This window comes from Streptomyces sp. NPDC093544, from assembly GCF_040683495.1.
Lineage (GTDB): Bacteria > Actinomycetota > Actinomycetes > Streptomycetales > Streptomycetaceae > Streptomyces.
In genome coordinates this window covers 56,976-113,425 of the sequence record NZ_JBFBEA010000004.1, presented here as the reverse complement: position 1 = coordinate 113,425, position 56,450 = coordinate 56,976, and the positions used below count along the sequence as shown (strand labels likewise).

Annotated in this window: 53 protein-coding genes and 1 pseudogene (1 of these 54 only partly in view); 27 read left to right on the top strand and 27 right to left on the bottom strand. The window is 70.3% G+C overall.

What is annotated here, in order from left to right:
• Positions 1-125 precede the first annotated feature (125 nt).
• Positions 126-374, bottom strand: a complete 249-nt coding sequence (locus AB0N66_RS06725; protein ID WP_365429703.1) for a hypothetical protein — start codon at positions 372-374, stop codon at positions 126-128.
• A gap of 402 nt (positions 375-776) precedes the next feature.
• On the opposite strand from AB0N66_RS06725, the pseudogene AB0N66_RS06720 reads away from it, so the two are divergent.
• Positions 777-968: pseudogene (locus tag AB0N66_RS06720) on the top strand (hypothetical protein); the annotation flags it as partial.
• 24 nt (positions 969-992) lie between these two features.
• Here AB0N66_RS06720 and AB0N66_RS06715 read toward each other — a convergent pair.
• The 5 genes from AB0N66_RS06715 to AB0N66_RS06695 form a co-directional block, all read right to left on the bottom strand.
• Entirely contained in the window at positions 993-1,190 is a 198-nt protein-coding gene (locus tag AB0N66_RS06715; RefSeq protein ID WP_365430248.1) for a hypothetical protein, read from the bottom strand.
• A gap of 161 nt (positions 1,191-1,351) precedes the next feature.
• The gene (locus AB0N66_RS06710; protein WP_365429702.1) at positions 1,352-3,613 is read right to left on the bottom strand and encodes a glycoside hydrolase family 3 N-terminal domain-containing protein; all 2,262 of its coding nucleotides are present in this window, start codon (positions 3,611-3,613) and stop codon (positions 1,352-1,354) included.
• Positions 3,614-4,283: 670 nt separating this feature from the next.
• Entirely contained in the window at positions 4,284-5,186 is a 903-nt protein-coding gene (locus tag AB0N66_RS06705) for a hypothetical protein (protein ID WP_365429700.1), read from the bottom strand.
• Positions 5,187-5,680: 494 nt separating this feature from the next.
• Positions 5,681-6,853: a hypothetical protein gene (locus AB0N66_RS06700; protein ID WP_365429698.1), complete on the bottom strand. Its 1,173-nt coding sequence runs from the start codon at positions 6,851-6,853 to the stop codon at positions 5,681-5,683.
• A gap of 241 nt (positions 6,854-7,094) precedes the next feature.
• Positions 7,095-7,997, bottom strand: coding sequence for a LysR family transcriptional regulator (locus AB0N66_RS06695; protein WP_365429696.1), 903 nt, complete (start codon positions 7,995-7,997; stop codon positions 7,095-7,097).
• A 179-nt stretch (positions 7,998-8,176) separates the two neighbouring features.
• On the opposite strand from AB0N66_RS06695, the gene AB0N66_RS06690 reads away from it, so the two are divergent.
• Positions 8,177-9,115 carry a family 2A encapsulin nanocompartment shell protein gene (locus AB0N66_RS06690; RefSeq protein ID WP_365429694.1) on the top strand — a complete coding sequence of 313 codons (939 nt, stop codon included), beginning with the start codon at positions 8,177-8,179 and terminating at the stop codon, positions 9,113-9,115.
• Complete coding sequence (locus AB0N66_RS06685; protein WP_365429692.1) at positions 9,090-11,057, top strand: family 2A encapsulin nanocompartment cargo protein cysteine desulfurase; 1,968 nt, start codon at positions 9,090-9,092, stop codon at positions 11,055-11,057. Before AB0N66_RS06690 ends, AB0N66_RS06685 begins: the two co-directional genes overlap by 26 nt.
• 248 nt (positions 11,058-11,305) lie before the next feature.
• On the opposite strand, the gene AB0N66_RS06680 is transcribed toward AB0N66_RS06685, so the two are convergent.
• Positions 11,306-11,530 (bottom strand): hypothetical protein, encoded by a 225-nt coding sequence (locus AB0N66_RS06680; protein WP_365429690.1) that lies wholly within the window; start codon positions 11,528-11,530, stop codon positions 11,306-11,308.
• 287 nt (positions 11,531-11,817) lie between these two features.
• Between AB0N66_RS06680 and AB0N66_RS06675 the strand changes: the two genes are divergently transcribed.
• Positions 11,818-15,336, top strand: coding sequence for a BTAD domain-containing putative transcriptional regulator (locus AB0N66_RS06675; RefSeq protein WP_365429688.1), 3,519 nt, complete (start codon positions 11,818-11,820; stop codon positions 15,334-15,336).
• Positions 15,337-15,378: 42 nt separating this feature from the next.
• Here the strand turns inward: AB0N66_RS06675 and AB0N66_RS06670 are convergent, their stop codons facing one another.
• The 4 genes from AB0N66_RS06670 to AB0N66_RS06655 all read right to left on the bottom strand — a co-directional run bounded on the left by AB0N66_RS06670 (position 15,379) and on the right by AB0N66_RS06655 (position 21,067).
• Positions 15,379-17,082, bottom strand: a complete 1,704-nt coding sequence (locus AB0N66_RS06670; protein ID WP_365429686.1) for a bifunctional 3'-5' exonuclease/DNA polymerase — start codon at positions 17,080-17,082, stop codon at positions 15,379-15,381.
• A gap of 124 nt (positions 17,083-17,206) precedes the next feature.
• On the bottom strand, positions 17,207-17,950 hold the full coding sequence (locus AB0N66_RS06665) for a Clp protease N-terminal domain-containing protein (protein WP_365429684.1): 744 nt from the start codon (positions 17,948-17,950) through the stop codon (positions 17,207-17,209).
• A gap of 232 nt (positions 17,951-18,182) precedes the next feature.
• Positions 18,183-20,339, bottom strand: a complete 2,157-nt coding sequence (locus tag AB0N66_RS06660; RefSeq protein ID WP_365429682.1) for an FtsX-like permease family protein — start codon at positions 20,337-20,339, stop codon at positions 18,183-18,185.
• Positions 20,333-21,067 carry an ABC transporter ATP-binding protein gene (locus AB0N66_RS06655; protein ID WP_365429680.1) on the bottom strand — a complete coding sequence of 245 codons (735 nt, stop codon included), beginning with the start codon at positions 21,065-21,067 and terminating at the stop codon, positions 20,333-20,335. Before AB0N66_RS06655 ends, AB0N66_RS06660 begins: the two co-directional genes overlap by 7 nt.
• A 129-nt stretch (positions 21,068-21,196) precedes the next feature.
• Here AB0N66_RS06655 and AB0N66_RS06650 point away from each other — a divergent pair, with 129 nt between their 5' ends.
• Positions 21,197-22,306, top strand: coding sequence for a DUF2786 domain-containing protein (locus AB0N66_RS06650; RefSeq protein ID WP_365429678.1), 1,110 nt, complete (start codon positions 21,197-21,199; stop codon positions 22,304-22,306).
• Between the two features lie 97 nt (positions 22,307-22,403).
• On the opposite strand, the gene AB0N66_RS06645 is transcribed toward AB0N66_RS06650, so the two are convergent.
• A complete protein-coding gene (locus AB0N66_RS06645; protein WP_365429676.1) occupies positions 22,404-22,976 on the bottom strand; it encodes a DUF4232 domain-containing protein in 573 nt (190 codons plus the stop codon).
• A gap of 364 nt (positions 22,977-23,340) precedes the next feature.
• Here AB0N66_RS06645 and AB0N66_RS06640 point away from each other — a divergent pair, with 364 nt between their 5' ends.
• On the top strand, positions 23,341-23,784 hold the full coding sequence (locus AB0N66_RS06640) for a hypothetical protein (RefSeq protein ID WP_365429674.1): 444 nt from the start codon (positions 23,341-23,343) through the stop codon (positions 23,782-23,784).
• A gap of 12 nt (positions 23,785-23,796) precedes the next feature.
• Here AB0N66_RS06640 and AB0N66_RS06635 read toward each other — a convergent pair whose 3' ends face one another.
• Genes AB0N66_RS06635 through rpmB form a run of 3 tightly spaced genes read right to left on the bottom strand, consistent with a single transcriptional unit; the run spans position 23,797 to position 24,902 of the window.
• Entirely contained in the window at positions 23,797-24,306 is a 510-nt protein-coding gene (locus tag AB0N66_RS06635; RefSeq protein WP_365429672.1) for a hypothetical protein, read from the bottom strand.
• A gap of 54 nt (positions 24,307-24,360) precedes the next feature.
• Positions 24,361-24,666 carry a 30S ribosomal protein S14 gene (gene rpsN, locus AB0N66_RS06630; protein ID WP_365429670.1) on the bottom strand — a complete coding sequence of 102 codons (306 nt, stop codon included), beginning with the start codon at positions 24,664-24,666 and terminating at the stop codon, positions 24,361-24,363.
• Entirely contained in the window at positions 24,666-24,902 is a 237-nt protein-coding gene (rpmB, locus tag AB0N66_RS06625) for a 50S ribosomal protein L28 (RefSeq protein ID WP_365429668.1), read from the bottom strand. Before rpmB ends, rpsN begins: the two co-directional genes overlap by 1 nt.
• Before the next feature lie 62 nt (positions 24,903-24,964).
• Between rpmB and rpmG the strand changes: the two genes are divergently transcribed.
• The 5 genes from rpmG to AB0N66_RS06600 all read left to right on the top strand — a co-directional run bounded on the left by rpmG (position 24,965) and on the right by AB0N66_RS06600 (position 27,541).
• Positions 24,965-25,129: a 50S ribosomal protein L33 gene (rpmG, locus tag AB0N66_RS06620; protein WP_266457123.1), complete on the top strand. Its 165-nt coding sequence runs from the start codon at positions 24,965-24,967 to the stop codon at positions 25,127-25,129.
• 5 nt (positions 25,130-25,134) lie between these two features.
• Positions 25,135-25,398 (top strand): type B 50S ribosomal protein L31, encoded by a 264-nt coding sequence (locus AB0N66_RS06615; protein ID WP_365429666.1) that lies wholly within the window; start codon positions 25,135-25,137, stop codon positions 25,396-25,398.
• Positions 25,398-26,624, top strand: coding sequence for a GTP-binding protein (locus AB0N66_RS06610; protein ID WP_365429664.1), 1,227 nt, complete (start codon positions 25,398-25,400; stop codon positions 26,622-26,624). Before AB0N66_RS06615 ends, AB0N66_RS06610 begins: the two co-directional genes overlap by 1 nt.
• Positions 26,625-26,628: 4 nt before the next feature.
• Complete coding sequence (gene rpsR, locus AB0N66_RS06605) at positions 26,629-26,886, top strand: 30S ribosomal protein S18 (RefSeq protein WP_365429662.1); 258 nt, start codon at positions 26,629-26,631, stop codon at positions 26,884-26,886.
• A gap of 382 nt (positions 26,887-27,268) precedes the next feature.
• Positions 27,269-27,541 (top strand): DUF397 domain-containing protein, encoded by a 273-nt coding sequence (locus tag AB0N66_RS06600; RefSeq protein ID WP_266457112.1) that lies wholly within the window; start codon positions 27,269-27,271, stop codon positions 27,539-27,541.
• Positions 27,542-27,619: 78 nt separating this feature from the next.
• On the opposite strand, the gene AB0N66_RS06595 is transcribed toward AB0N66_RS06600, so the two are convergent.
• The gene (locus tag AB0N66_RS06595) at positions 27,620-28,135 is read right to left on the bottom strand and encodes an ATP-binding protein (RefSeq protein WP_365429660.1); all 516 of its coding nucleotides are present in this window, start codon (positions 28,133-28,135) and stop codon (positions 27,620-27,622) included.
• Positions 28,136-28,472: 337 nt separating this feature from the next.
• Between AB0N66_RS06595 and AB0N66_RS06590 the strand changes: the two genes are divergently transcribed.
• The 7 genes from AB0N66_RS06590 to AB0N66_RS06560 all read left to right on the top strand — a co-directional run bounded on the left by AB0N66_RS06590 (position 28,473) and on the right by AB0N66_RS06560 (position 35,528).
• The gene (locus AB0N66_RS06590; RefSeq protein WP_365430222.1) at positions 28,473-29,297 is read left to right on the top strand and encodes a helix-turn-helix transcriptional regulator; all 825 of its coding nucleotides are present in this window, start codon (positions 28,473-28,475) and stop codon (positions 29,295-29,297) included.
• A gap of 157 nt (positions 29,298-29,454) precedes the next feature.
• Positions 29,455-30,915, top strand: a complete 1,461-nt coding sequence (locus AB0N66_RS06585) for an aldehyde dehydrogenase family protein (protein ID WP_365429658.1) — start codon at positions 29,455-29,457, stop codon at positions 30,913-30,915.
• Between the two features lie 139 nt (positions 30,916-31,054).
• Positions 31,055-31,615, top strand: coding sequence for a DinB family protein (locus AB0N66_RS06580; protein ID WP_365429656.1), 561 nt, complete (start codon positions 31,055-31,057; stop codon positions 31,613-31,615).
• 10 nt (positions 31,616-31,625) lie between these two features.
• Positions 31,626-32,267 carry a PadR family transcriptional regulator gene (locus AB0N66_RS06575; RefSeq protein WP_365429654.1) on the top strand — a complete coding sequence of 214 codons (642 nt, stop codon included), beginning with the start codon at positions 31,626-31,628 and terminating at the stop codon, positions 32,265-32,267.
• A gap of 128 nt (positions 32,268-32,395) precedes the next feature.
• Complete coding sequence (locus AB0N66_RS06570) at positions 32,396-33,385, top strand: ATP-binding cassette domain-containing protein (RefSeq protein WP_365429652.1); 990 nt, start codon at positions 32,396-32,398, stop codon at positions 33,383-33,385.
• Positions 33,382-34,185: an ABC transporter permease gene (locus tag AB0N66_RS06565; protein ID WP_365429650.1), complete on the top strand. Its 804-nt coding sequence runs from the start codon at positions 33,382-33,384 to the stop codon at positions 34,183-34,185. Before AB0N66_RS06570 ends, AB0N66_RS06565 begins: the two co-directional genes overlap by 4 nt.
• 113 nt (positions 34,186-34,298) lie before the next feature.
• Positions 34,299-35,528, top strand: a complete 1,230-nt coding sequence (locus AB0N66_RS06560) for a sialidase family protein (protein WP_365429648.1) — start codon at positions 34,299-34,301, stop codon at positions 35,526-35,528.
• A gap of 23 nt (positions 35,529-35,551) precedes the next feature.
• Here the strand turns inward: AB0N66_RS06560 and AB0N66_RS06555 are convergent, their stop codons facing one another.
• Together AB0N66_RS06555 and AB0N66_RS06550 are read right to left on the bottom strand one after the other, a co-directional pair.
• Complete coding sequence (locus AB0N66_RS06555) at positions 35,552-36,958, bottom strand: glutamate decarboxylase (RefSeq protein WP_365429646.1); 1,407 nt, start codon at positions 36,956-36,958, stop codon at positions 35,552-35,554.
• A gap of 10 nt (positions 36,959-36,968) precedes the next feature.
• Positions 36,969-38,249: an ion channel protein gene (locus AB0N66_RS06550; protein ID WP_365429644.1), complete on the bottom strand. Its 1,281-nt coding sequence runs from the start codon at positions 38,247-38,249 to the stop codon at positions 36,969-36,971.
• Between the two features lie 163 nt (positions 38,250-38,412).
• Between AB0N66_RS06550 and AB0N66_RS06545 the strand changes: the two genes are divergently transcribed.
• Positions 38,413-39,180, top strand: a complete 768-nt coding sequence (locus tag AB0N66_RS06545; protein WP_365429642.1) for a MerR family transcriptional regulator — start codon at positions 38,413-38,415, stop codon at positions 39,178-39,180.
• A gap of 85 nt (positions 39,181-39,265) precedes the next feature.
• Here the strand turns inward: AB0N66_RS06545 and AB0N66_RS06540 are convergent, their stop codons facing one another.
• Complete coding sequence (locus AB0N66_RS06540; protein ID WP_365429640.1) at positions 39,266-39,631, bottom strand: YbjQ family protein; 366 nt, start codon at positions 39,629-39,631, stop codon at positions 39,266-39,268.
• 158 nt (positions 39,632-39,789) lie between these two features.
• Between AB0N66_RS06540 and AB0N66_RS06535 the strand changes: the two genes are divergently transcribed.
• Complete coding sequence (locus tag AB0N66_RS06535; protein ID WP_365429638.1) at positions 39,790-40,596, top strand: VTT domain-containing protein; 807 nt, start codon at positions 39,790-39,792, stop codon at positions 40,594-40,596.
• Between the two features lie 78 nt (positions 40,597-40,674).
• Here the strand turns inward: AB0N66_RS06535 and AB0N66_RS06530 are convergent, their stop codons facing one another.
• Entirely contained in the window at positions 40,675-42,333 is a 1,659-nt protein-coding gene (locus AB0N66_RS06530) for a threonine/serine exporter family protein (RefSeq protein WP_365429636.1), read from the bottom strand.
• A 143-nt stretch (positions 42,334-42,476) separates the two neighbouring features.
• Positions 42,477-42,968 carry an inorganic diphosphatase gene (locus AB0N66_RS06525; protein ID WP_168529311.1) on the bottom strand — a complete coding sequence of 164 codons (492 nt, stop codon included), beginning with the start codon at positions 42,966-42,968 and terminating at the stop codon, positions 42,477-42,479.
• Between the two features lie 79 nt (positions 42,969-43,047).
• Between AB0N66_RS06525 and dacB the strand changes: the two genes are divergently transcribed.
• The 6 genes from dacB (at position 43,048) to folE (ending at position 50,855) form a co-directional block, all read left to right on the top strand.
• Positions 43,048-44,601 (top strand): D-alanyl-D-alanine carboxypeptidase/D-alanyl-D-alanine-endopeptidase, encoded by a 1,554-nt coding sequence (gene dacB, locus AB0N66_RS06520; RefSeq protein ID WP_365429634.1) that lies wholly within the window; start codon positions 43,048-43,050, stop codon positions 44,599-44,601.
• A gap of 158 nt (positions 44,602-44,759) precedes the next feature.
• On the top strand, positions 44,760-45,899 hold the full coding sequence (locus AB0N66_RS06515; RefSeq protein WP_365429632.1) for a zinc-dependent metalloprotease: 1,140 nt from the start codon (positions 44,760-44,762) through the stop codon (positions 45,897-45,899).
• Between the two features lie 192 nt (positions 45,900-46,091).
• On the top strand, positions 46,092-47,219 hold the full coding sequence (gene tilS / locus AB0N66_RS06510) for a tRNA lysidine(34) synthetase TilS (protein ID WP_365429630.1): 1,128 nt from the start codon (positions 46,092-46,094) through the stop codon (positions 47,217-47,219).
• A gap of 109 nt (positions 47,220-47,328) precedes the next feature.
• Positions 47,329-47,889 carry a hypoxanthine phosphoribosyltransferase gene (gene hpt / locus AB0N66_RS06505; protein WP_261704688.1) on the top strand — a complete coding sequence of 187 codons (561 nt, stop codon included), beginning with the start codon at positions 47,329-47,331 and terminating at the stop codon, positions 47,887-47,889.
• 187 nt (positions 47,890-48,076) lie between these two features.
• Entirely contained in the window at positions 48,077-50,104 is a 2,028-nt protein-coding gene (ftsH, locus tag AB0N66_RS06500) for an ATP-dependent zinc metalloprotease FtsH (protein ID WP_365429628.1), read from the top strand.
• Positions 50,105-50,249: 145 nt separating this feature from the next.
• Positions 50,250-50,855 carry a GTP cyclohydrolase I FolE gene (gene folE, locus AB0N66_RS06495; RefSeq protein ID WP_365429626.1) on the top strand — a complete coding sequence of 202 codons (606 nt, stop codon included), beginning with the start codon at positions 50,250-50,252 and terminating at the stop codon, positions 50,853-50,855.
• Positions 50,856-50,912: 57 nt separating this feature from the next.
• Here the strand turns inward: folE and AB0N66_RS06490 are convergent, their stop codons facing one another.
• The 6 genes from AB0N66_RS06490 to AB0N66_RS06465 all read right to left on the bottom strand — a co-directional run bounded on the left by AB0N66_RS06490 (position 50,913) and on the right by AB0N66_RS06465 (position 56,211).
• On the bottom strand, positions 50,913-51,398 hold the full coding sequence (locus AB0N66_RS06490) for a DUF3180 domain-containing protein (RefSeq protein WP_365429624.1): 486 nt from the start codon (positions 51,396-51,398) through the stop codon (positions 50,913-50,915).
• 140 nt (positions 51,399-51,538) lie between these two features.
• Positions 51,539-52,150, bottom strand: coding sequence for a 2-amino-4-hydroxy-6-hydroxymethyldihydropteridine diphosphokinase (gene folK, locus AB0N66_RS06485; RefSeq protein WP_365429622.1), 612 nt, complete (start codon positions 52,148-52,150; stop codon positions 51,539-51,541).
• Positions 52,147-52,506, bottom strand: coding sequence for a dihydroneopterin aldolase (gene folB / locus AB0N66_RS06480; protein ID WP_365429620.1), 360 nt, complete (start codon positions 52,504-52,506; stop codon positions 52,147-52,149). Before folB ends, folK begins: the two co-directional genes overlap by 4 nt.
• Before the next feature lie 269 nt (positions 52,507-52,775).
• Positions 52,776-53,282: a nuclear transport factor 2 family protein gene (locus tag AB0N66_RS06475; RefSeq protein WP_365429618.1), complete on the bottom strand. Its 507-nt coding sequence runs from the start codon at positions 53,280-53,282 to the stop codon at positions 52,776-52,778.
• Positions 53,279-54,139, bottom strand: coding sequence for a dihydropteroate synthase (gene folP, locus AB0N66_RS06470; protein ID WP_365429616.1), 861 nt, complete (start codon positions 54,137-54,139; stop codon positions 53,279-53,281). Before folP ends, AB0N66_RS06475 begins: the two co-directional genes overlap by 4 nt.
• Positions 54,140-54,318: 179 nt before the next feature.
• Positions 54,319-56,211, bottom strand: a complete 1,893-nt coding sequence (locus tag AB0N66_RS06465) for a phosphatidylglycerol lysyltransferase domain-containing protein (protein ID WP_365429614.1) — start codon at positions 56,209-56,211, stop codon at positions 54,319-54,321.
• A gap of 225 nt (positions 56,212-56,436) precedes the next feature.
• Between AB0N66_RS06465 and AB0N66_RS06460 the strand changes: the two genes are divergently transcribed.
• Positions 56,437-56,450, top strand: partial view of an alpha/beta hydrolase-fold protein gene (locus AB0N66_RS06460; protein WP_365429612.1) — the 5' end (the start) only. It continues 1,108 nt past the right edge of the window; only the first 14 of its 1,122 coding nucleotides appear in the window; its start codon is at positions 56,437-56,439; its stop codon lies off the right edge, out of view.

Below are 56,450 nucleotides of genomic sequence, written 5' to 3'. Positions count from 1 at the left end.
CATACCGACTTCAAGGTCATGTGGGGACGCGGGAACGCGCACAGCGCCATGTTCGGCCCTGGTCGCGCCCCGCGCCCGCAATCTTGGACACGGTTGTACAGATTGGACGCGGCGACGGTCAGTTGTCAGGCGTTGGGGTCGGTCGGGTCGGTGGGGTCCATGAGCCGGGCGTTCGTGCCTTCCGGGTCCGTCGCCGCGGCTCCGCCGGTGCCGGTCGACGGAGAAGTGGTCGGTGTGGCGACGGGGGCCGGCACCCGCGTGGTCGCGGCGGCGTCCGTGGCCGGCAGGACGGCCGCCACAGAAGCCACGGTCAAGGCCGCCAGGGCAACGGCCGAGCCGGCGAGGGCAGCACGAAGACAGGAGAGGGAAGGCATTCGGACTCCTTTGTGAGGTTGCCTCGCGAAGAGGCGCCGGAGGGTGCGCGGTGACGTGTGCCCGTTCACGGCCCGTACGTCGGAAAGCGGCTGGTAAGAGGCCAACTCCCCCTGAGCATCGCGAACTTGAGCACCGCATCGTCGTAGGGACCGCTCGATCATCGCCATGAGGCTATTCGATCGTACGTCCGGATTGGTGGATCGGCGGGTCGGCGGGTCGGAGAGGTCTGGTGGGCGTGTGTCAGGAGGACCCTGGACGCTGGGACCGACTTCGGGACCGACTTCGGGACGGACCTCAGGACCGACTTCGGGACGGACCTCAGGACCGACTTCGGGTCGGACCTGAGGACCGACTTCGGGTCGGGGCCGGGGCGTGGACCGGACGACCTGACGCCGCATGCGGTGGCGGCGGCCTCGACCGTCGCCCAACTGGCCCAACTGGCCCAACTGGCCGAGCTGCTACGGCTGTTGCGTCGCCGTCAGGCTCGCCGTCGGCGGGAGTCTCCGCTGACCTACCGGGAGTTGGCCGCGTGGACGGCCTGCTCGCACGGGAGCATCGGGTGGTACCTCACCGGCAAGGTGCTTCCGCCCATCGACCGGTTCGACGTCCTGGTCCAGTTACTGGGAGGAACGGACGCTGAGCAGCGCGCGTTGGCCACGGCCCGCGACCGGGTCGAGCAGCACGGGCGGGCCGCCGCGCCCGCACCCTCCGTCGGCAGGGCCACGGTGGTACCACGCCAACTGCCGGGTGAGGTCGCCGCCCCGGAGGGCCGCCAACCGCGCGTCGAGCACCTCACCTTCAGCTACGGCAGGCACGCGGAGCCCGTGTTGTGTGATCTGTCCCTTCTCTCACCAGACTCTGGACGCCGGAGGCCGTCCGGTAGGCATCGTCACCCGTCGGTGATTGTGCGGCGTGCGGCTCGTCGCCCCCGCACTTCGCGGAGGCGACGAGCCAGGTGTCTGCCGATCGGATGCGCCTACCGGGCGAACTGGAACCAGTTGAGGTTGACCAGGTCTCCCGAGCCGCCGTTGGTGAAGGTGGCGTAGACGGTGTGCACGCCGGTCGCGGCGGCGGAGAGGTTGACCTTGGGGCTTGTCCAGGTCTGCCAGCCGCCGGTGGTGGTGACCGGGACGGTGGCGACGACCGGGCCGGTCGTGCTGTCCAGGCGGTACTGCAACGTGCCGGTTGTCGCGGAGGCCGACGCCAGCCGCGTCGTCACCGAGGTCGCGGTCGTCGAGCCGAAGTCCACGGCGCCGTAGGCAAGCCAGTCGCCAGCGGTGATGTATCCGACGTTCTGGCCTCCACCGGTGTCGGTCGTCGTCTCCGTCTGCGTACCCGACTGCGAGGTGTAACTCTCCGCCTGCGTCACGTCGTAGGCGCTGTGGCCGGGCGGTGTTCCGTAGGTGAGGCCGAAGCCGTAGGGGAACAGGGGTGTCTTTCCGTCGCCGTCGTTGATGGGCTGCTGGCTTGCCGACTGCATCCAGGTGCTGGGGAGTTTGCCGGTCGGGGCGTAGTCGCCGAAGAGGACGTCGGAGACGCCGTTGCCCTCGGTTCCCGGCAGCCAGGCCGCCAGCAGGGCGTTCCAGTTGGGGAGTTGGGCGGCGATGTCCAGCGGGCGGCCGGAGACGAGTACGACGATCACCGGCACCCCGGACGCCCGCAGCGTGGCGATGGTGTTGAGGTCGGTGCTGTCCAGGCTCATCGAGCCGGGCCGGTCTCCGGCGCTCTCGGCGTAGGGCGTCTCGCCCACGACGGCGACTGCCGCCTTGTAGGAGCTGTCGATGCCCGTGCCGTTGGCGTTGTACGTGACGGTGGTCCCCGTGCCGGCGGCGGACCGGATCCCCTGGAGGACGGTGGTGCCGGGCGTGGTGGCGCCGCTGCCGCCCTGCCAGGACATGGTCCAACCGCCCGACTGGTAGCCGATGTTGTCGGCGCTCTTGCCGGCCACGAAGATCTTGTTGTTGGTCTTCGCCAGCGGGAGGATGTTCCCGGAGTTCTTCAGCAGGACCTGCGACTCGCGCACGGCCTCGCGGGCGAGCGCCCGGTTCGCGGCGGATCCGACCGTCGGGGTGTAGCTGCGGTCGGTCAACGGCTTCTCGAACAGGCCGAGTTGGAACTTCTTGGTGAGTATGCGGCGGTTGGCGTCGTCGATGCGCGACATCGGCACATGGCCGTTGTTCACCTCGGCGCGCAGGGTGGAGATGAACCGCTGCCAGTCGGTCGGCACCATGACCATGTCGATGCCGGCGTTGATCGCCTGGCTCACCTCGGCCGCGGTGAAGCCGGCTTGGCCGTCGATCTCATCGATGCCGTTCCAGTCGGAGACGACGAAGCCGGAGAAGCCGAGTTCGCCCTTGAGCAGGGTGGTGATGAGGTACTGGTTGCCGTGGTCCTTCACGCCGTTCCAGCTGTTGTACGAGATCATGACGGAGCCGACGCCGCGCCGGAGGGCCTCCTGGAAGGGCGGCAGGTGGATGGCGCGCAGTTGGGCCTCGGTCAGGGTCGCGTTGCCCGCGTTGACGCCGTTGTCGGTTCCGCCGTCGCCGATGAAGTGCTTGGCGGTGGCCAGCACGGACCCGGGTGCGTTGAGGGCGCTGCCCTGCATGCCGTTGATGTAGCTGGTCATCATCGTGGCCAGTTCGGGCTTCTCGCCGAAGGATTCGTAACTGCGGCCCCATCTGTCATTGCGCACGACGCACAGGCAGGGCGCGAAGTCCCAGTCGATACCGGTGCCCGAGACCTCCTGCGCCGTGGCCTGGCCGATCTGCTGGACGAGGGCGGGGTTCCGGGTGGCGCCCAGACCGATGTTGTGCGGGAAGATCGTGGCGCCGTAGACGTTGTTGTGGCCGTGCACGGCGTCGACGCCGTAGATGACCGGGATGCCGAGGCGGCTGGTGAGCGCGGCGTTCTGGAAGCCGTCGTACATGTTCGCCCAGGACGTCGCGTTGTTGGGCGAGGGCGCGGAGCCGCCGCCGGAGAGCAGCGAACCGAGCCCGTAGGCGGGAACGTTGGCAGTGGTGACGGAAGCCCGCTCGGCCTGGGTCATCTGGCCGATCTTCTCGTCCAGGGTCATCCTGGAGAGCAGGTCCTCCACGCGGGTCTGCACGGGCAGCGTCGGGTCGCGGTACGGCTCGCCGACGGCGTGGGCCGGCTGGATCTGTAAGCCCGTAGCTACCAATGACGCGGCGAAGACCAGCGTCGTTGCGGCTCGGGGGATCTTGAGGACGGCTGTTCGCACAGGGTGTCTCCCGTCTCGTGAGGGAATGGCACGTCGGGTCGGTACGTCGGCTCTGCGACCGAGGCGGAGGCGGGCCGGGAGCGCGACGGGACCACGTCGGTGCGGCCGCGGTGACCGGCCCGCTGTCCAGTCCGGGGAGGGCGAGCGCGGCGAGCGTCGCCGCGGTCCGTCATCGGACCGTAGGACACCGGGTCGCCGATCCCTTCGTAGGGGATTCTCTTCAGCTCGTGAACGGTGGCGGCGCACCCATTGGGGTGGACGGGGCGTCGGATATCCCTAGGAATTAGTGGTGTGGGGGCATTCGAAAGGTTTTCAGAGGCATTGAACAAGCCGCTTGAGGCGGGGTCAAGGTCTGTACCAATGCTGGGGCATCTTGGCCCGGGGAGCGGGTAACGGCCGGTGTTGGTTTCAAGACCTGAAAGGGCCGGAGCGGCGGGCACCCCTCGTCCTGGCAGGAGCGCGGCGGCCGTACGTCGGCGATCGTCAGGTCCGAACGGATCGTCATGTGCGAAAGGATCGTCGGGTCCGAACGGAGCGTCATGTCCGAACGGTGCGCGGCAACGACAGCCAGGAAGGCCGGGTCGCCGCGAGTTACCGCGGCGACCCGACCTCCTCAAAATGTCGGCCTGGGTGGCCCGACTGCGTTCGGCCGTGTTGGTGAATGCCCTGGCTACTCGGACAGGCTCATCCTGCGTTTGCTGGTGGTCTGCCGTCGCGTGACGGTCACGGCCAGGACGATCAGTGAGGCGAGGGCAGCGATGCCAGCCGACAGCGCCGGTAGCGGATGGGCCACCCCGCCAGGGTCGAGTACGTAGGACAGCGTCGCGGAACCGACCCTGTCCTCCAGCAGAGGGGCGATGGCCAGTGCACCTGTCGCGACGGCGCAGGCGGCGGCCACGACCGGTGTCCCGTTGAAGGCCAGTGCGACCCCCAGGACCAGGCAGCAGGCGACAACGACGAGCGCTGCGACGAGTCCGCGGGACGGCGCTTCGGACCAGTGCAGTGGGAAGTGGGCCGCCGCGCAGAGCAGGACGAGAACGCCGGCCAGCCGGCGCAGCCACCTGACGGGCTCGGAAGCGCTGCCCGTTCGCGAGGTCAGGGAGCGCGCGGACGGACTTCCGTCCGTGGCGGCCCCGGCCCCGGGCCTGGTTGCGGCGCGGCCGGTGGCCGTCGTGTCCTTGTCCGGTACTTCGGCGCCGGCTGCCCGGTCTTCTCCCAGGTGGCCGAGGAGCTGTACCAGGTCTTCGAGGGGTCGGCCGGTGGCAGCCGCGCGCACCGCCTCGGTTCCGGAGTGCGGGTCGTGCGGGGGCCGGTGCAGGAGGAACAGCAGACGGCCGACCTCGGCGACCGGGCGCTGCTCGGCGGCGATCCGGATCGCCTCGTCCATGCGGTCGGCGCGGTGGGGCGGGCCGCCGAGAAGTTCCACGAGCCGCGTGACGTCGTCCACGGAACGCGCCACCGCGGCCAGCCGCAGCACCTTTGCCGCGACCGGTACGCCGTCGGGTGACTCCTCCAACAGGGTGACCAGGTGAACGACATCGTCCAGAGGCCGCGAGACGACCGCTGTGCGCACCAGCTCGTCCATTGCGGCGTCGGCCGCCTGAACTCCCTGGCCGTGGGTGCCTTCTTCGGATATCCGCCGTCGTGTCGGGGCGGGGGAAGAGGTCAGGGAATCGGCCAGGGCAGAGGCCGGGGGAGCGGCTGCGGGAGCGGCTGGGGCTGGGGCTGGGGCCGGAGCGCCGAATTCGGTGGTTCCCCAGTGGAGCGAGGTCGCATCGAGATGCCGGCGTGTCCCGGGTTGTTCCGGGCCGGGAGAGAAAGGCTCGGTGGCCATGTGTTTTCTCCACTTCGGGGCGCTGGACATAATGAGGACCTTTATGTCAGGTCATGTGAACTTTGAACCTTTGTAGTCGCCCGCACCGCGGCCCGCCACCCGAAAGACCATGGAGGGGGACGGCCACCGCACCCCGGGTCCCGCGCGGGGGACACACGCCACGGTCAGGGAGCCGTTTCGGCCTGCCGGGGGAACGGCCGGGGTCAGCGCCGCATGGGTGAAAGGCCGGGCGATCAGCGGCCGGTCCCGGATTCGCGGGTGTCGCCCTCGGGGCCGGGCGTGCCCTGGTCGCCCGCCTCGTCGCCTGACGTGCGTCGTGCTCGCAGAGGACCGGTGAGGCGCTGAATCGCGGTCGTCAGCGTGTTCGCCGGGCGCTCGTGCTGTCCGTGCGATGTCTCGCTCGCCGCGGGTGTGGCCAGCCGGAGCTCCTTCATCTCGGCCAGCGCCACATGGGCGAGTTCGGTCGCCTCGCGGTACCGGTCCCGCGACTTGGTCATGGCGTCGAGTGCCTCGGCGTAGGAATCCAGCAGCGCGCGGGCGTGGGCCAGCTCCTCTTCGAGGGTGACCAGGTGCCAGTCCTGCCGGAGGGCGGTGAGGGCCTTCTCCGCGTCTTCCGCCAGTGGCCAGGGCAGCGCGGCGAACCGTACGACCTTGTCCAGCAGCTCCGTCGGCTCCGAGCCGTCGAGGAACACGCTGCGTACGGTGAAGTCCTGAGCCTCGTACCCGATCCGGGCAGGTGTGCCGGGCAGGATCACGGCGCCGCCCCGCGGTACGCGCACGCCGAGGTCGTACAGGGCCCAGTTGACGGCCCGGAACTGCTCGGGTGACGCGCGGTGTTCCACGACGCGGTGCCGCAGCCCGGGCGGGAGCAGACGGGCCAGCGGGAGGAGCCCGCGTTCGTCGGGTGTCATGGCCTCATGGACGACGACGTTGATGCTCCAGCTGTGGCGCGCCGCGTCCCTGAGCAGGCGGCGCAGGGCCGCGTCGTCCTGCGGGAGCGGGTTGATGTCCTGCGGGCGGAGTCCGACCACGACGTCGTGGTCCCAGGACACGGTGCTCGTCTCCGGCCAGAACATCGTCGCGGGGGAGGGCCATGCGGGGTCCCAGGGCCGCTCCGCCTCGGCCGCCAGTGTCCAGCGCGGCTCTTGGTCCGGGCGTTCGCGCCCGCCGGTGGTGAGCCGCGCCCGCACGGTGACGGCTTCGGCGACGTGCCAGCGGGCCTCGAACACATGCTCGTCGGATTCCGAGGACGTCCCGGGCTCCAGGAAGTCCTGGATCGTCTCGTCGGCCTTCAGCTTCCGCAGGTTGTCCCGAAGGGTCTCCTCAGGGTCGGGCCCGGTGTGGTGTCCGCTGGCCAGCCAGACTGTTTCCGGGGCGGTGGGACGGGTGGTGGAGCGCTTGGGCATGGGTCACTTCGCGGGTGGGGAGCGGTGTGCCCTCCCAGTATGAGCAATGCCGGTCGCGCGCCCGGTATGGGCGATTCCGGTCGCGGGCCGAGGGGCGGTGAACCTCCGCTGCTGCCTTGGGAGGGGCACGGCTTCGGAGACGTACGACCGTATCGGCGTCGGACGTCGCCCGAGCCCCTGCTTTCGGTCCGACCGCACCCACACGTGCCGTCAGGACGGCCATTCCGGTTCGGAGAGGCCGTCAGGACGGCCATTTCGGTTCGGAGATCGTCGCGTTGAGCGCGTCGAGGAGCACTTGGGCGGGTTGGGACGCGGGCGGCTTGCCGTGCACGGCGGCCACGACCTGTCTGCGTATGCCGGCGATCCGGTCGAGCCTGACCCCGGGGTGCCGGTTGGCGAGGAGCGTGAGGCCAGGCAGCAGGCTCACGCCGAGCCCGGCTGCGACGAGCGCCTGTACGGCTACGTAGTCGTCGGTCTCGAACTCGACGATCGGCGAGAATCCGGCCCGCCCGCAGGCCGCGACGAGATGCTCGCGGCAGCGTTCGCACCCGGCTATCCAGCGAGTCCCGGCGTAGGTGGCCAGCTCCGCCCGGGGTCCGTCCCAGGAGCGGTCCGTCGGCGTGACCACGTACAACGGTTCTTCGAGAAGCGGTGTCATGGTGGTGTCGCGGCGATCGCGCTGGGGCGGGTCGCCGTGTTCGAAGATCAGCGCCACGTCGACGTCGTTGTTGCGCAGGGCGCTGAGCGCATCCGGCGGTTCGGCTTCGACGAGGGTGAGCTCGATGCCGGGATACTGGGCGGAGACGCGCGCGGCCGCAAGCGGCACCAGGGTGGCCAGCGCCGAGGGGAAGGCGGCCAGGCGGACCCGGCCGGTGCGCAGCCCGGCCAGCTCGTCCAGTTCGGCGTGTACCGACTCGACCTGCGCGAGGATCGACTCCGCGCGGTTCACCAGCAGCCGGCCGGCCTCCGTGAGCCGGATACCGCGCCCCATCCGCTGCAACAGCGGTACGCCGACCTCGGCCTCGAGCTTGGCGAGTTGATGGCTCACCGACGGCTGGGCGTAGTGCAGCGCCTCAGCGGCTGCCGTGACCGAGCCCTCACGGGCGACGGCGACCAGCACCCGCAGCCGACTCAAGTCGATCATTTGTGAATCATAGACCGCTTCGATGACAGCCTCGAAAACACGCATTGGACCGCTACCGAGGCCACTGCGAGGGTGAGTGGGAAAGTTCGTGCGAGCGAGTTCGACTGCGCACAACACCGTCGACGATCTCGCCCCCCACCACGCGTGCCTGCCCCTCGGGCGCGGAAAGGAGACGTTGTATGACCACGGCTGTGAATCCACCGTCACGATCGATGTCGGTCGGCGACAACGCGGCGCGGACTCTGGCGAACGCCACCAAGACCGTTCCGCAGATGGCGTCCATCACGCCTCGCTGGCTGGTGCACCTGATGTCCTGGGTACCGGTCGAGGCAGGCATCTACCGGGTGAACAAGGTCGTTCACCCCGAGTCGGTGCGCATCGAGTGCGACAACTATGACGAGTCGCCGCTGCCCGACACCTTCGTCGACTATTCGCAGGAGCCCCGGGAGTACCGGCTCAAGGCCGTCCAGACGGTCCTGGACCTCCACACCCGGATCGCCGACCTGTACTCCAGCCCGCACAACCAGACCGCACAGCAGCTGCGGCTGACCATCGAGGCGGTGAAGGAGCATCAGGAGGGCGAGCTGATCAACAGCCCGGACTACGGGATGCTGGCCAGCGCGGCTGACGGGCAGCGGATCTCCACGCTGGCGGGGCCGCCGACGCCGGACGACCTGGACGCCCTCATCACGAAGGTCTGGAAGCAGCCGGCCTTCTTCCTCACCCATCCGGAAGGGATCGCCGCGTTCGGCCGGGAGTGCACCCGGCGCGGTGTGCCGCCGGCGACGGTGAGCATGTTCGGTTCGCAGTTCCTGACCTGGCGCGGCCTGCCGATCATCCCGTCGGACAAGGTCCCGCTGGAGAACGGCAAGACGAAGTTCCTGTTGCTGCGCACCGGAGAGTCGCGCCAGGGCGTGGTCGGACTGTTCCAGCCCGGGCTTTCGGGGGAGCAGGGGATGGGTCTCTCGGTCCGCTTCATGCAGATCGACCGCAGTGCCATCGCCTCCTACCTGGTCTCCCTGTACTGCTCGCTCGCGGTGCTCACCGAGGACGCGCTCGCCGTGCTCGACGACGTCGAGGTGGACAAATTCCATGACTACGCCCCCAGTTACCGGTAACGAAGACGCCCCGGCGTGGCTGCCGGACGAGGAGACGCTGAGTCGGCTGGCCGGGGAGTTCTTCCGAGCCCTCCCCGGGCAGCCGACGGACACGGATGCTGCTCCGGTCCTCGACGGGCAGTCGTCGCAACGGCCGTCGCCGACCGGCCAGTCGCCGCAATGGCCTGCGCCTGTCGGCTTGCCGGCTGCGGACTCGCCCCCTCCTTCGGTGCCGACCGGCGTGCCTGTCGCGGATCAGGCTCCTGCGGTGCCGACCGGCCCGCCGGCTATGGACCTGGCCCCTCCGGTGCCGACCGGTCTGCCTGCGGGGGACCCGCCTCCTCCGGCGCCTACCGCGGGGATGAGCCCGCCCTCCGGGCCGCCACCGACCAGTGCTCCGGCTGCCTATGCGACGAGTGCGCCCGGCGTTGCCGGACCCACCCCGGAGCTGCCGGCCCTGCCGGTGACCCCTGGGCCGCCGTCTGCCACCTCGTTGTCGGCACCGGCACCCGCACCGGCCCGGCTCGCGGACCCAGGGCCGTACTACTTCCTCACTGAGGCGCCCGGATTCCCGGCGGAGGCGCCGGAGCTGCCCGGCTTCGGGCACCTGGGGCTGCCGCGCCTTCCCGAGCCCGCGTCACCGACAGCCACGAGTGCGCCGTACTACTTCGTCCAGGAACCCGGTGAACTCGGTGCACCCGGCGCGCCGGTGGGGTTGCCGCTGGACCCGCACCCGGCGTTCGACGTGCGGGCGGTCCGCCGGGACTTCCCGATCCTGTCGGAGCTGGTCAACGGCCGTCCGCTGATCTGGCTGGACAACGCCGCGACCACGCAGAAGCCGCGCGCGGTGATCGACCGGCTGGTCGAGTTCTACTCGCGGGAGAACTCCAACATCCACCGGGCGGCGCACGAGCTGGCCGCCCGGGCGACGGATGCCTACGAGGGCGCCAGGAAAACCGTCGCGCGGTTCGTCGGGGCGGGCTCCGCCGAGGAGATCGTGTTCGTCCGGGGCGCCACCGAGGCGATCAACCTGGTGGCCAAGGCATGGGGGCCCCGGCACATCCGCGCGGGCGACGAGATCGTCATCTCCTACCTGGAGCACCACGCCAACATCGTGCCCTGGCAGATGCTGGCGCAGCAGACCGGTGCGGTGATCAAGGTAATTCCGGTCGATGACGACGGGCAGTTGCTGCTCGACGAGTACGCCGCGCTGCTGTCCGACCGCACCAAGCTGGTCGCGGTCACCCAGATGTCCAACGCGCTCGGCACCGTCGTGCCGATCGAGCAGATCATCGAGATCGGGCATCGGGCCGGGGCACGCGTCCTGGTCGACGCGGCGCAGTCGGTCCCGCACCTGCCGATCGATGTCAGGGCGCTGGACGCGGACTTCCTCGTCTTCTCCGGGCACAAGCTGTTCGGGCCGACCGGGATCGGGGTGCTGTACGCCAAACGGGAGGTCCTTGAGGACATGCCCCCGTGGGAGGGCGGCGGCAACATGATCACCGACGTCACCTTCGAGAAGTCCAGCTACCAGCCGCCGCCGGGTCGCTTCGAGGCCGGCACCGGCAACATCGCCGACGCGGTGGGGCTGGCCGCGGCCATCGACTACGTCGAGCGCATCGGCCTGCCCAACATCGGCGCGTACGAACACACCCTGGTCGAGCACGCCACCGAAGGCCTGCGCGGTGTGCCCGGGCTCCGGTTGATCGGCACGGCCCCGCACAAGGCGAGCATCGTGTCGTTCGTCCTGGACGGCTACGAGCCGGCCGAGGTGGGGACCGCGCTCAACGAAGAGGGAATCGCGGTGCGTTCGGGCCACCACTGTGCGCAGCCGATCCTGCGCCGGTACGGCCTGGAGGCCACCGTCCGGCCGTCGTTCGCCTTCTACAACACGCACGAGGAGGTGGACACGCTGGTCGCGGCGGTTCACCGGCTCGCGGACCGCCGGGGCGGACATCACTAGCCTGACACCGTTGAGGAAACAGGACGCGGACGTGCGCCGGCCGTGACTGGTGCCGTCGTGCCGTCGCCGCTCCGCGCGGGCATTGCCGTGGACGAGTATCGGCCGCGCTCCTTCTGGGGCCGGTCGAGAACGTCCAGTTGTCGCAGACGTGCAGGCGGACCGCGCCAAGTGCTGTGTCCTGCGGTACTCGCCGGCCACCCACGTGGCTGCCGCAGGTCGGAAGAGGCGCATCTCAGTAGAGGCGCATTTCAGTCGGGGCGCGGGCCCGCGTCTGCCACAACTGTGCGCAACAGTGGGCGGCTTGCCGCGCTCGCGCCGGCCAGGCCGGCGAAGCCCAGGGCCAGACAGCCGGCGAGAAGCGTGATGCCGCGGGCGTCCAGGTGCGGGGTGCCGCCGGCGAAGGTCAGGGGTGCCGCGCAGAACAGGTCCGTGAGTACCGCGCCGCCCGCGAGCACGAGTTCGGGCCCGTACACGGGTTGATGGACGGAGGCCCCGATCGCGCACCTCCGGCGACCGGGGCCTCTCACGTCCGCGGATCCGGCCACGGCGGCGACACTCCCCCGAGTTGCGCGTCGTACGCGCGCGCCGTCGGGCCAGATCCGATGTAGTGATCACATCAGGTCGCGCCAACAGATCGCTAACATAAACGCCAACGGTTCCATGGGGAGCCGAGTGCCGGTCGGTGGGAAGTCTCCGCAGGCGCGATCGGGTTGGTTGTGCGGCGTGGAGTGGCCGCGCGGGAAGGCAGTGGGGCGGCGTGATGCGGGACGGGCCCCGGCGTGGACTGCGGTTCGGGCTGCTGGGGCCACCGGTGCTGTACGACGCCGACGGCGAGGTCCGGTCGGCCGGCGGCGGCAAGATGCGTGCCCTGCTGGTCGCGTTGCTGCTGGAGCCGGGCCGGGTCGTTTCGGTCGATGCGCTCAAGGACGCGCTGTGGGGCGAGGTACCGCCGGCGTCCGCGCAGGCCTCGCTGCAGAACCACGTGACGCGGCTGCGGCGCCTCCTCGACGATCCGGAGCGGCTGCGTGCCGTGCCGCCGGGGTACGTTCTGCGCGCCGGCGAGGGCGAGTTGGACGTCCGTGTCTTCGACGACCACGTCACGGCGGCCCGCGCCGCGCACGCCGGGCGCGAGTGGCAGCGTGCGCTGCGCGAGTCCACGAACGCGCTCGCACTGTGGCGCGGCACACCCCTGAGCGGGCTCCCGCCCGAGGGCGGCGCCTACGCGTTCGTCCAGCGGCTCACGGAGGCACGGCTGCTTGTTCTGGAGTGGCGGTACGAGGCTGAGTTGCGCCTCGCGGGGACGGGGACCGGCGTTGCTGGGGACGCGGAGGCGGACGAGGGGTTCGGGGCGGTTCGACTGGACCGTCTCGCGCCGGAGTTGGCCGCGCTCGTCGCCGAACATCCCCTCCGTGAGGCCTTCCACCGGCTGCTGATGCTCGTACTGCACCACACCGGGCGCCGCGCAGAAGCCCTGGCCGTCCACCGCGACCTCCGGGCCCGCCTGGTCGAGGAACTCGGCGTGGAGCCGGGCGCCGCGGTGCGGGAGGCGCACCTGGAGATCCTTCGGGACGGGGGAGGACAAGGAGCGCCGAGGTCAGCCCGCGACCTGGGCGCGGCGGAGACCGACCGTGAGACTGCCGGGCGCGACGCGACCGAGCAGGAAGGGACCGACGCCACGGGGCCCGGCTCCCCGGGATCCCGTTTTGCGGAGCCCGTCTCCCTGGAGTCGGGCTTCCTGGAGTCAGGTCTCCCCGAGTCAGGCCTACCAGGGGCAGGCTCCCTGGCGTCCGCTCGTACGGGGTCCGGTGCCGCGGAGTCCGGTCCTACGGGGTCCGGTGCCGCGGAGTCCGGTCCTATGGGGTCCGGGTCCGCACCGTCCGCTCGTACGGGGTCCGGGTCCGCACCGTCCGCTCCTACGCTGTCCAGTCCTACGGCGTCCGGTACCGCGGAGTCCGGTCCTACGGGCCCCGGCTCCCCGGCGTCCGGTTCCGCGCCGTCCGGTCCCCCGGCGCCCGGCTCCCCGCCGTCCGCTCCCGCGCCGTCGGCTCCCGCGAAGCCCACCCCTCCCGGCCCCGCCATCCCCCGCCCCGCCCAACTCCCTCCCGCACCCGCGCACTTCACCGGCCGGGACGACGTACGAGAGGCCCTGTACCTGGTCCTGGACGCGGGTCACCGGGCCACCACCGGACCTGGTGTCGCTGTCATCAGCGGTATGGCCGGCGTCGGCAAGAGCGCGCTCGCGCTGCACGTGGCGCACGGGCTGCGGGAACGTTTTCCCGACGGGCAGCTGTACGTCAACCTGCACGGGGCCACGCCCGGAATGGCCCCGCTCACGCCGGGTCAGGCGCTCACCGCGCTGCTGCGGGACCTGGGTACGGAGCCGCGTCGTATCCCCGAACACCCGGACGCGGCAGCCGCGTTGCTGCGGTCGATGCTCGCGCCGACCCGCACGCTGATGGTGCTCGACGACGCGGCGCACGCCGGGCAGGTACGGCCGTTGCTGCCCGCGGGAGCGGGGTGCGCGGTGATCGTGACGAGCCGTTCGCCGCTCACGGCACTGGACTGCGCGCACCGTTTCCCGCTGGCGCCCCTGTCGGACGAGGACAGTGCGGCGCTGCTCCGCGCGATCTCCGGACGGGAGGAGGGGCTCGACGGCGGACACCCCCTCGTCGAACTCACCGGCCGGCTGCCGCTCGCTCTCCGCATCGTCGCGGCCCGTCTCGCCGCCCGCCGTGCGCTCACGCCGGACGCGCTCGCTGGTCAACTGGCCGCCACGGAGGGCCGGTTGCACCATCTTGAGTACGACGACCTGAGCGTACGCAGGTCACTGGCCGTCGCCTATGACGCGCTGCGCGCCTCGGAGCGGCAGGCCGACCGGGACGCCGCGCTCGCCCTGCGCAGTATCGGCGCGCTCGACCTCCCCGCGTACGGGATACACCTCCTCGCCCGGCTCACCGGCACCGACGAACGCCGTGCCGAGGCCGCCCTCGACCGCCTCGTCGACGTCGCCCTCCTGGAGGAGACGGCGTACGGCCGATACGCCCCCCACGACCTCGTCCGCGACTTCGCCCGCGAGATCGCGGGGGCGCCGGTGGAGCAGGAGGAGGTCGGCACGGCACCCTGCGAGACGCCCCCCGATGCTGAGGCCCCCACCCCCGCAGAGCGCGCCCTCCGCTGGTACGCCGCCGTCGCCGCCCGGACCCTCGCGGTGATCGTCGAACCGGGCCTCGACCGCGACGACCGCGGCAGGCCGACCGCTTCGCAGCCGGACGCGCACGCGGCGGACGTCGCGGCCACTGCGCCGTTCGGCTCCGCCAAAGACGCCTTCACCTGGGGCGATCTGGAGCTGGAGAACGTGGTGGCGCTGGTGGAGCGCTACGCGCACGTGTGCTCGTACGCCCCCGTTCTGGTGCGCCTGCTCCACCCGTACGCCCAACGCAGTGGCCGAGTCGCCGAGGCGGAGGTGCTCCAGCGGGCCGCGCTCGGCGCCGCGCGGCGGCTCGGGGACGAGGCGGCCGAGGCGTACGCGCTCGGGGATCTCGCCGGGCTGCACTTCATGACCGGGCGCACGGGCGAGGCACTCGCGCTGAACGACGAGGCGTTGGCGATCTGGCGGCGGCTCGGCGTCCTGTCGTGGGTGCGGCGAGGCCTGAACAACCGCGGCATGCTCCTCGAAGGGCTCGGCCGGCACGACGAGTCCAGCGAGGCGCTGCTGCAAAGCCTCGAACTCTCAAGGAGGTTGGGAGACCAGCACACCGAGGCCATCACCTACAGCAACCTCGGCAACCTGTACGAGCACACGGACCCCCGGGCCGCCATCGACCATCACCGGCGGAGCCTCGCGATCGGCGACGCGCTGGACGACGTGATCATCCGGCACTCCGCGCACTGCAACATCGGCTACGCCCATCTCACCCTCGGTGAACCGGTCGCCGCCCTGCCGCACTTCGAGGAGAGCCTGCGCATTCTCGGCAGCCACGGCGACTGGCACGGCGAGGCCCACACCCGGCTCGGGCTGGTGCGCGCACTGCGTGGCGTGGAGCTCCGCGCCAGGGCCGCCCGCGAGTGCGACCGGCTGCTGCGCCGTGCCGACGGCCGCGCCGACCGGTTCACCGGAGGACTCGCACGCCACCAGCGCGGACTGCTGCTGAGCTCGGAGGGGGACGCCGAAGGGGCGTACGAGCTGTGGCGGTCTGCGCTCGAAGCGCTGGACGGGACGGACACCTCGGTGGTGGGGGAGCTGAGGGAACTCCTGGCCCAACCGGCCGTTGTGACCTGACATCAACGTCGCATCATCTGCGGGACGGCAATCACCTCAACCTCACTTCGCGTCCGCGTAGCACTCCACCACCGCCGTCGTGAACGGAAAACGGACCGGTGTCTCGCCGAACGTGAGGCGGCCCGCGAGGTCGGCCGCCTCGCGGATCGCGGTCACCACCGTGTCCGCCTCCTCGGCGGGGCAGTGCACGATGACCTCGTCGTGCTGGAAGAAGACCAGCTCGGCGGCGAGGTCGGCGCAGGTGCGCCGGAGGGCGGCGAGCACCAGCAGGGTCCATTCGGCGGCGCTGCCCTGGACGACGAAGTTGCGGGCGAAGCGGCCGCGGGCGCGGGAGTTGGAGGATGCGTACCCGGGGACCCAGGCCGTCTGGTCACCGGTGATCTCGGCGGGGTCGTCCTGTGGCAGACCCGCCTCCTCCGACGCGGCGTCCGCGGCGTCGGACGCGCCGACCGCCGGAGGGCACGTACGCCCGAGCCAGGTCCGGACGAGCCGTCCCTCCTCACCCGCGCGGGCCGCGTCGTCCACGTAGGCGACGGCCTTGGGGAAACGGCGGCGCAGCAGGGCGAGGTTCTTCAGTCCGTCACCGGACGTCTGCCCGTACACAGCCCCCAGCACGGCGAGCTTCGCCTGCGCCCGGTCACCGGAGAACGCCCGGTCCGACACCGACTGGTACAGGTCGCTCTCGCGGCCCGCGACCTCCATCAGCCCTGGATCGCGCGAGATCGCCGCGAGCACCCGGGGCTCCATCTGGTCGGCGTCGGCCACGACGAGCCGCCAGCCGGGGTCGGCGACCACGGCGCGGCGGATCACCTTGGGGATCTGCAGCGCCCCGCCGCCATTGGTCACCCACCGTCCGGTGACCGTCCCGCCCGGCAGATACTCCGGTCGGAACCGTCCGTCCCGCACCCAGTCCTGGAGCCAGGACCAGCCGTGCGCCACCCAGATCCGGTACAGCTTCTTGTACTCGATCAGCGGTTTCACGGCCGGATGGTCGATGGACTCGATCTCCCAGCGCCGGGTGGACCTGACCTTGATGCCGGCCTGCGCGAAGGCCTTTATGACGTCCGCGGGCAGGTCGGGTCTGACCCGTCTCCCGAAGGCCGCCGAGACCTCTTCCGCGAGCTCGGCCAGGCGCCGGGGCTCGCCCCCGCCCGCATACCGCTCGCCGAGCAGCTCGTGCAGCATCTCCCTGTGGACGTCCGCGCTCCACGGCAGCCCCGATTCGTTCATCTCGGCGGCCACCAGCGTCCCCGCCGACTCGGCCGTCGTCAGCAGGTGCATCCGCTCGGGGAGCGCGGTCGCTTCGTGGCGGCGGCGCTGATCCGCGTACACCTCCAGGAGGTCTGCCAGGGGTACGTGGACCGGGCGCGGTTCGAAGAGGGACGACTGCGAGCCGGGTTCGGCGGAGCGCTGGGGCGGGTCCGGCGGTACGGGGCCGCCGCGCAGCCTCGCGAGCGCGGCGGCTGCCGACCGGGGTTCGCCGAGCCGTCCCTCGTGGCCCAGCAGCAGCATCTCGGCGGCCTCGATGTCGTAACACCGCTCCACTCGCACCCCCGTGGCGAGCAGTCGCGGATATACGTCGGCCGTGGACCGCCAGACCCACCGGGTCACGTCCGGCCGTGTCCGCACGGCGTCGACGAGATCCGGCTCCCTGCGCACCGGGCCTGCGGGCAGCCCGTCCGGGCCGAGGGGGGCGACCTCGGCGCCGCCGTCCTCGGCCGGTGCGAGAGCCCACCGGTCGGTCATGATTCCGAGTCTCGCAGGAGGGTCTGACAATCAGGAGGCTCTGACGATGAGGACGCACGTGGCATCGCCCGGGGCTCCGACTCCGGATCTGATCAGTCGGTGGTCTCCTCAGCCGGTGGTCTCCTCAGTCAGTGGTGTCCTTTCGCGCGTTCACGATCTCCGCGATCACGTGCGCGATGTATTCCTCGGCCGCGCCCTTGTCCACGCCGACTCCGCTGAGGATTCCCTCGCCGTTCTCGAACTCAAGGAGGGCCAGGAGGATGTGCTCGGTACCGACGTAGTTGTGGCCGAGGCGGAGGGCCTCGCGGAAGGTGAGTTCGAGGGCCTTCTTGGCCGGGGGTGCGAACGGGATGAGCGCCGGCACCTCGCCGGCGGCCGGCGGGAGCGTCGCCGTTGCCGCCTCGCGTACGGCGTCCAGGGTCACGCCCTGCGCGGTGATCGCCTTCGCGCCGACCCCCTCGTCCTCGGCGAGGAGGCCGAGGATGAGGTGTGCGGGGAGGATCTCGGCGTTGCCTGCGGACTTCGTCTCGTTCTGCGCGGTGATGACCACGTTCCGGGCGCGGGGGGTGTAACGGCTGAAGCCCTGGCTGGGGTCGAGGTCTGCCTCGGCCTTCGGGACGAAGCGTTTCTGGGCGGCCTGGCGGGTGACGCCCATGCTCTTGCCGATGTCCGTCCAGGACGCGCCCGAGCGTCGGGCCTGGTCCACGAAGTGGCCGATCAGGTGGTCGGCGACGTCGCCGAGGTGGTCCGCGGCGATCACCGCGTCCTGGAGTTGGTCCAGGGCGTCGGTGTGGACCTTCTTGATGGCGTCGATGAGGTCGTCGAGACGGATGGATGTGGATGCCGTGCCGGGTTGATTCGTCGTCATGTGTCAACCGTAGGTTGGCAGTCGAGGGGTGTCAACCCTGGGTTGACACCCCGGTGAGGGGGGTCGGTGAGGGGAGGGTTTTTCGCCCCCTCCGCCCCTTCCCGTCCCGTTTCTGGGGGCTGCCGCCCCCAGGCCCCCGCTTTCGGCCTGGACGGCCTCGTCCTCAAACGCCGGACGGGCTAAAAGGTCTCCAGTGCCGGACGGGCTGAGAGATGTCTGGTTCTGGACGGGCTCAGAGATCACGTCGTCGGCCGGGGTTGAAAGATCGCCCCGCCACCGAGGCCCCCGCCACCGACGCCGCCACCCCGACCACCAAACACACCCCCACACTCCCGGCAAGCGCCCCCCACGGCACCTCCACCCCCACCGGCGCCGACAACCGCCCCAGTGCCGCTGCCAGCCCCGCGAGGTTCACCGCGGCGACAGCGGTTCCGAGCAGGGCCCCCACGCCGACCCCGAGCGCGGCCTCGCCGGCGACCACGCGCAGTACCTGTCCGCGAGTGGCTCCCGCGAGTCGCAGTGATCGCAGTTCCGCATGCCGTGCGGAGGTGGCCATGAGCAGGGTCCCGGCGAGTGAGATCACGGCGTAGGTGAGGGCGATGCCGAGGACGATCAGTAGCCCCAGCCGGGTCTGCGGGCCGGTGTGCGGATGGGTGGCGGTGAGCCACGCCGAGGCGGACCGCACTGTCCCGCCGGTGGACCGCAGCGCCGCCGCGACCGTCGCCGGGTCCGCACCGCGCGCCACGCGCACATCGAGCCGGTCGACCATGGCGCCCGGCGCGTTCGCCGAGGTCACGTACGCCCCGTTGTCACCCGTCCCGCGCGCCAGCACCGCGGCGATGCGCAGTCGGGCGGGGGTTCCGTCGCCGAGCCAGACCCGGACCCAGGAACCCACCTCGTGCCGCTCCCACTCCTCGTTCACGACGATCGAGCGGTCGTCGAGATCGCGTACGTCGCCCGCCACCACCGGAAGCCGGGCCAGCGACGCGAACGCCGCCACGTCGCTCACCGCCCGCGCGTCGGACCGTACGAGAGCGGTTCCTTCCTCCCGTACGAAGACCGCGGTGGAGGCCGACCCGGACACGGTCGCCCCCGGCACGCGCACCACGTCCAACCCCTCCCCGGTCACGACGAATTGCCCCCGAGTCTGCTCCCGCGCCTCCGCCGCCTTCGCTCCCGTCACCGTCGCCGCCGACCCCAGCAGCGAGCCCGCCAGCGCGACCGTCACCAGAACGGGGGCCGCCACGGCGGCAGTTCGCCGTACGGACGTGGACGCGTTCTCGTGGATCAGCAGGCCGCAGGCCCCGGGCAGTCGGTCCAGCCGCACCAGTCGTACGACCGGACGCACCAGGACCGGTGCCAGCGCCGCCACCGCCGTGATCAGGACCATCGGCTGGGTCACGTACGTCTTCCGCTTCAGTAGCGCGGCCGGATCCGATCCCAACGTCCAGGCCAGCAGCCCGAGTCCGGCCACGAGCAGGGTGAATCCGATCGCCCGCCGGGACCACGGCATCACGCCCGTGTCCACGGATGCCTCGCGCAACGCCTCGACCGGGCCGATACGTGCCGCCCGCCGCGAAGCCGCCCACGCTCCGGTGACGGCGACCAATACTCCGGCGCAGTAAGCGACTTGGTAGGGCCAGTTCACGGGTCCTCGGAGCGCGAACCACGCAGGCGCCACCCCGCCCTCCACCAGCGCCCGCACCAGCCACGGCGCCGCCCAGGACCCCAGCACACATCCGACCGCCGATGCCACGAGCCCCACCGCGAGCGCCTCCCCGAGCAGAAGCCGCCGCACCTGCCCGGGCAGCGCCCCGGCCAGCCGCAGCAGCCCGAACTCCCGCCTCCGCAGGGCCACTACGAACGCGAACGTCGACGCCGTCACGAACACCGACACGAAGGCGGCGACCCCGGCCGCGGTGCCCAGCAGGGAGTTGACCCCGACCAGTGCTTCGGCGTCACGCGCGGCGGCGGGGTCGGCCTGGTGGCGGTCCTCGCCGGTCAGGACGCGGGCGCGGTCCCGGACGAGCTCTCGTACGGCCGCGGCGGGAGCATCGACACCGACCGCGTCCCGCGCCGCGCCCTCCACCTGTACATGCCCCAATTCCCTCAGTTCGTCGATCAGTTCACTGTCCACAGGGTGTGGATGCGCCAGCTTCTTCGACACGAGCGCGGTGCCCGGCCCGCGCCGCACCTCCACCGTCAGCGTGTCCTGGCCCATCACCACCACCGGCGAGGACGCGAACCGCTCCGGCTCACGGGCGGGCGCGTCGAGGGAAGCGGCGAGACCCAGCCCCATCGCCGTCATCACGGCGACCCCGAGCGCGACGGCGACGAAGGAGCCGAGGAGGGAGGCCCAGCGGATACGCAAGGAGGACAAGGTCAGCACTTCACACGCTCCAGTCCGTCCAGTCCGGTCATGTGCGCGGCGATCTCCTCCGCCGATGGGGCCTCCAGTTCCCCGCTCACCCGCCCGTCGACCAGGAACACCACCCGGTCCGCGTACGAGGCGGCCACCGGGTCGTGCGTGACCATGACCGTCGTCCGGCCTTCGCGGTTCACCAACTCCCTGAGCAGCGACAGCACTTCATGGCTCGTCCCAGTGTCCAGCGCGCCCGTCGGCTCGTCGGCGAAGAGCACGGACGGGCCGGTGATCAGCGCGCGGGCGAGCGCCACCCGCTGCTGCTGCCCGCCGGACAGCTGCGAGGGGCGGTGTCCGGCGCGGTCCGCGAGGCTCACCCGGGCCAGCGCCTCGCGCACCGCCCCGCGCGCGGGGCGCCGCCCGGCCAGCCGCAACGGCAGCGCCACGTTCTGGGCGGCCGTCAGCGACGGCAGCAGGTTGAAGGACTGGAACACGAACCCGATCCGCTCCCGCCGCAACAGCGTCCGCCGCCGCTCGCTCAGCCCGGCGAGCTCCACCCCGTCGACGGCCACGGTCCCGGAACTCGGCCGGTCCAGCCCGGCCGCGCACTGCAGCAAGGTCGACTTCCCCGACCCCGACGGGCCCATCACGGCCGTGAAGGTCCCGGCGCCGAAGTCGAGGTCGACCCCGTCCAGGGCGCTGACGGCGCCATAGTCACGGCGCAGGGATCGGATACGTACGGCTGTGGTGTCCATGCCCTCCAGCGAACCGTCCGGAGGCCGCCGGGACACGACCACCAGGGGGTGTTCCGCGGGTAGGGCCAGCCGTACCCCTGCGCTCCTGCCCGGTCCCTACCCCTGCCCGGCCCGTGGCACGATCGAGGGATGAGCAGTACGCCCGCCACCGTGGAGCGCGCCTTCGAGGCCGCCCTCTATTCGGACTCCGACTCGGCCCTCGACACCGGCGCCTCGATGCTCGCCGCCGACCCCGCGTCCGACGCCGAACTCGCCAGGCGTGGCGAGGAGTTCGTCGCCAGGGCGTGGCGGCGCGGCTGGCAGCCCGCCGATCTCGTACGGTTCGTGCGCCGCGAGCTGGAGGACGTACACGTACAACTGGTGTCCGCGCTGATCGTGAGCGAGAACGACGAGCCCCATGGCCCCCGCTGGGCGGCCCAGCTCGAAGACCTGGACGCACAGCCGCCCCGCACCGACCGCTTCTCCTACGCCACGGCGGCCCTGGAGCTGTACCGACTCCTCCTCCGCCTCCCCTCCATCGAGCCGCTGGTCGTCCCGGAGGGGACCGCCGCCGCTCCGCAGGACTCCCGCATGCTCACCCGTATCCGCGCCCTGCTGGCGAAGGCCGAGGCGACCGGGTTCCCGGAGGAGGCGGAGGCGTTGAGCGCCAAGGCGCAGGAGTTGATGGCGCGGCACAGTATCGACGAGGCGCTGCTGGCGTCCCGTACGCATGCCAAGAACGCGCCCGGAGCCTGCCGGATCGGGGTCGAGCCGCCGTACGAGACGGCCAAGGCGGTGCTCCTGGGCGCGGTGGCCGGGGCGAACCGCTGCCGCGCCGTGTGGAACGACCACCTCGGCTTCTCGACCGTCGTCGGCTTCGAACCCGATCTGGAGTCGGTCGAACTCCTCTACACCTCGCTGCTGGTGCAGGCCACTGCCGCGATGACGAAGGCGGAGGCGGCGCAGCGGGCCGGGGGACGGAAGCGTACGAAGACCTTCCGGCAGTCGTTCCTGGCCGCGTACGCGCACCGGATCGGCGACCGGCTCGCGTCCGCCGCGGAGAGCCAAGTGGCTTCCGCGGAGGGCGAGTTGCTGCCGGTCCTGGTGGCCCGCGATGTGGCGGTCACGGACCACATGGAGCGGATGTTCCCGGAGACGGTGACCACCCGGCTGCGCGGGGTGACCGACGCGGCCGGCTGGCAGGAAGGTGCCGCGGCGGCGGACCGGGCGCAGGTCAGGGGACGGCGCCCCATTCCCTGACCAGCTCACCATTTCCTGACCGGGGGCTCAGTCGCCCGCGTGCAGGTCCGTGATCTGGAGGCTCAGCCGCCCGCGTGCAGGTCCGTGACCTGCGGGCTCAGTCGCCCGCGTGCTGGAACGGGCTCACGGAGGCGTCCGGGTCGTCCGCCCCGGTCTTGCCCGCCTTCCCGGCGACAGGGCCGTACGACCACGGGAAGTCCTGGGTGGCGGTGGCGCCGGGCAGGCTGACCTTCACCGTCTTCGCGTCGAGACTGTTGGCGTCGGCCGCCTCGCCCCGTACATAGGTGATGGTGAAGGTCACGGTGTCGTCCTTCGCCAGCGTCAGCTTCTCCGGCTGCGCGGCTTCGTCCCCGGCCACGGTCGCGGAGGCCTCGCCGGCGTTCAGGTCGATGCCGGGGAAGCCCTCCAGCGTGCACTCGGCACCGCTGTTGGTGATCGTGACGGGGACGATGCCGGTGTCTCCGGCGGCCGGGGCGGCACTGGCGGGGTCGACCTCCATGCCGACCTGGCCGACCTTGCAGGCGGAGGAAGCGTCGGAAGCGGCGGAGGCCGTGGCCTTCGTACCGCCATCACTGCCATCACCACCGCCGTCGTCATTGCCGCCATCCCCGCAGGCGGTCAGAGTGAGGGCCGCGACGAGGGCGGTGACGGCGATCGGTATGGCGCGCATGTTTTGGTTCCCCTGAGATCGTGACGGTGCTCCGAGGATCATCACGCACACCGCGGCGCTCCCGCTCCACCACCCCCGGCCGTCTCATCTCCCGGACCTCGCACATGGACCTCGCACGCGGACCTTGCACCCGGACCTTGCACCCGGACCTCCCTCCGGGGCCTTCCTCCCGGATCTTCCGCCTGGACCGCGAACGCCCCGAAACCTACATACGCTGACGGGATGAGCTGGCTTCGGGTGGCGATCCGATCGCCGATCCCACCGGCGCCACCACGGCCGGCCCCAGCGGCGCCCCCACCCCCGACCCCACCAGCACCCCCACCGTCCGCGAAGCCCACCTAGCCGCCCGCGCCGCTACACCGCAGTGGCCCGCGCCCAGGATGAGCCCGTACGTCACAGGGGCCTGTCCCGGACCGCGGCCGTCGACGCCGAGGATGCCCTCGACAAGATGGGCCGCGTCGCCATGCTCATGGAGGCGCACCTCCCGGACCGTGACGCGGCCCCCGTCCCGGCCGCCGCCCGCTTCGCAGAGGCGCTGCGCACGGCCACCGAACAGGGCGCCGAGGCCGTCCGCGAGAGCCGCATCCCGCGCTGGGACGCCGTACACGAGGCCCTGGAGGCCTGGGACGGCGCGGGCGTTCCCGAGGGTGGGCCCGAAGCGGCGGTCCGTCAGAGTGCCGGTCTTCTCCTGAACGCCCTCACCGAACTCTCCGCAGTCCTCGACACCGCCGAACCTCCCATGACGGTCGACGGGTCCGAGAACGCGGACGGGCCGCGGAACCCGAAGGATTCCGCGGCCCGCCCATGATCCACCGCAGGGTCAGCCCAGGCTCGCCGTGGGCAACCCCGTGGGCAGCTGCCCGCCCTCGGACTTCGTGTACGACTCCTCGCCGAGGTCGCCCTCCCAGGTGACCTTCATGGTCGTACCGCTCACGGAGTCGACCATCCCGACCGCGCGGTCCTTGTTGCCGTTCGTGCAGGTGAGACGGATCATCTGCATGCCCGACTCCTCGCCCGCGCTGCCGCTGCACACCGTGCCGCCGGTCTCGAAGAGCCCCGCCTGCGTGCCGGTGATCACCAGCGCCACGGCCTTGCCGTCCGTCGTGGCCAGCCAACTGCCCTCCAGCTTGCCGCCGGAGGGGGAGGCGGATCCTGAGCCACCTCCGGTGTCGCCCGATCCGCTCGCGGACGCGCTTGGGCTCGCGGAGTCGTCAGCGGAGCCGTCGTCGCCCCCGCTGCAACCGGTCAGTACGAGCGCGGCCGTCAGGCCCGCGACCGCGGCCGCCGCCGCGATACGCACCCGACGTCGCGGGAAGGTCGCCGAAGTCACTGAAGCCCCCAAGGGTGGAGAAGATGCCGGGGTCGCCGGAACGACCGCAGCAAGTTACCAGGAGGACTTGCGAACCCCGGGAAGGAATCCAGCATGCGCCTGCTCACGCAGATTCACCCGGGAGAGGCCGAAGGTACGGAGATAGCCGCGAGGCCGGCCGTCCACACTGTCCCGGTTGCGTACGCGGGTGGCGCTGGCGTCGCGCGGCTGCCTGCGCAACTCCTCCTGGGCGGCGAGCCGTTCGGCCTCGCTCGACGACGGCCGCCGGATGACCTCCTTCAGCTCGGCCCGCCGGGCGGCGTACCGCGCGACGATCTGCCGGCGCTCGTCGTTCTTCGCGATCTTGCTCTTCTTCGCCATCAGACCTTCACCCCTCGGGCGCGAATCCTCGCCACCGCCGCCTCGACGCCGATCGTGTCGACCGTCTTGATCCCGCGTGCGCTCAGCCGCAGCCGTACGTGCCGGCCCTCGCTCGGCAGCCAGTAGCGCTTGCGCTGGATGTTGGGGTCGAAACGGCGTGCGGTGCGCCGGTGGGAGTGGGAGATCTGATTGCCGAAACCCGGCTGGGCGCCGGTCAGCATGCAGTGGGCGGACAAGGGTGACGCACCTCTCTGGACCATTGGTTGGTAATGGGAGTCATTTTCAGTAAGGTATCAGCATGGCACGCAACGAACTCCGTCCGGTCGTCAAACTCCGGTCGACGGCCGGGACCGGCTACACGTACGTCACCCGCAAGAACCGCCGGAACGACCCGGACCGGATGGTCCTGCGCAAGTTCGACCCGGTCGTCCGCCGGCACGTCGACTTCCGAGAGGAGCGCTGACCGTCATGCGCGAAGGAATCCACCCGTCGTACGGCCCGGTCGTCTTCCGCGACCGCGCCGCGAACCACGCCTTCCTCACCCGTTCCACGCTCGCCGCCACGGCGGGCGGCAAGACGATCGAGTGGGAGGACGGCAACACGTACCCGGTGTTCGACGTCGAGATCTCGAACGTGAGCCACCCCTTCTATACGGGCAACGCGCGCGTGCTGGACACAGCGGGCCGTGTGGAGCGCTTCGAGCGACGGTTCGGCAAGCGCGGGGGCCGCTGATGGGAGGCGGGGGGCTGTCCGTCGCGATCGTCGGCGGGCTGCACGCCGATGCCCGCAGGGCGGCCGTCGAGTGGCTGCTGACGGACGTACCGGGAAGTGTCGCGCTCCACCACGACCTGGCGACGGCCGCGGCGGGCACGGTCGTCCGTACGATCCGCGACGCCACCGGCGTGCTGTCCGTCGGCGAGGCACCCCTCGTCAACGACTGCGCGTGCTGCGCCCTGCGCGAGGACCTGGTGCCGGAGCTGGAGCGACTCGCCGACAGTGCTGCCGCGGGGCTCACGACGCTCGCGATCGTCGAGCTGTGGGACTCGGTCGAGCCGAAGGCCATGGCCGAGGTTGTGGCGGCCGCCGGTCTCACGCTGACCGGCGTGATCACAGCCGTCGACCCGGCCCTGCTCCTGCCCTATCTCGGCAACGGCGACGACCTCGCCGACGGCGGCCTCGCCGCGGCCGCCACCGACCAGCGCACGGTCGCCGACACCTTCGCCCGCCAGCTGGAGTACGCGCCCGTCCTCGCCATCGCCCCCTCCGAGGAGGCGGACGACGAGGACCGCGCGCTGCTGGCCCAGTTGCACCCGACGGCCCGGCAAGTCCCGATCGGGGAGGGGGACTTCGCCTCACCGATGCCGACGCCGACGCCGATACCGATGTCGACTCCGACCCCGACTTCGATGCCAACTCCCCGCTCCCCGCTCGCCGAAGCCGCCCTCGCCGGTTTCGACGTCGACGCGGCCGCCGCCGCCCAGCACCCCGCCTGCGCACGGCTCCCGGCCGAGGCCGACGAATGCGGGGTCGCCACCCTCGTATGGCACCGTCGGCGTCCGTTCCACCCGGAGCGGCTGTACGAGGCACTTGAGGATCTGACCTGCGCGGCCGCGCGCAGCAGGGGCCGGTTCTGGCTCGCGGACCGGCCCGACACGCTGCTGCACTGGGACGCTGCCGGGGGCGCGCTCTGTGTGGAGAGCGCGGGCCCCTGGCTCGCTTCGCTGCCGGACGCGGCGTGGGACATGGTCCCGCCGGTGCGCCGTGCCGCCGCCGCCCTCGACTGGCACCCGGAGCACGGCGACTGCTGCCAGCACCTGGTCTTCACGTCCCCGGGTCTGGACCGCGACGGACTCGAACTGCTCCTGGAGTCCTGCCTGTTGACCGACGCCGAGTACGCCGCCGGGCGCACCGCCTGGAAGCGGCTCCCGCCCGCCTTCGACACCCTCCTGGAGGTCTGACCCCATGGCCCGCAAGCCCGAGCGCAGTTCCGAGCGCAAGTCCGAGCGCAAGCCCGCGAAGTCCCGCCCCAATCCGCTGGACCGCGACAAGATCACGTACATCGACTACAAGGACACGGACCTGCTGCGCCGGTTCATCTCTGACCGCGGCAAGATCCGCAGCCGCCGCGTCACGCGCGTGACGGCGCAGCAGCAGCGGATGCTGACCCGCGCGATCAAGAACGCCCGGGAGATGGCACTGCTGCCGTACTCCAGCCGCTGACCAGCGCTCCGACCTGCTGGTGGCACATGCTGCTGGGGGTTCCCTGTGCGTCACACGTAGGGAACCCCCAGCTTTATCCGGTACCTATTTGTCGAGGTTTCAAGGAGGTTGGAACACAGCGGCCCTCGCGTGCGTCTCTTCTTAGAGGGCACGGGGGGAGAGATCGTGTGTGATGCGATCTTCTGGGAATGCGCTAGGGACCAGCTGTAGTCGCCTGCACAACCGCCTGTAGTCAAAGGGCCGGTAAAAGCTGTAACCACAGGACCACCCCGCGTGCACGTGCATCTGCCCATGCATCTGCACATGAACAGAGCTATGATCCGGGTCAGTTGACCACTGCATCAATGGCCACATCAGCCACTGCACGACCGGGGAGCGACCTGTGGACCACGACGTGTACGACGTGGATTTCGTGGATGACGTGTACAACGGCATGGCTGCGACCGAGCTGAACGGAGTGGCCTGGCAGAAGAGCCGGCACAGCAACTCGCAGGGTTCCTGCGTGGAGTTCGCGCGACTGCCGGGCGGCGACGTAGCCGTGCGGAACTCGCGGTTCCCCACCGGGCCCGCGCTCGTCTACACGCGCGCCGAGATCGAAGCCATGCTCCTGGGCATCAAGGACGGCGAGTTCGACCACTTGGTGGCGGGCGCCTGACTACGCAACCGAATGTGATCGCCGCAGCTCAGTGAGTAACGCGCGTAGAACCGCGGCGCCGGAAGGCGCCGCGGTTCTTCAGTCGCAGGGGGTCGCGGGCGGAGCCGACGGCAGCCGGAAAAGTGCCCACACGACCTTGCCGCTGAGGGTGCCCGCGAGCGGGTGCCAGCCCCAGCTGTCGGAGAACGAGTCGACGAGGAAGAGGCCGCGGCCCGACTCCGCCGAGAAGTCCTCCGAGTCGCCCGCGACCGGGCTGTCGTGACTGGGGTCGCGCACCGCGCACACCAGACGCTCGGTCCACCGCATCAAGTGCAGCCGCACGGGCGGCCCTTGGTCCTCCGGGCGGGGCGTGTCCGAGGGCAGTGCGTGCCGCAGCGCGTTGGTGACGAGCTCGGAGACCACCAGACAGGCATCGTCGAAGCGGTCGCCGACCTCCCACTGGTCGAGCGTTCTGCGGGTGAACTGCCGCGCCTCGCGCACCGCTTCGTAGCGGGCGGGCAAGGCGCAGGAAGCGGCGTTGGACACGGCCGCAGGATCGAGCGGCGGAAGTCCCTGCCGTAAGGGCTCGAGCATGGTCGATCCATTCGTCCCCATGCGAGGCACTCCCGGGTGTTCGCGGTCGATGCGATGCAGCGGTGGCGCGAGGACCATGGTTCCGAATGCGCAGAGCAGATGCAAGGGCAGATGCACGTGCACGCGCCCGAATTGGACCTTCCTCTACCGGTTCTTGCTCATTTCTTCTGTCACCTTCTTCACTCTTGTTGTCCCTCAAGTGGTCTGTTCCTGTGGCAGTCCTTTGAATCCTTTCCATTTCTGTAACCGAACGAGTACAGCTCGAAGTGTTTTAGTGGCAGACTGCGGCCCCTGAAGACGGTTGGGGAGGCGGACGAACGTGAGCGCTGGTGAGTCGAGCGGCTCGGTGGTGCGGCGCATGCTGCTCGGATCACATCTCAGGCGCCTGCGAGAGGCGCGTGGAATCACCCGTGAAGCGGCCGGTTACTCGATCCGCGCCTCCGAATCGAAGATCAGCCGCATGGAGTTGGGACGGGTGAGCTTCAAGACGCGTGACGTCGAGGACCTGCTGACGCTCTACGGCATCATGGACGAGGCCGAGCGCACGTCCCTGGTGTCCCTCGCTAAGGAAGCCAACGTCGCGGGCTGGTGGCACAGTTACTCGGACGTCCTGCCCAGCTGGTTCCCGACCTACGTCGGCCTTGAGGGCGCGGCTCATCTGATCCGGGTGTACGAAGTGCAGTTCGTACACGGCCTGTTGCAGACCGAGGCGTACGCGCACGCGGTCGTCACGCGCGGTATGAAGGGCGCGAGCGCCGCCGACATCGACCGGCGCGTGGCGCTGCGCCTGGAGCGCCAGAAGTACCTCGTCGCCGAGAGTTCCCCCGAGTTCCACATCGTCCTCGACGAGGCCGCACTGCGCCGCCCGTACGGCGACCGCGAGGTGATGCGCGGACAACTCCAGCATCTGATCGAGGTGTCGGAGCGTCCGAACGTGCGACTTCAGATCATGCCGTTCAGCTTCGGCGGCCACTCGGGAGAGAGCGGCTCCTTCACCATCCTCAGCTTCCCCGAGTCCGACCTGTCCGACGTCGTCTATCTGGAGCAGCTCACCAGCGCGCTCTACCTGGACAAGCGCGAGGACGTCACGCAGTACGAGAGCGCGTTGAAGCAGCTGCAGCAGGACAGTCCGGGCCCGTCGGAGAGCCGTGACCTGCTCAGGGGTCTGCTCCAGCTCTCCTGAGAACCCCGTGGGAACTTTCCAGGATTTCCTGGGACTCTTCACAGGATCTCCCGAGGTGTTCCCCAACTCCCTTGAGACACAAGTACGATGACGTCCGATCAGTCGTTGATCGGATGTCTGCTTCGGCAGCGCAGGGATTGAGGGATTGAGGGAGCACATGTCGTCCTACTTCACCGACCTGGCCCAGCAGTACATCGACGGCGAGTGGCGTCCAGGCACCGGTTCCTGGGACATCATCGACTTCAACCCGTACGACGGCGAGAAGCTGGCGTCGATCACGATAGCCACGGTCGACGAGGTCGACGACGCCTACCGCGCAGCCGAGCGCGCCCAGAAGGCATGGGCCGCCACCAATCCGTACGCGCGCCGTACCGTCTTCGAGCGCGCCCTGCGGATCATCGAGGAGCGCGAGGCGGAGATCGTCGAGGTGATCATCGCCGAACTCGGCGGTACCCACACCAAGGCGGGCTTCGAACTCCACCTCGCCAAGGAGTTCCTGCGCGAGTCGGTCCAGTGGGCGCTGCGCCCCGAGGGCAAGATCATCCCGTCGCCGGTCGACGGCAAGGAGAACCGTGTCTACAAGGTTCCCGTCGGCGTCATCGGTGTCATCAGCCCCTTCAACTTCCCCTTCCTGCTGTCGATCAAGTCCGTCGCCCCGGCGCTCGCCCTCGGCAACGCCGTCGTCCTCAAGCCGCACCAGAACACCCCGATCGCCGGCGGTTCCCTGGTCGCCAAGGTCTTCGAGGAAGCGGGCCTGCCCGGCGGCCTGTTGAACGTCGTGATCACCGACATCGCCGAGATCGGCGACGCCTTCATCGAGCACCCGGTCCCGAAGGTCATCTCCTTCACCGGTTCCGACAAGGTCGGCCGCCACGTGGCCACCGTCTGCGCCGCGAACTTCAAGCGATCGATCCTCGAACTCGGCGGCAACAGCGCCCTGGTGGTCCTGGAGGACGCGGACATCGACTACGCGGTCGACGCGGCGGTCTTCAGCCGCTACGTCCACCAGGGTCAGGTCTGCATGGCCGCCAACCGCATCCTGGTGGACCGCTCGATCGAGGCCGAGTTCACCGAGAAGTTCGTCGCCAAGGTGAAGACGCTGAAGGTCGGCGACCCGAGCGACCCGACGACGGTCATCGGCCCGGTCATCAACTCCTCGCAGGCGGACGCGCTCACGAGCGTGGTCGACCAGGCGATCGCCGAGGGCGCCACCGCGCTTGTGCACGGCACCGCGACCGACAACCTCGTCTCGCCGAGCGTCCTGACCGGCCTGCCCGCCGAGTCGGCCCTCTTCCAGCAGGAGATCTTCGGCCCGATCGCCATCCTCGTGCCCTTCGACGGCGAGGAGGAGGCGGTCCGTATCGCCAACGACACGCCGTACGGGCTCAGTGGCGCCGTCCACACCGCCGACGTCGAGCGCGGAGTCGCCTTCGCCAAGCAGATCGACACGGGCATGTTCCACGTCAACGACGGCACCGTCCACGACGAGCCGATCGTCGCCTTCGGCGGCGAGAAGAACTCGGGCATCGGCCGCCTGAACGGCGACTCCGTGGTCGACGCGTTCACCACACAGAAGTGGATCTCGGTGCAGCACGGGCGGAGCTACTTCCCGTTCTGAGCCTTCTGGCTTTCTGGTTTTCTGGCTTTCTGGTTTTCGACGGGCCCTTGCGGACAGAAGCTGTCCTAAAGGGCCCGTAGCTTCATCGGTGTCAGGCAGAAGGTGCCGGGCAAGAAGACCCGATGAAAGGCGGCCGGTCATGGTCACTCACGTTCCCGCAGAGGCACACGGAGACGAGCGCGGGGCCCTCCTGGCCTTCGTCGAGGCCCAGCGCGGCGGCCTGCGGCGCGCGGTGCTCGGACTGAGCGACGAGGAGGCGGCGCGCACGCCCAGCGCCAGCGAGCTGTCGCTGTCCGGGCTCGTCAAGCACGTCGCCGAGTGCGAGCTGAACTGGCTGCGGATGGCCCAGCAGAAGCCCAACGAGCGGGCGCGTACCCAGGAGACCTGGGGCGACAGCTTCCGGCTCGTCGAGGGTGAAACGCTGGCCGAGACCCTCGCTTTCTGGGACGGCGTGGTCCACGAGACCGAGGAGTTCATCCGCTCCGTCGGATCCCTGGACGACACCTTCCCGCTGCCCGAGGCGCCCTGGTTCCCCAAGGGCGACGTCTCCATGCGCTGGCTCCTGCTCCACCTCGTGGAGGAGACCGCCCGGCACGCCGGCCACGCCGACATCATCCGCGAGTCCCTGGACGGCGCGACCGCCTTCGAACTGGTCGCCAAGGAGCAGGGCACCTCCGGGGAGCAGGGCGGCGGGTCCTAATGTGGACCGCATGTCAGCGATCCGTCTCCTGGTGCTCGGCGCCGTCCGCCAGCACGGGCGGGCCCACGGCTACCAGGTGCGCAACGACCTGGAGTACTGGGGCGCGCACGAGTGGTCCAACGCCAAGCCCGGCTCGATCTACCACGCGCTCAAGCAGATGGCGAAGCAGGGCCTGCTGCACGCGCACGAGATCGCGCCCTCCACGGCGGGTGGCCCGCCGCGCACCGAGTACGAGATCACGGACAAGGGCACCGAGGAGTTCCTGTCGCTCCTGCGTGAGTCCCTGACGTCGTACGACCAGAAGATGGACGTCCAGTCGGCGGGCATCGGCTTCATCGTCGACCTGCCGAGGGCCGAGGCGGTGGCCCTCCTGGAGGAGCGGATCCGGAAGATCGAGGACTGGCGGGGGGCCGTCACCGAGCACTATGTGCCCGAGGACGGCCCTGAACAGCTCGGCCACATCGGCGAGATCATGAACCTCTGGGTCCACACCGCCGACTCCGACGCCGAGTGGACACGCGGCCTGATCGCACGGATCGAGCGCGGGGCGTACGCCTTCGCGGGCGAGGGCGAGCCGTTCGTCGGCGTCCTGACCGAGGGCGAGGAGAACCCGTACGCGACGGGGACGCCACATCCCGGGGACCGCGGTTAGTCAGGTCTCACGGTTGACCAAGTCGCACGCCTAGCCAAGCCTCACGGCTAATCAAGTTTGACGAATGGTTCTTCCGGGGATTACTTTCGAGGTGTAGTCAAGTTTGACTACTTGGCGAAGGGGATTGGATGACCGACGCGATCGTCGCTGAAGGTGTACGGAAGCGGTACGGCGACAAGGCGGCCCTGGACGGCCTTGACCTGGCGGTCCGGCGCGGCACCGTACACGGACTGCTCGGTCCGAACGGAGCCGGCAAGACCACCATGGTGCGCGTGCTGACCACCCTGCTGCGGCCCGACGAGGGCCGGGTGGAGGTCGCCGGGTACGACGTGGTGCGCGAGGCCGGCCGGGTCCGGCACCGCATCGGCCTGCTCGGCCAGCACGCCGCGCTCGACGAGGAACTCGGCGGACACCAGAACCTGGAGATGTTCGGCCGGCTCCACCACCTGGGCGCCCGCCACGCGCGCGTGCGGGCCGATGAGCTCCTGGAGCGCTTCGGCCTGGCCGACACGGGCCGCAAGGCCGTCAAGCAGTACAGCGGCGGCATGCGGCGCCGCCTGGACCTCGCCGCGTCCCTCATCACCGAGCCGGAGGTGCTGTTTCTCGACGAACCGACGACCGGGCTCGACCCGCGCGGCCGGGCGGAGGTGTGGGCCGCCGTCCGCTCGCTGGTCGGCGGCGGTACCACGGTCCTGCTCACCACGCAGTACCTGGAAGAGGCCGACCAACTCGCCCATCGCATCTCCGTCGTCGACCACGGAAGGGTCATCGCGGACGGCACGGCCGACGAGCTGAAGGCTCGCACCGGCGGTGACCGGATCGACGTGGTCCTCCGCGACGGCGGCCAACTGGGCGCTGCCGTCGCCCTTTTGCCGTTCCCTGCCGACGGCGTCTCCGTCGACACCGACCGCCGCCTCCTCAGCGCCCCGGTCACCGACCGCATGGCCGCACTCGCCGGGGCCGTACGGGCCCTGGAGGAGGCCGGCATAGAGGCCGAGGACATCGCGCTGCGGCGGCCGACGCTGGACGAGGTGTTCCTGGACCTGACGGGAGCCGAGCCCCCTACGGACCGCATGGACCGCCTGGACGGCACGGACCGCACGGAGGAGACCGTATGAGTACGTACGAGGCGATCCGCCCCGGGGCTTCGCGGGCTTCGGGGGCGTACGTCCTGACCGACTGCTGGACCATGACCCGCCGCGAACTCGCCCACTGGGCACGGCAACCCGTCCAGGTGCTCGTCGGCCTGGTCTTCCCCGTGATGCTGCTGCTGATGTTCGGCTATCTCATCGGCGGCGGCCGGGGCGTCCAGGGCGACTACGTGGACTTCCTGGTGCCCGGCATGCTCGCGCTGACCATGGCCTTCGGCCTGGAGGGCACGATGCTGGCCGTCACCCAGGACCTCAACAAGGGGGTGATCGACCGCTTCCGCTCGATGCCGATGACCAACGGGGCCGTGCTGGTGGGCCGTTCGGCCGCCGACATGCTCCAGTCGGCCGTGGCCCTGGTCGTGATGATCGGCGTCGGCTACGCGATCGGCTGGCGCGCGCACGGCACGTTCGCGGCGTTCCTGGGAGCTGTCGGACTGCTGCTGCTCTTCCGGTTCGCCATGCTGTGGATCGGCATCCACCTCGCGATGGTGGCCGGGAAGCCGGAGATGGTCCAGGCCGTGCAGATCCTGGTCTGGCCGGTCGGCTTCCTGTCCAACGCGTTCGCGACCCCGGACTCCATGCCCGGCTGGCTGGGCACGGCGGTCGAGTGGAACCCGATGTCCCAGACGGCGACGGCGGTACGGGACCTGTTCGGCGGGCCGGGCGGGGAGCCGGGGCACGTCTGGGCGGCGGTGGCCTGGCCGCTGGCGCTGCTGGCGGTGTTCCTTCCGCTGGCGGTACGGAGGTTCGGGGCGCTGAGCAAGTAGACGTAGGGCGCCCTCGACCCTGCGCCCGAAAAGTCGTCGCGAGGAAATGGGAACCCGAGCGCGGCGAGCGGTGTACCAGAAATGACGGCGCATCGCGGGATCGGGGGACTGGCATGAAGTGGGGATGGGGCAGGGGCAGGACGGTGGTGGCTGCCGTGCTCGGCGTACTGGCGATGTTGGCCGGATGCGTCGACGCGGGCGCGGGCGCGGAAAGGGGCGAGAGCGCGGGCGCGGGTGCGGACAGAGGCGCTGGCGAGGTCGCGGGCAGCAGCGCCCCCGCCCGGCCGGGGTCCGCGCCACCACCCATCCCCTCCTCACCGGACCTGCCCGGCGTTCCGCACGCCGTCGGCTTCGCAGCGGACGCCACCGGCTTCGCGCTGCTCGCGGAGTGCGGGGAAGCGCCTTGCCGGCAGCACGTTGCCGTGCTCGACAAGGGCGCCGACTCCTGGCGCCTCGGGCGCTCCCCGCTGCCGGACGTGACCGGGGGCTTCGGCATCACGGCTGGGCTCGTGGTGCTGGGCCCCGGCCGTGTGCTGATCACCGAGGGGTGGTTGCCACCGCCCGACCGGACCTGGTTCACGGACGACGGCGGACGCACCTGGCGGCGAGGCTCCGTCGCTCCCTCGGGCACGACTCCCGAGGTACCCGAAGGAGGCGCCCTGGTCCAGGACTGCTCCCGGCTGGACGAGGAGGGGAACAACTGCGAGGCGTCCCGGCTGCTTGTGATCCTCCCGGACACGGGCCGCTTCGAAGTCCTGGCCAACCAGCCCCCGCTGGCGGGTCGGCTGGGTCCGGCAGGGGAGACCGCAGACGGACTGCTCTTCGCCTCAGGCACGGACCCGAGCTCCGGCCTCCCGGCACTCGCCGTCAGCGAGGACCGCGGGCGCACCTGGCGTACGGCCCCGCTCACCAGCTCCGACAAGCAGGGCTGGGGAATCCAGGTGGTCGCGTCCGGAGACGTCCTGTACGCGGTTCAGTCAGGCCCGTTGCCTGCCGAGGAGGGCGTGAAGAACGGCCTGCGCGCACTGCACCGCAGCACCGACGGAGGCCACACCTGGGAGCGGGTCCGGAGGTACCGCAAGGGCGTGGACCCGCGCTCCACTCTCGGCGATCCGGTCGCCGCCGCAGACGGCAGCCTCACCATCCACGGCGAGGACGGCGTCTGGCGCAGCACCGACGGCGGCCGTTCCTTCGAGGCGGCCAGGGGCTCACAGGGCCTGGGAGGCTCGGCGACCGTGACACCGCTCGGCTACCTGGCGGGCGACAGCTTCGGCGTCGGGAGCTACCGAATATCCGCCGACGGCATCCGCTGGCACAGTTTCGTACTGGGCGACGGAGACTGACCAGGGCCGGCCGGAGCGGCGGTTCAGTGGTGGAAGCCGGTCGCCGCGCTCTTGTCGCGCGTCAACGGATGCGGCTGCCGGCGCAGTTCCGGCAGCAGCCGCCCGAGGTCCTCCACGAACAGCTCGGCGAGGTCCTCCGAGAAGCCGTTGCGGCACACCACCCGCAGCACGGACAGGTCCTCGCGGTTCGCCGGGAAGGTGTACGCGGGCACCAGCCAGCCCCGCTCGCGCATCCGCCGGGACACGTCGAAGACGTCGTACGCGGTCACGTCGGGCTTCGTCGTGAAGGCGAAGACCGGCAACTCGTCGCCTCGGGTGAGGAGTTGGAAGTCGCCCAGTGCCTCGATACGTCCGGAGAGCCCCAGCGCCACGTCCCGGGTCGTCCGCTGCACGGCCCGGTAGCCCTCGCGGCCCAGCCGCAGGAACGTGTAGTACTGCGCGACGACCTGCGCGCCGGGCCGGGAGAAGTTGAGCGCGAAGGTCGGCATGTCGCCGCCCAGGTAGTTGACCCGGAAGACGAGTTCCTCCGGCAGCTCGACCGCCGACCGCCACAGCGCCCAGCCGACACCCGGGTAGACGAGGCCGTACTTGTGACCCGAGGTGTTGATGGACGACACCCTCGGCAGCCGGAAGTCCCAGACCAGGTCCTCGTCGAGGAAGGGAGCGACCATCGCGCCGGACGCGCCGTCCACATGCACCGGGATGTCGAGCCCGGTCCGCTCCTGAAGGGCGTCCAGGGCCGCGCACAGATCGGCGATCGGCTCGTACGACCCGTCGAAGGTGGACCCGAGGATGCCGACGACCCCGATGGTGTTCTCGTCGCACAGCTCGGCGGCCGCCTGGGGGTCGAGGTGGAACCGGTCGCCCTCCATGGGGACCTGGCGCGCCTCGACCTCCCAGAAGTTGCAGAACTTGTCCCAGCAGACCTGGACGTTGACACCCATGACGAGATTCGGGCGTGCGCCCGGGTAGCGGTCGGCGTTCCGCTGGGCCCACCGCCGCTTCAGCGCCATTCCGGCCAGCATGCACGCCTCGCTGGAGCCGGTCGTCGAACAGCCCACGGCGGCCGCCGGATCGGGCGCGTTCCACAGGTCGGCGAGCATGGCCACACAGCGCCGCTCCAACTCGGCGGTGCGCGGGTACTCGTCCTTGTCGATCATGTTCTTGTCCTGGCACTCGGCCATCAGCAACCCGGCCTGCGGCTCCATCCAGGTGGTGACGAAAGTGGCGAGGTTCAGCCGCGAGTTGCCGTCCAGCATCAGCTCGTCATGGACGAGTTGATACGCCGTCGTGGGCGGCAGCGGCCCGTCCGGGAGCCGGTGCTTGGGCGGTGCCTCGGTCATGCCGCCGACCGGATTGGCCTCCCCGAAGAAGGGGTTCACGGACATGGGGCGCTCGTCGCGCTTCTGGGGGCCTTGGTGGAGCGCCATGACATCTCTCCTAGCGGATCGGGGTTCCGTCGTCGTGAAGTTGCATCTGCGGGCGTCCGGTGACGAGCAGCCAGGCCGGTACCGACGCCAGCACCAGCAGCGGCAGCACGGCCGGGTCGGACACCAGGATCGCCGCTGTGAACAGGCTGATCCAGCCCTGCCGGGTGACGGCCAGCAGTACGCCGAGGACACCGCACACCACACCGACAGTGGGATGCACCTGCGGTGCCAGAGCGTGCGTGCACAGTCCGAGGGCCACCCCGGCGAAGACGGCGGGAAAGATCCGGCCGCCCCGGAAGCCGCAGGCCGCGGCGATCAGGAGTGCGGCCAGTTTCACCACGGCCATCAGCGCGAACCGCCCGGCCGACCAGCCCTCCGGGTCCCCGGCCAGCGCCTTCACCTCGTCCAGCCCCTTGAAGAGTGTCAGATGCCCGCCCAGGGCGCCCAGCAGGCCGAGGACGAGCCCGCCCACGGGAATTGCCAGCATGGGGTGCCCGAGCCGCGAGAAGGCGCTGTGGACGTAAGGGAAGGCGTACACCGCGGCCATCCCGGCCACCGCCCCGACCGAGGCGACCACCAGGGCGGACAGGAGGTCGCCCCAGCGCGGGCCGCTGTAGTCGGGCAGAGACAGGTCGAAGCTCGGGTGGGCGAGCAGCGTCATGGTCAGCGCACCCGTGCCGCCCGCCAGCAGCGGCGGCAGCAGCCGGTCCCAGAGGGCGCCGGGTCCCGGCTGCCCGGCCAGCACCTCGGAGAAGATCAGCGCGGCGGCCACCGGCGTCCCGAACAGCGCGCCGATCGTGCCCGCGGCCGCCAGCATCATCCACAGGGTGGCGGGGGAGCCCGGGGCCGCCTTCCTGCCCAGCCAGTAGGCGAGAGCGATGTTGGCGGCCGTGATCGGGTTCTCGGGGCCCAGACTCACCCCGCCCGCCAGCGCCAGGACGGTGGCGAGGAGCAGCCCGGGCAGTACGCGGGGCGGCAGGGGCGGGTCGACCAGCCCCGTGGTCGCCGGGTCCGGCCCCGCGTGCCCCGGCACTTTCCACACCACGAGGCCCACGGCGACACCGGTGGCGGTGAGCATCACGATCATCCAGAGCACCGAGTAGCGGCCCACGTCCAGCGCGTCCGGCAGGGTCTCCCACAGGACGTCCTGGAGCCGCTCGGCCACCAGGCTGATGCCCAGCAGGACGAGCGCCGCCGCCACACCGACCACCACGGAGGGCACGATCAGTGGAAGCAGTCGCAGCGCGGGGACCTGTTCGGGGTCCGGTTCCGCCTGGGCTTCTGTGGTCACGCGCACACCCTAAGTGGGCGAAACCGACATAACACCCCGAGGGTCCCCTCCGTGACGTCGGGAGGCCCGCCCCGGGCCCCGGAAACCCCGGATTTCGGACTTGCACCTCACGTCACGTGAGGCCTCAGCCTGGGAGACGTACGGAGAGGAGAAGGGAGCGGAAGTGAGTTATCCAGTGGGCCAGGTCGCCGGTTTCGCCGGAGTCACGGTGCGCACGCTGCACCACTACGACGAGATCGGCCTGCTCGCGCCGAGCGAGCGCAGCCACGCGGGCCATCGGCGTTACAGCGACGCCGACCTCGACCGCCTGCAGCAGATCCTGTTCTACCGGGAACTCGGCTTCCCCCTCGACGAGGTCGCCGCCCTGCTCGACGATCCGGCCGCGGACCCGCGCGCGCAGCTGCGCCGGCAGCACGAACTGCTGACCGCCCGGATCGAGAAGCTGACGAAGATGGCCGCGGCCGTGGAACACGCCATGGAGGCACGCACGATGGGCATCAACCTCACGCCCGAGGAGAAGTTCGAGGTCTTCGGGGACAAGGATCCGGAAGAGCACTCGGAAGAGGCCGAGCGGCGCTGGGGCGGCACGGAGGCGTACGCCGAGTCGCAGCGCCGCGCCGCCCGGTACACCAAGGACGACTGGCAGCGGATGCAGGCCGAGGTGGCCTCCTGGGGCGAGCGTTACGACGTCCTGATGGAGGCCGGTGAGCCGCCGACCGGTGAGCGCGCCATGGACATGGCCGAGGAACACCGGCAGCACATCACCACATGGTTCTACGCGTGCTCGTACGAGACCCACCAGGGCCTCGGCGGGATGTACGTCTCCGACGAGCGCTTCAAGGAGTTCTACGACTCCATGCGCCCGGGGCTCGCCGAGCATCTGAGGGACGCGATCGGGGCGAACGCGGCCCGGCACTCCGAGGGAGCCTGACGGTAAGGGGCGTCGCCAATTGGCGACGCCCCTTACCGACGTGCACTTCTTCGCCCAGTCCCTGCCCTCGGGCCAGTCCTGTTCACTACTCCTTCACCAGGACCACCGCCGTCCCGTACGCGCACACCTCCGTGCCCACGTCCGCCGCCTCCGTCACGTCGAAGCGGAACATCAGCACACCGTTGGCGCCCCGCGCGCGTGCCTGTTCGACAAGCCGCTCCATGGCCTGGTTGCGGGTCTCCACGAGCGTCTTGGTGAGCCCCTTGAGCTCACCGCCGATCATCGATTTCAGACCCGCGCCGATCTGGCTGCCCAGATGCCGGGAGCGCACGGTGAGGCCGAAGACCTCGCCGATGACTTCCTGGACCCGGTATCCGGGTGCGTCGTTCGTCGTCACGACCAGAACGTCCGACTGGGGTCCCTGTCCGCCGCCGTACTCTTCGATGCCCATGACGCCCAGCTTTGTACGGCTCACAGCTTTGTACCAGTCGGCTCACAGTGCATCCTGTAGGCGTCGGTGGAACCTGGGCGGGACGCGCTGCGTTGATAGCTTTGGTCGGCCGCATCTGGACCGCCGTCTTTTCCTTCACCCCTCAGGAGCCCGGAACCGTGACGACGCTTGCCCTCGGACCAAGCTGGCTGGATCCGAACACGCTCCTGGACAACTTCGGTATCTGGGGCCTGCTTCTCATCGTCTTCGCCGAGTCCGGCCTGCTCATCGGCTTCTTCCTGCCGGGTGACTCACTGCTGTTCACCGCCGGACTGCTGATCACCGCGGGCACGCTGGACTTCCCGCTGTGGGCGGCGATCGCATTGATCTGCGTCGCCGCGATCCTCGGCGACCAGGCGGGCTATCTCTTCGGCAAGAAGGTCGGACCCTCGCTCTTCACTCGCCCGGACTCCCGCCTCTTCAAGCAGGAGAACGTGGTCAAGGCCCACGAGTTCTTCGAGAAGCACGGACCCAAGTCCCTGGTCCTGGCCCGCTTCGTGCCCATCGTGCGCACGTTCACGCCGATCATCGCCGGCGTCAGCGGCATGAAGTACCGCTCGTTCATCACGTACAACGTCATCGGTGGTGTTCTCTGGGGCGCCGGCGTCACGGCGCTCGGCGCCTGGCTCGGCAACATCGAGTTCGTGCACAAGAACATCGAGGCGATCCTGATCCTGATCGTCCTGATCTCGGTGATCCCGATCGTCATCGAGTACCTCCGGGCACGCGGCAAGTCCAAGAAGGAAGCCGCCGAGGCTCCCGAACCGGCTCCCACCGGCCCGGCCGACGACGAGACCGCACAGCTCCGGGTGCCCCCGTTCCAGCAGTACCAGAGCCAGAACCAGGACCCGCACCAGAACCAGAGCCAGGACCCGTACCAGGACCCGAACCAGCCTCCGCGCGGCGGCCGCCACGCCAAGCGGTAACACCGGCAGGACCGGGAACCCGTACGACCGGGAACCCCGTACGACCGGGAACCCCGTACGACCGGGCACCTCGTACGACTAGAAGCCGCGCGTCCGCTTGGCCGCGCGGCGGCCCCCGGCGCCTCCGCCCGGCACCCGCAGGAACAGCCGGGAGATCTCGGACCCGAGGTTCACGCCGATGGCGATGGCCATCGCGAGGGCGGCGGCCTTGGTCAGGGACACGAGCCCCTTGTCGAGCTCGTTCTGGGCGATGGACAGCAGGCCGAAGTAGGTGGCGGAACCCGGCAGCAGTGGTCCGATCGCGGCCGTGGTGTACGGGAGCGCGGACGCGAACCGGTAGCGGGACAGCAGCTGTCCGAACAGGCCGACCAGACCCGCCGCCACGGCCGTGGAGGCGACCGGTGAGATGCCGCCGGCGAAGTGCATCGCCCCGTACACCGACCAGGCAACGCCTCCGTTGAGGGTCACCGCGAGCACGGTGGACCGTTCCTGCTGGAGCAGGATCGCGAAGGTGAGCGACAGCAGCATGGACGCGGCGATCTGCAGCAGGGGCCGCTCGGAGATGCTCAGGGCCTGGTCCGGGTTGAGTTGCGCGCCCAGTTTCACGCCGAAATAGAGCACAAGAAGTACGCCGACGACGATGCCCACAAAGAAGTACATGACTTCCAGCAGGCGCGCGGACGCCGTGATGTAGAAGCCCGTCAGACCGTCCTGCACGCCCGCGACGAGCGCCCGCCCGGGCAGCAGCGCGAACAGCCCACCGGTGATCACCGCGGAGGCCTTCACGTCCATGTGCGCGAGCTGGATCGCCACACCGATCGCGGCGGGAGGCGTCGCGGCCACCGTGAACTGGTAGAACTCCGGCAGCCCGCGCCCCGCGCACAGCCACGCGAGCCGGTCGCCCAGCATCGCGCCGAGCGCGGCCGCGACGAACACGAGGGCGTCACCGCCGACGAGTACCGAGGCCGCGCCGGCCAGCAGTCCGGTCGCGGAGGTCAGCACCCAGCCGGGATACGGGTGCCGGTTGCGCCGCATCTCGGCGAGCCGCCCGTACGCCTCCTCCAGGGAGATCGCGGTCTCCGGGTCGCTCAGGTCGTCCACGAGCCGGAAGACGGCCGCGAGGCGCGTGTAGTCGGTGCCCCGGCGGCGTACGGTCCGGGACGCCGTCACCGGGTCCTCCACCAGGGACGGCTGGTGGGAGATGGACAGCAGCGTGAAGGTGACCGTCGGCTCGCAGCGGTCCAGGCCGTAGCTGCGGCACACGGCGAACATCGCCGCCTCCACGTCCTCGGCGCCCTCACCGCCGGCGAGCAGCAGCTCGCCGATCCGCAGGGTCAGGTCGAGCACGCGCGGGACGGCCGGCCCCGACTCGTCCTCCTTGTGGACCAGTTCGGGCGCGGGCCGCTCGGTCACCGGCATGCGCAGCATCTCGCGCATCCGGTCCTGCCAGGGCAGATCCTTGGTCAGCTTGACCGTGGGGATGCCCGTCGGAGGCGTGAACGCGGGCCAGGCGCTCTGCGCGCTGTACGAAGCCGGGGTGCTGAACGCCGAACCCTCGGAGTCGGCCGCGGACGGCTGGGCCACGTCCAGCCCCCTCGGGAGCGCGAACTCGGACGTCGTCGACGACTCGTCATCGACCGTCGAGGTCTGCGGCGGTGCCACACCGGCCGGCTGGGAGAAGGCACTCCTCGCCTCGTCCGACTGCGGTTTGCGGTCTTCCGCCTCCGGGTCCGCCACGAGCTCCTGCCTTGCCTTTCGTACATGTGCGTGTGCGCGTACGCCTCTTCCGTACCTTCCGTATGCCTCAGTATGCGTACGGATACGCGAACGGGCCGCGCGACCCCTCAGGATCGCGCGGCCCGAACGGAAGCGGGAGGGCCTCAGTGGCCGCCCTGCTCCTTGAGGCGCTTGTAAGAACGCTCGATCTCGGCCTCGGCCTCCGTGCGGCCCACCCAGTTGGCGCCCTCGACGGACTTGCCGGGCTCCAGGTCCTTGTAGACCTCGAAGAAGTGCTGGATCTCCAGGCGGTCGAACTCCGACACGTGGTGGATGTCACGCAGGTGCTCCACCCGGGGGTCGTGCGCCGGGACACACAGCAGCTTGTCGTCGCCGCCGGCCTCGTCCGTCATACGGAACATGCCGATCGTGCGGCACTGGATGAGGCACCCGGGGAAGGTCGGCTCGTCCAGGATGACCAGCGCGTCCAGCGGGTCGCCGTCCTCGCCGAGGGTGTTCTCGACGAATCCGTAGTCGGCCGGGTAACTGGTCGAGGTGAAGAGTCGACGGTCCAAGCGGATCCGACCGGTCTCGTGGTCCACCTCGTACTTGTTCCGCGAACCCTTCGGAATCTCGATCGTGACGTCGAACTCCACCGGTGGCTCCTCCATGATCAGCACATAGTTCTGGTGGTTAAGTGTCCCTCACGCAGGTGTGTGATCGCGAAAGGGGCTGGTGGTCGTGCCAGAGGTGAGGGTTTGGCGGGCCGCAAGACCGCATGTGGTGCGGCTCGCGAGTTCGGTGAAACCGCACGTGGCGCGGATCACCCAAGCCGTGCGGCCGCGTCCAGTCAAGTTCACGACCCCGCAGCTCACAGTCGTCGCCGCCACCGTGGGCCTGGCGCTCGCGGCCGGGGCGGTGGCCGCGGCCGGTCCCTGGGACTCCTCGGGTCAGCGTACGGCGGAGCGCGACTGGGCGGCATCGCGGGCTGGCGAGGGTGGCACAGATCACGGCCTTACGTCCGCTACGGGGCCCCGTCCCGCGCCCAGCGCCGCCACCGTACTGACCGGACTCGGCGGCTCCACCTCCAACGGTTCGGTGCCCGCACCCGCCGAGAAGGCGCTCGCGGACGTCCTCGACCCGCTCCTGAAAGACCCCGCCCTGGGCGCGGAGCGGACCGCCGTGGTCGTCGACGTGGCGACCGGCAAGCGGCTGTACGGCAAGGGCGCCGGCGAGGCCCAGACCCCGGCCTCCACCACGAAGATCGCCACCGCCGTCGCCGCGCTCTCGGCGGTGGGCGCCGACCAACGCATCACCACGCGCGCGGTCCTGGAGCCCGACACCAAGGAGGTCGTCCTCGTCGGTGCCGGCGACCCGACCCTGTCCGCCCGCGAGGACGCGAAGGGCTGGGCGAGCCTGCGGACCCTGGCCGACGAGACGGCAACCGCCCTGAAGGCGCGCCATTTGTCCCAGGTGACGCTCTCGTACGACACCTCGCTCTACTCGGGTGCCACCGTGCATCCCATCGGCGCCAACCCCAACCTCGCACCGGTCACCGCCCTGATGGTGGACGAGGGCCGCACCGACGACTCGGACAGCGGCACGGCCACGCGCAGCGAGGACCCGGCGGGGGACGCGGCCAGGGAGTTCGCGAAGCTGCTCCAGGCCAAGGGCATCAAGACGACGTCCCCCGGTCCCTCGAAGGCGACGGGCCGGTCCCAGGCCCTCGCCTCGGTCTCCTCGCCGCCCCTGTCCACCCTCGTCGAGCGGATGCTGACGAACAGCGACAACGACATCGCGGAGGCACTGGCCCGACAGGTCGCTCTCGCGACAGGCCAGCGGGCGAGTTTCGAGGGCGGCGCGAGGGGGATCGGCTTGCAGCTGACGAAGCTCGGATTCCCCGTCTCCGGCGTGAAGTTCGCCGACGGAAGCGGTCTGAACCGCGCCGACAAGCTGACGGCCGACCTGCTCACCGCGCTGTTGGCGAAGGCCGGAGACCCCGCCCACCCCGAACTCCGCCCCGTCCTGACGGGCCTCCCCATCGCCGGCTTCACCGGCACCCTCAGCGACCGCTACGCCACCGACGCCTCCGCCACAGGCGTCGTACGCGCCAAGACCGGCACCCTGACAGGCGTGAACACCCTGGCGGGCACAGTGGTCGACACCGACGGCCGCCTCCTCGCCTTCGCCTTCCTGACCTCCGACGAGGCCCGTCCGCCGGAGCCGAAAGCGGCCCAGGCGGCTCTGGACCGTACGGCTACGGCGTTGGCGGGGTGCGGTTGCAGGTAGTCGGTCACCGCTGCGCCCACGGTGCCGGGCACCGATCGAGCAGAGCCCGGCCCCTGCCGACCCACACGGCATCAAGCGCACCGCCCGCACCAAGGCGGAGGGCGACCGGGACCCCGTACCTCTAACCGCAGCCGGACCCGCTCACGTACGGTTGACGCATGACGAGCATCGGTGGTGCCGAGATGGTCGACTGGAATCTCGCGGTGGCAACCGCGACACGGCTCGTACGTCCGGGCCCCGAGGTGAGCCGCGACGAGGCCAGAGAGGTCGTCGCGGAGCTGCGGCGGCACGCGAAAGCCTCGGAGGGGCACGTCCGGGCCTTCACCCGGATGGGTACGGAGGACACCCACGACACCCCCATCCTCGTCGTGGACCGCCCCGGCTGGGTGCGGGCGAACGTCGCAGGGTTCCGGGAGGTCCTGAAGCCTCTGCTGGACAAGATGCAGGAGCGGCGGGGGAGCACCCCGGGCGGAGCCGTCCTCGGCGCCGTCGGCGGCAAGGTCACCGGCGTGGAGCTGGGCATGCTCCTGTCGTTCCTGTCGTCGAGGGTCCTCGGCCAGTACGAGACCTTCGCCCCGGCGACGCGTGAGCTGCCCGCCGGGGGCCCCTCTGATTCCCCGAGCGGCGGCGGCAGGCTCCTCCTGGTCGCGCCGAACATCGTGCATGTGGAGCGCGAACTCGACGTACAGCCCCACGACTTCCGCCTCTGGGTGTGCCTGCACGAGGAGACGCACCGCACCCAGTTCACGGCCGTGCCCTGGCTGCGGGCCCACCTGGAGGGCGAAATCCAGTCGTTCCTGGGGGAGACCGAGGTCGACCCCATGACAGTCCTCGAACGTATTCGCGAAGCCGCCCAGTCGCTGGCCGGTGGACGGCCCGAGGGCGAGGAGGACGACGGCGGCCGCTCGCTCGTCGAGATCGTGCAGACGCCCGCCCAGCGGGAGATCCTCGGCCGGCTGACCGCCGTGATGTCGCTCCTGGAAGGCCACGCGGACTTCGTGATGGACGGCGTCGGTCCTGACGTCGTGGCGTCCGTCGCCGAGATCCGCGAGAAGTTCCAGCAGCGCCGTGCCAAGGGGGCCTCCCGCCTGGACCTGGCCCTGCGCAAGCTGCTTGGTTTGGATGCCAAACTGAGGCAGTACAAGGACGGCGAGCGGTTCGTGCGGGCGGTCGTCGAGGAGGTCGGCATGGACGGGTTCAACCGTGTGTGGACTTCCCCGAACACCCTCCCGACCAAGACGGAGATCGCCAAACCGGCGGACTGGGTCGCGCGGGTGCATCGCAAGACAGAGTCGTGAACCTTACGTGGGGGTCGTGAAGCGAATCCGGCCGACGGCAGGCAAACGCCCCTCCAATCACCCGTCCGAGGGACCGTGGGGCATGCGTAGGCGTGCAATGCTCGGGGAACGGCCCGGTTCTGTCACCATCTACACACTCTGAGTGACCGATACCGGGTTAACCCCCCGAAAACTTCATGAAGGGAACCGGACATGGGTCCCCATCCTGCGGTCGCGGCGATACGCCTGGCGGTTCGCCGCGTACTCCACGACATCCTCACCGAGCACACGCCCGCCCCCGACACCAGGCGCACGCCCGCCGCGGACACCGCGCGCCCGTCCGCCGCCGAGCGCGTACCCGCTCCTGGTACCAGGCGCTCGCCCGCCCCCGACACCCCTCCGGCACCCCCGCACGAGCCGAGGCCACTGGTGCTCGTCGCGTGCTCCGGCGGCGCCGACTCGATGGCGCTCGCCTCGGCCCTCGCCTTCGAAGCCCCCAAACTCGGCATCCGCGCCGGCGGCATCACCGTTGACCACGGTCTCCAGCCCGGCTCCGACGTGCGCGCCGACGAGGTCGTCCTGCGCCTCACCGAACTGGGGCTGAACCCGGCCGAATCCGTCGCCGTCACCGTGGGCCGCGAAGGCGGGCCCGAGGCCGCCGCCCGTGACGCCCGGTACTCCGCCCTGGACGCCGCCGCCGAACGCCATGGCGCCACCGCGATCCTGCTCGGCCACACCCGCGACGACCAGGCCGAAACCGTCCTGCTCGGCCTCGCCCGCGGCTCCGGCATCCGCTCCCTGTCGGGAATGGCGGCTGTTTCCGGGGGCCCGGGGGCCGCCCGCCGTTACCGGCGCCCGTTCCTGTTCCTGGACCGGCAGACCGCTCGCAAGGCCTGCATGGTCCAGTCGCTGCCCGTCTGGGACGACCCGCACAACGCCGATCCGGCCTACACTCGCTCCCGGCTGCGCCACGAGGGCCTGCCCGCCCTGGAGAAGGCGCTCGGCAAGGGAGTCGTCGAGGCGCTCGCCCGTACCGCCCAGCTCTCCCGCGACGACGCCGACGCCCTCGACGCCTGGGCCAGCCAGGCAGAGGCCTCCGTACGGGACGCAGCGGGCCTCCTGGAGTGCGCCAAGCTCTACGCCCTGCCGCCCGCCGTACGCCGCCGCATCCTGCGCCGTGCCGCCATCGAGGCGGGCGCCCCGGCCGGTTCGCTGTTCGCCCGGCACATCGAGGAAGTCGACCGACTGATCACCGGCTGGCGCGGCCAGGGAGCCATCAATCTCCCGGGCAAGGTCGTCGCCCAGCGCCAGGGTGGCAGACTGGTGATTCGGCAAGGCTGAATCCGGACCCTCGACCGGGACCGCTCACGCGGTTCCCCGGGGCCCTCTCACGCGGGTCGCGAGCGGTTCCAGCGGCCGCCGGAAAAGTTCGGACGGACGACCGAAAGTGATGCGGGTGGACGCGAAAGACATGGGCACCGACCTCAAGTCGGTGCTCATCACCAAGGAAGAGATCGACGCCAAGCTGGTTGAACTGGCCGCGAAGATCGACGCGGAGTACGCGGGCAAGGACCTGCTGATCGTCGGTGTCCTCAAGGGTGCCGTGATGGTCATGGCGGACCTGGCACGTGCGCTGTCCACCCCCGTCACCATGGACTGGATGGCGGTGTCGTCGTACGGCGCGGGCACCCAGTCCTCCGGTGTGGTGCGGATCCTCAAGGACCTCGACACCGACATCAAGGGCAAGCACGTCCTGATCGTCGAGGACATCATCGACTCCGGGCTGACCCTGTCCTGGCTGATCTCCAACCTCGGCTCGCGTGAGCCCGCCTCCCTCAAGGTGTGCACCCTGCTGCGCAAGCCGGACGCGGCGAAGGTCGCGATCGACGTGGAGTGGGTCGGCTTCGACATCCCGAACGAGTTCGTCATCGGCTACGGCCTCGACTACGCGGAGAAGTACCGCAACCTCCCGTTCGTCGGTACGCTCGCGCCTCATGTGTACGGCGGCTAGCACAGCCGTGTAAGACGACCGGGAACCCCAGCGGGGTTCGCGCCGTTGGAGCATGCGTAGACGGGATTGCCAGTAGTCCCCTGCGGCTTCGGGTGACAATGCTGGGGTACCGTCCGAAGAACAGTTTTTAAAAGTCTTTATCAATCTCACTATGGCAGGAGGGACGGGGCGTCACCGCTCCGTATGGATGGACGTGAAGCGATACTTCCGTGGGCCGGTCATGTGGATCGTGCTGGCCGTCCTTGCCGTGGTCGTGTTGATGCAGGTCGTCGGCTCGTCCGGCGGCTATAAGACAGTGGACACCGGCCAGGTCGTCCAGGCGATCAATGACAACAAGGTCGAGTCGGCCAAGATCACCACCGGCGACGAGCAGATCATCAAGGTCTCTCTCAAGGATGGCGAGAAGGTCGAAGGCAGCTCCCAGATTCAGGCGAGCTACATCGGCAACCAGGGCGTGGCCCTGGCTGACAGTCTCCAGAACAAGTTCCAGAACAAGCAGATCCCGGACGGCTACACCGTCTCGCCGTCCAAGCAGAACCCGTTCCTGGGCATCCTGCTGTCTCTGCTGCCGTTCGTCCTCATCGTCGTCGTCTTCCTGTTCCTGATGAATCAGATGCAGGGCGGCGGCTCCCGGGTCATGAACTTCGGGAAGTCCAAGGCGAAGCTCATCACCAAGGACACCCCGAAGACGACGTTCGCCGATGTGGCGGGCTCGGACGAGGCGGTCGAGGAACTCCACGAGATCAAGGAGTTCCTCCAGGAGCCGGCGAAGTTCCAGGCCGTCGGGGCGAAGATCCCCAAGGGCGTGCTCCTCTACGGGCCTCCTGGAACCGGTAAGACGCTGCTCGCGCGTGCTGTCGCGGGTGAGGCCGGCGTCCCCTTCTACTCGATCTCGGGTTCCGACTTCGTCGAGATGTTCGTCGGTGTCGGTGCCTCCCGAGTCCGTGACCTGTTCGAGCAGGCCAAGGCGAACGCTCCGGCGATCGTCTTCGTCGACGAGATCGACGCGGTCGGCCGTCATCGCGGCGCCGGCCTCGGCGGCGGTCACGACGAGCGCGAGCAGACTCTCAACCAGCTGCTCGTCGAGATGGACGGCTTCGACGTGAAGGGCGGCGTCATCCTGATCGCCGCCACGAACCGGCCCGACATCCTCGACCCGGCCCTCCTGCGCCCCGGCCGCTTCGACCGCCAGATCGCGGTCGACCGCCCGGACATGCAGGGCCGTCTGGAGATCCTCAAGGTTCACCAGAAGGGCAAGCCGGTCGCCCCCGGCGTCGATCTGAGTGCGGTCGCCCGGCGTACACCGGGCTTCACCGGCGCGGACCTGTCGAACGTGCTGAACGAAGCTGCGCTGCTCACCGCGCGCAACAACGGCAAGCTGATCGACAACGACATGCTGGACGAGGCGATCGACCGTGTGGTCGCGGGCCCGCAGAAGCGGACCCGGATCATGTCGGACAAAGAGAAGAAGATCACCGCGTACCACGAGGGCGGCCACGCCCTGGTCGCGGCGGCGTCTCCGAACTCCGACCCGGTCCACAAGATCACGATCCTGTCGCGTGGCCGTGCCCTCGGCTACACGATGGTCCTGCCGGACGAGGACAGGTACTCCACGACCCGCAACGAGATGCTCGACCAGCTGGCATACATGCTGGGCGGGCGCGCGGCCGAGGAACTCGTCTTCCACGACCCGACCACGGGCGCTGCGAACGACATCGAGAAGGCCACAGCCACGGCCCGCGCGATGGTCACGCAGTACGGCATGACCGAGCGTCTTGGCGCGATCAAGTTCGGCGGCGACAACACCGAGCCCTTCCTGGGCCGGGAGATGTCGCACCCGCGTGACTACTCGGAAGAGGTCGCCGCGCTCGTCGACGAAGAGGTCAAGAAGCTCATCGAGAACGCGCACAACGAGGCCTGGGAAATCCTGGTCGAGAACCGCGACGTCCTCGACGCGCTGGTGCTCCAGCTGCTGGAGAAGGAGACGCTGAGCAAGGAGCAGATCGCCGAGGTCTTCACTCCCCTCGTGAAGCGCCCGGCCCGCCCCGCGTGGACCGGCTCCTCCCGGCGTACTCCGTCCACCCGCCCGCCGGTGCTCTCCCCCAAGGAGCTGTCACTGACGAACGGGGCGAACGGCGCGACGCCGGCCATCGCCAAGGCGACGGAGTCCGTCCCCGCGACGGAAGCGGTCCCGGAGGAGCGACCCGAGAGCTGACCTTCTCGGTTCCCGGTGGCCTCACCAGGCCCGGAATGGATGCCGCGCCCCCCAGGTTCTAGCCTGGGGGGCGCGGCATTTCGGTATGCCCGTACGTTCGACGCGTCGACCCGCACGCGTGAGAGGCACAGGAACGAGGACCCACATGACCGACCCCGTGACGCTGGACGGCGAGGGCGTGATCGGCGAGTTCGACGAGAAGCGAGCCGAGAACGCCATACGAGAGCTCCTCATCGCGGTCGGCGAGGACCCGGACCGTGAGGGCCTGCGGGAGACACCGGGGCGGGTGGCGCGGGCGTACCGGGAGATATTCGCGGGCCTGTGGCAGCAGCCGGAGGACGTACTGACGACGACGTTCGACCTCGGGCACGACGAGATGGTCCTCGTGAAGGACATCGAGGTGTTCAGTACATGTGAACACCACCTGGTGCCGTTCCGGGGTGTTGCGCACGTCGGATACATTCCGGCCACCAGCGGCAAGATCACGGGTCTGTCCAAGCTGGCGCGGCTGGTCGACGTCTATGCCCGGCGGCCGCAGGTGCAGGAGCGGCTGACGACGCAGATCGCCGACTCGCTGATGGGGATCCTGGAGCCGCGCGGTGTGATCGTGGTCGTCGAGTGCGAGCACATGTGCATGTCGATGCGCGGTATCCGCAAGCCCGGCGCCAAGACGATCACGTCGGCGGTGCGCGGCCAGCTGCGGGACGCGGCGACGCGCAATGAGGCGATGAGCCTCATCATGGCGCGCTAGGACTGCGCTGGGCCCTGTCGCAGCCCGAGGCTCCGACGCCGGCCCGCCGTCTCGCGGTCACACCGCCGGAGCCGTGCCGCCGTTCTCGTCGTCGTCCTCCGGGAGTTTGCAGACGCGCTCGAGGAAGAAGGCGGCCGCTATGACGCCGATTCCGGCGAGGACCGAGAAGCCGGCGTAGATGGCCTGGTCGCGGCGGGCGGGGATGTCCAGGGATTCGAGCAGGAACGCGCCCGTGCCGCCGTACATACCGGAGACCAGGGCGGCGACCAGGGCGCTGGCCTGGCCGAAGACGACGGCGCGGGCCGCCATCAGGGGATCGACTCCCTTTGCGCCGGGGCGGCGCTCGCGCTGGGCCTTGAGGCGGGCGCGCAGCGAGAGCGCCGTGGCCAGCAGGACGACCGCGATCAGGGCCAGGACGATGGGGGCGGCCAGCGGGACCGAGGGGAGCGTGCCCACCGAGTTCCACAGGCGGGCACCTGCCCAGGACAGCGCTCCGGCGATGACGAACACCGCGGCCAGCGTCCTGATGCGCAGCTCTTTCACTCAGTTCCCCTCGCGATCACATGTCCCGGTTGCCACAGGTATCGGCCGGGGGGCCGGGGGTTGTCCCCTGGGAAGCCCGGGAAGACGCAGCCACAATGCCCCTTCGGTCAACCGCCTGGTGGTCGTCCTGACCTTAACGACTACTCGGGCAGCCGGAGTTCCAGGTCCGCGCGGGGCGCGACTCCGTCTCGGGTGACCGTCGCGAGGAGCTGGGCCACGGGGCCGCGGCCGGGGAGCTGTGCCTCGGGTTCCACGTCGTGCCAGGGGGCGAGGACGAAGGCCCGCTCGTGGGCGCGCGGGTGAGGGAGGGTCAGGACCGGGTCGTCGGAGACCACATCGGCGTACGACACGATGTCCACGTCGATCGTGCGCGGGCCCCAGTGGTCCTCGCGTACTCGGTGGAAGGCCTCTTCGACCGCGTGTGCCCGCTCCAGGAGGGACGAGGGGGGCAAGGTCGTCCTGAGGACCACCACCGCGTTGAAGTACGTCGGCTGGCTTTCCGGGGCGACGCCCCAGGGCTCTGTCTCGTAGACCGGGGAGACCGCTTTGATGCGGACGCCGGGGGTGTCCTCCAGGGCGTCGATGGCGCCCTGGAGGGTCTCCAGGCGGTTGCCCAGGTTCGAACCGAGGGAGATCACCGCTCGCCTCGGGTTCTGCAGCGTCGTGTCGGCAGCGTCCACCTGCTGCGTCACGGAGGCGGGCACCGGCTGTACGGTCGGGTCGCTCTGACCCTCGGTGAAGAAGGCGGTCATGCTCGGCTCCGGATGATGGTGACGGTCACGTCGTCGAAGGGCACCGTGATCGGCGCGTCCGGTTTGTGGACGCAGACCTCGACCTCCTGGACCCCGTCGTGCTTCAGGCACGTCTGGGCGATGCGCTCGGCCAGCGTCTCGATGAGATCGACGGGCTCGCCCTCGACGACGGCCACGACCTCCTCCGCCACGACGCCATAGTGCACGGTCTTCGCCAGGTCGTCGTCGGCCGCGGCCGCCCGGGTGTCCAGGCCCAGCGTCAGGTCCACGATGAAGGTCTGGCCCTCTTCTCGCTCCCTGGCGAAGACGCCATGGTGCCCGCGGGCCTTGAGGCCGCGCAGCGCGACACGATCCACGCGAATCACTCCTGCAATCGTCGGTAGGGGCAGGTATGTACCGAGTGCGGTCGGCACACCGGCCTCAAACGAATCTACCTGCGGGCACTGACAGTCTTCGTCCGTGGGGGCGCGCGCCCGGTCGGCGGTCATGAGGCTTCATCGGACGTTTCCCTTGGGGAACACGGCGGCTCACGGGTTGATAGCCGCCCCTACCCAGGGGTACGTGATTCCAACCACGCCCTGGTGCTCGCGGACCGCCTACCCACTCAACCGGGGGTGTCCTCGTCTCAGCCGGGAGTTTCCTCGTCCTCTTCCTCGCCCGACTCGGCGAGGACGGGGGAGGCGTGGTGCGACCAGAGTTTCCAGCCGTAGGCCGTGCGGCGGAACACGTTCGTGGCGACGACCAGCTGGCCGACGAGCGGGCCGAGCTCGTCGCTGTCGTCGGGGGCCGGCCCGCCGCTGAGGATGTTCTCGGTGCAGGTGACCAGTGCCGTGTCGCCGACGACGGAGACGTGGACGTCGGTGAGGAAGAACTGGATGTACTCGGTGTTCGCCATGATCAGCGCATAGGAACGCAGCACCTCGCCGCGCCCGTTGAGGACGGGCCAGCCGGGGTGGACGCAGGAGACCCCCGGGCCCTCGTCCTCGGGCCCTGCCTCGACGACCTCGTCGGCCGTGTCCAGCGGGGCCAGCCAGAGCGACGACAGCTCTTCGAAGTCGCCCTGCTCCAATGCCTCGTAGAAGGCGGTGTTGGCGAGTTCGACCTGCTCGACGTCGGTGCGGGGGGTGCTCACCGGGCTCCTTCTACGGCCCTCGCGACGCGTACGGCGTCGGCGGTGGCCCGGACCTCGTGGACACGGACCGCCCACGCGCCCTGGTGGGCGGCGAGGGCGGAGACGGCGGCGGTGGCGGCGTCGCGCTCACGCGCGGGCGGCGGGGCGCCTTCCGGGCCCGCCAGTACGCGGCCCAGGAACCGCTTGCGGGATGCGGCGACCAGCAAGGGGTGGCCGAGTTCGCGCAGGCGGTCGAGGTGGGCCAGGAGCAGCAGATCGTGCTCGGAGTCCTTGGAGAAGCCGAGGCCCGGGTCGACGACGATCTTCTCGGGGGCGATGCCGCCGGCCAGTACGGCCTCCACGCGTGCGTGCAGCTCGTCGACGACTTCGGAGACGACGTCCTCGTAGACCCCCTTCACGTTTCCGCCGTCCAGGAAACCGCGCCAGTGCATGACCACGAAGGGGGCGCCCGTCGCCGCGACGGCCGGGATCATCGCGGGGTCGGCGAGGCCGCCGCTGACGTCGTTGACGAGGACGGCGCCCGCGGCGAGCGACTGCTTGGCGACGCTGGCACGCATGGTGTCCACGGAGACGGTGACGCCCTCGGAGGCGAGCTCCCGGACGACGGGGATGACACGCTTGAGCTCTTCGGCCTCGTCGACGCGGCTGGCGCCGGGGCGGGTGGACTCGCCGCCGACGTCCACGAGGTCGGCGCCCTCGGAGACCAGGCCGAGGCCGTGCTTGACGGCGGCCGTCGTGTCGAACCAGCGGCCTCCGTCGGAGAAGGAATCGGGGGTCACGTTCACGACTCCCATGACCGCGCAGCGGTCCCACGTCGGCAGTCCCGCGACTTGGCCGCGCCCGCGCTCAATGCTCATGCGTCCAGCCTAGGCCTCTGGCAGCGGGCGGTTTCGCCCCTGTGGACAGGGGTTGCTTCCGGTGGGCGGGTGCGGGGCGCCCCGGGCGGGGGAGAAACGGGCCGCGAAGCGGCCGAAAGACCCCGCCCAAGGTGACCTGTACCCGCCCACCGGCTCGCCCGGGTCATGGGGCCGCCGTCCTACGCCGTCCGTACCCTGCGCTCCGCCACCGCGTGCGCGCAGGGACGCGGAGCAGCCCTCCTGCGGCGCAGCAGGCGTGGCAGGGCGAGGCTGACGAAGCCCTCCGCCTGCATGGCGGCGAGGCCGATGCGAGGGAGGTCGCGGGAGGAGCCGTAGACGACGAAGCGGGGCTCCCAGCGCGGGCGGAACTTGGCGTTGAACTTGTACAGGGACTCGATCTGGAACCAGCGCGACAGGAAGACCAGCAGGCTCCGCCAGACGCGCAGCACGGGCCCCGCGCCGATCTTCTCGCCGCGCGCGAGCGCCGAGCGGAACATCGCGAAGTTCAGCGAGACCCGCTTGATTCCGAGGCGGGGGGCAGCCTGGAGCGCGGCCACGATGAGGAGTTCGTTCATACCGGGGTCGGCGGAGCGGTCGCGCCGCATGAGGTCCAGTGACACGCCGTCCGTGCCCCACGGGACGAAGTGGAGGACGGCCTTCAGGTCGCCGTACGGGCCGGGTTCGGCGTACGGGCCGGGTTCGGCGTACGAGACGGGTTCGGCGTACGGGCCACGCTCCGCGCCGGTGTACGGCCGCGCGTCGGTCTTGTGGGCGGTGGCGATCAGGCAGTCCCCGTCGGCCGGGTCGCCGACGCGGCCGAGCGCCATGGAGAAGCCGCGTTCGGTGTCCGTGCCGCGCCAGTCCTCCGTGGCGCGCCGGATCCGCTCCAGCTCACCCTCGCTCAGGTCGCGGACGCGCCGTACGCGGGTCTCGTAACCGGCTCTTTCGATGCGTTTCACCATCTGGCGCACGTTCCGCATCGTGCGCCCGGAGAGGGAGAAATCCGTGACGTCCACCACCGCCTCGTCTCCCAGTTCGAGGGCGTCGAGGCCCGTCTCGCGGGTCCACACCTCGCCACCGGTCTCGGAGCAGCCCATGACGGCGGGCGTCCAGGAGTGCGCCCTGGCCTCGTCCATGAAGCGTTCGATGGCGCCGGGCCAGGCCTCCACGTCGCCGACGGGGTCGCCGCTCGCCAGCATCACTCCCGATACGACGCGGTACGTCACCGCCGCCTTGCCGCTCGGCGAGAAGACGACGGCCTTGTCGCGGCGGAGCGCGAAGTGGCCGAGCGAGTCGCGGCCGCCGTGCTTCTCCAGGAGGGCGCGCAGGCGGGTCTCGTCGTCCTGGGTGAGCCGGGCGGCCGGGTGTTCGGGGCGGAAGGCGAGGTAGATCGTGGTGACCGCGGTCAGCAGGCCGAGCGCGCCGAGCGAGACGGCGACCGTCCAGGAGGTGGGGCCCGTGTAGTCGAGGGGCCCTTCGAAGCCGAACAGGCCGTACAGGACGTGGGTGATGCGGTCGGCCAGGCTCGGGTCGCCGATCAGCCGGTTCGCGTGGACGCTGACGATGACCAGTCCGAGGACGAGCGAACCGGCGCCCATGAGAACGAAGTTGGCGAGCGCGCGCCAGCGGCTGCGCGGATCCGGCAGGGCGGCGAACTCGTCACGGTGGCGCAGCAGCGGTGCGAGCAGAGCCAGCGAGATGACGACGCCGATGAGCGAGTGCCGGTAGTCGAACTGCGCGCCCGCGCCTGCGGGGAGCAGGGCGACGGCGGCGCGCCACGCCCGGCGTTTGCGGCGGCGCAGCCCGTGGGCGAGCAGCAGCAGGAGTACGCCGGTGCTGAGCGACAGCGCGGCGGCGAACGGGCCGAGCGCGCCCGGCAGTACCTCGGCGGCGGTGTGCATACGGCTGTGCCTGAAGCGCGGGAAGACCCCGGCGGCGATGTCCAGGAGCCCCACCAGCGTGCAGGCCCTGGCGATCAGGGCGGGCACGGCGTCGGGACGCGGACCACGGACCAGCGAGCCACGGACTATGCGTAGCGTGCGCTCCATTCGGCCCGGAACCCCACCCGACATTTCACCCTCTACCCTGACAGACATCGCACCCTGTGGTTCTGCGAGAGACCTTGGTTTCCGGTGCCATTCCGGCATCCGGCGACATTGCGCCCTCTAGGACGGTGTCTTGGGGGGCCAGGTTCACTCCTCACCGGAAAGCCGGATCAAAAGGCAGGAAAAGTGCCGGGCAGGCCCTCGCGAAGGTGTGGGGTGGGCCCGGGACGGAAAGCGCGGGAAGAACAGCCCATGGGTCTCACGAG

What these genes read in the sequence shown, in the direction of transcription:
- AB0N66_RS06670 (WP_365429686.1), bottom strand. Translation starts at nt 17,082, where the DNA reads ATGACCGACCGGTGGGCTCTCGCACCGGCCGAGGACGGCGGCGCCGAG.
- AB0N66_RS06690 (WP_365429694.1), top strand. Translation starts at nt 8,177, where the DNA reads ATGACCACGGCTGTGAATCCACCGTCACGATCGATGTCGGTCGGCGAC.
- folK (WP_365429622.1), bottom strand. Translation starts at nt 52,150, where the DNA reads ATGACCGCCTTCTTCACCGAGGGTCAGAGCGACCCGACCGTACAGCCG.
- rpsN (WP_365429670.1), bottom strand. Translation starts at nt 24,666, where the DNA reads ATGGCGAAGAAGAGCAAGATCGCGAAGAACGACGAGCGCCGGCAGATC.
- AB0N66_RS06700 (WP_365429698.1), bottom strand. Translation starts at nt 6,853, where the DNA reads ATGCCCAAGCGCTCCACCACCCGTCCCACCGCCCCGGAAACAGTCTGG.
- AB0N66_RS06555 (WP_365429646.1), bottom strand. Translation starts at nt 36,958, where the DNA reads ATGGCGCTCCACCAAGGCCCCCAGAAGCGCGACGAGCGCCCCATGTCC.
- AB0N66_RS06655 (WP_365429680.1), bottom strand. Translation starts at nt 21,067, where the DNA reads ATGGACACCACAGCCGTACGTATCCGATCCCTGCGCCGTGACTATGGC.
- AB0N66_RS06590 (WP_365430222.1), top strand. Translation starts at nt 28,473, where the DNA reads ATGCTGCTCGGATCACATCTCAGGCGCCTGCGAGAGGCGCGTGGAATC.
- AB0N66_RS06725 (WP_365429703.1), bottom strand. Translation starts at nt 374, where the DNA reads ATGCCTTCCCTCTCCTGTCTTCGTGCTGCCCTCGCCGGCTCGGCCGTT.
- AB0N66_RS06615 (WP_365429666.1), top strand. Translation starts at nt 25,135, where the DNA reads ATGCGCGAAGGAATCCACCCGTCGTACGGCCCGGTCGTCTTCCGCGAC.
- AB0N66_RS06695 (WP_365429696.1), bottom strand. Translation starts at nt 7,997, where the DNA reads ATGATCGACTTGAGTCGGCTGCGGGTGCTGGTCGCCGTCGCCCGTGAG.
- rpmG (WP_266457123.1), top strand. Translation starts at nt 24,965, where the DNA reads ATGGCACGCAACGAACTCCGTCCGGTCGTCAAACTCCGGTCGACGGCC.
- AB0N66_RS06675 (WP_365429688.1), top strand. Translation starts at nt 11,818, where the DNA reads ATGCGGGACGGGCCCCGGCGTGGACTGCGGTTCGGGCTGCTGGGGCCA.
- hpt (WP_261704688.1), top strand. Translation starts at nt 47,329, where the DNA reads ATGCGGGTGGACGCGAAAGACATGGGCACCGACCTCAAGTCGGTGCTC.
- AB0N66_RS06685 (WP_365429692.1), top strand. Translation starts at nt 9,090, where the DNA reads ATGACTACGCCCCCAGTTACCGGTAACGAAGACGCCCCGGCGTGGCTG.
- AB0N66_RS06540 (WP_365429640.1), bottom strand. Translation starts at nt 39,631, where the DNA reads ATGGGCATCGAAGAGTACGGCGGCGGACAGGGACCCCAGTCGGACGTT.
- AB0N66_RS06575 (WP_365429654.1), top strand. Translation starts at nt 31,626, where the DNA reads ATGTCAGCGATCCGTCTCCTGGTGCTCGGCGCCGTCCGCCAGCACGGG.
- folP (WP_365429616.1), bottom strand. Translation starts at nt 54,139, where the DNA reads ATGAGCATTGAGCGCGGGCGCGGCCAAGTCGCGGGACTGCCGACGTGG.
- AB0N66_RS06465 (WP_365429614.1), bottom strand. Translation starts at nt 56,211, where the DNA reads ATGTCGGGTGGGGTTCCGGGCCGAATGGAGCGCACGCTACGCATAGTC.
- AB0N66_RS06560 (WP_365429648.1), top strand. Translation starts at nt 34,299, where the DNA reads ATGAAGTGGGGATGGGGCAGGGGCAGGACGGTGGTGGCTGCCGTGCTC.
- rpsR (WP_365429662.1), top strand. Translation starts at nt 26,629, where the DNA reads ATGGCCCGCAAGCCCGAGCGCAGTTCCGAGCGCAAGTCCGAGCGCAAG.
- AB0N66_RS06570 (WP_365429652.1), top strand. Translation starts at nt 32,396, where the DNA reads ATGACCGACGCGATCGTCGCTGAAGGTGTACGGAAGCGGTACGGCGAC.
- tilS (WP_365429630.1), top strand. Translation starts at nt 46,092, where the DNA reads ATGGGTCCCCATCCTGCGGTCGCGGCGATACGCCTGGCGGTTCGCCGC.
- AB0N66_RS06610 (WP_365429664.1), top strand. Translation starts at nt 25,398, where the DNA reads ATGGGAGGCGGGGGGCTGTCCGTCGCGATCGTCGGCGGGCTGCACGCC.
- ftsH (WP_365429628.1), top strand. Translation starts at nt 48,077, where the DNA reads ATGGACGTGAAGCGATACTTCCGTGGGCCGGTCATGTGGATCGTGCTG.
- folE (WP_365429626.1), top strand. Translation starts at nt 50,250, where the DNA reads ATGACCGACCCCGTGACGCTGGACGGCGAGGGCGTGATCGGCGAGTTC.
- AB0N66_RS06515 (WP_365429632.1), top strand. Translation starts at nt 44,760, where the DNA reads ATGACGAGCATCGGTGGTGCCGAGATGGTCGACTGGAATCTCGCGGTG.
- AB0N66_RS06565 (WP_365429650.1), top strand. Translation starts at nt 33,382, where the DNA reads ATGAGTACGTACGAGGCGATCCGCCCCGGGGCTTCGCGGGCTTCGGGG.
- AB0N66_RS06580 (WP_365429656.1), top strand. Translation starts at nt 31,055, where the DNA reads ATGGTCACTCACGTTCCCGCAGAGGCACACGGAGACGAGCGCGGGGCC.
- AB0N66_RS06645 (WP_365429676.1), bottom strand. Translation starts at nt 22,976, where the DNA reads ATGCGCGCCATACCGATCGCCGTCACCGCCCTCGTCGCGGCCCTCACT.
- AB0N66_RS06650 (WP_365429678.1), top strand. Translation starts at nt 21,197, where the DNA reads ATGAGCAGTACGCCCGCCACCGTGGAGCGCGCCTTCGAGGCCGCCCTC.
- AB0N66_RS06595 (WP_365429660.1), bottom strand. Translation starts at nt 28,135, where the DNA reads ATGGGGACGAATGGATCGACCATGCTCGAGCCCTTACGGCAGGGACTT.
- AB0N66_RS06585 (WP_365429658.1), top strand. Translation starts at nt 29,455, where the DNA reads ATGTCGTCCTACTTCACCGACCTGGCCCAGCAGTACATCGACGGCGAG.
- AB0N66_RS06665 (WP_365429684.1), bottom strand. Translation starts at nt 17,950, where the DNA reads ATGACGACGAATCAACCCGGCACGGCATCCACATCCATCCGTCTCGAC.